The organism is Bacillus cereus group sp. MYBK15-3 (assembly GCF_051916765.1).
Lineage (GTDB): Bacteria > Bacillota > Bacilli > Bacillales > Bacillaceae_G > Bacillus_A > Bacillus_A cereus.
On the sequence record NZ_JBQAHG010000003.1, the window covers coordinates 1 to 57,671 of the forward strand.

The window sequence follows — 57,671 nt, forward strand, 5'->3', positions numbered from 1 at the left end:
AGTGGCACCGGTAGCGCCAGTAGCGCCCGTGTTACCTCGAGGCCCAGTGGCACCGGTAGCGCCAGTAGCGCCCGTGTTACCTTGAGGTCCAGTGGCACCAGTAGCGCCCGTATTACCTCGAGGCCCAGTGGCACCGGTAGCGCCAGTAGCGCCCGTGTTACCTCGAGGCCCAGTGGCACCGGTAGCGCCAGTAGCGCCCGTGTTACCTTGAGGTCCAGTGGCACCAGTAGCGCCCGTGTTACCTTGAGGTCCAGTGGCACCAGTAGCGCCCGTGTTACCTTGAGGTCCAGTAGCGCCAGTAGCGCCCGTGTTACCTCGAGGTCCAGTGGCACCGGTAGCGCCAGTAGCGCCCGTGTTACCTCGAGGCCCAGTAGCGCCGGTAGCGCCCGTGTTACCTCGAGGCCCAGTAGCGCCGGTAGCGCCCGTGTTACCTCGAGGCCCAGTGGCACCAGTAGCGCCTGCTGGTCCAGTAGGTCCGGTAGGTCCTTGAATGAACGAAGCAGAATTAACTAGAGCAGTTTGTAATGCTGCTATTAATTTAAGGAGCTCTTGAAGTGTGCAAGGGTCAATTCGGAATAATTTTGTAATGTATAGTAAATAGTTAATGAGATTTTGAAGCTCAATAAATACAGCGCTTGCTACAAAGGTTGGATTTCTTAATATAGTTATTAAGTTTTTAATAATAGCTAACCCTTGTGCTTTCAGGGAGGAAGTAGCGTCTAGTGAACAAATAAATTTACTCAGTAGGTTCAATGTATCGATTAGGTCTTCAATATTTTGGGGAGATGGATTTGCGAAAAGTTTTGGGATTATTTTTGTTAAATCAATAATAATCGCACGAAATGTTCTAAGTTGAGCTTTAGTAATTGGGATTGATGGAGTATTCGGGATTCGTCCGGCGCTACTTGGAAAGCATGGTTTGGAGAATTTGTTTTGATTGTCGTTATAACGAGACATTAAATCTCTCCTTTCTCACGAAAATGTGAACGAAACTCATCATAGTAGATGCAGAAATTAGTTAAATGGTCATAGTAAAATCGTTTGTTTAAAGAAAAAATAGAAAAAACGCCTTACAATAAGGCGTTTTTTCTATTTTCTGCGTATTGATAATATCGCTTTAAGGAAATTTTTGATTTGAATCCAGCGAGTTTTATAATTTCTGATTCAGGAGTTTCTTTTTTTATTAAGTTTAAAATATAGGTGTTACGAAAATGTTGTCCGGAAATTCCTTTACGTAAATTGGCTCTAGCCACTTCGAGGCGAATCATTTTTTGTATAGCAATTTCCGTTAATGCCTTTGGTGCATCATTTTCATATACCCACCTGTATGTTCCACGGTTAAAATCGAATGCGACAAATAATGGATCATCACTATGGTATTTAGGACGAACTGGTTCTGGGATGCTTTTGTAATAATTATATAGTTGTTTTTTGTCTTCTTTTGCTAATGTAATTGTTCTTTCTACACCTGCGGTTGCTGGGATTGATAATGTATTAGTTTCAAAGTGAACGTGATGCATTGTTAATGCTGTAAGTTCCTGTAAGGATAAACCGTAGTCAATCAATAGATTTAAAATAGCAATATTGCGATCCATTAATAAGGGGCGCACAGGAAGTTGTTTTTCTGAAAGTCCTTCTAATGAAGTGACTATATACTTTAACCTTTTTTCTTCATCAGGTGAAATGAAATCTTCGTTACGAAGTGTACGGTCTGGTTGAATAGATATTTCCATATTCTTCAATGGATTAGGAATGTTTAGAAAATGATGCATTCTATTTAGTACAATAAATACACGATGCATCGTTTTTTCTGAGTAATGTCGATTTGTTTTTAAATCGGAAAAGTAATCTTCGTAGTCTTTTGTACAAAGTGTAGCCCATATATTACTGGAAGGGAGCTTTTTGTTTTTTTCTAACCAATGTCCGAAGTCTTCAATGTCATAAACATAACGTTTAATAGTTGAGGGTTTTCGGCCTTTATTCAATAAAAAAATAGAAAAGGCTTGTATTGTATCATGGAATTCCGTTGTCTCCATAGTCCCACCACCTTAATTATTTCTTATATTATAGCAAACTTTTCTGAAAATAGGCATTTACAAGGGGGACAGGAATAATAATATTTGGTGAGTGGATAAAATGAGGTGATTGTATGGAACAATCGATGCGAAAGAAAAACAACAATCAAATTAATATTGTGTTAAACCATCGAAAGAAAATTTCTTTGCCAGCCGCAGAAAATAAAACGGTAATTTCAAATGAAACTGCAATTAAACATGAAATGCTGCAGAGAATTGAAGAAGAGATGGGGAAGCTTGTTGGGATGGAGGATATAAAAAAGATAATAAAAGAAATATATGCTTGGATTTATGTGAATAAAAAAAGACAAGAAAAGGGATTGAAGTCAGAGAAGCAAGTACTTCATATGCTGTTTAAAGGGAATCCAGGTACAGGGAAGACAACTGTTGCTAGAATGATAGGAAAATTGCTGTTTGAGATGAATATTCTATCGAAAGGTCACTTGGTTGAAGCTGAACGTGCTGATCTTGTAGGAGAGTACATCGGCCATACAGCCCAAAAAACAAGAGATTTAATAAAAAAAGCAATGGGAGGTATTTTGTTTATTGATGAGGCGTATTCTTTAGCTCGAGGAGGAGAGAAGGACTTTGGAAAAGAAGCAATTGATACGCTTGTAAAACATATGGAAGATAAACAACATGGTTTTGTATTGATTTTAGCTGGATATTCAAGAGAGATGAATCACTTTCTTTCATTAAATCCAGGGCTTCAATCTCGTTTTCCATTTATTATTGAGTTTGCGGATTACTCGGTAAATCAGCTATTGGAAATTGGGAAGAGAATGTATGAAGATCGTGAATATCAGTTATCAAAAGAAGCTGAATGGAAATTTAGGGATCATTTACATGCGGTGAAGTATTCGTCGCAAATTACATCGTTTAGTAATGGGCGATATGTACGGAATATTGTTGAAAAATCAATTCGTACACAGGCGATGCGGTTGTTGCAAGAAGATGCGTATGATAAAAATGATTTAATTGGAATATCGAGTATGGATTTGATGCTCGAAGAGGAGACGCACAGTACATAAACTGTGCGTCAATTTTTGTGTATAAGTTCGTTTACTCTTTTTTTGCTTTTTCTTGGTGTGTTTTATGGAAGTGTTCCATTTTAGCGCTCTTTTCGTGTGCTGAATTAGGATCGTGTCCAAATTGATTTACTGAGCTTTTTTGAGCTCCTTTATTAACGTGGTTTGTCATTTGTATTCACCTCACTTTAAAAATTAGTATAAACATTATATAAAGAAAAAATCGTTAGAAAAGAAAAACCTCTTTACGATATGTAAAGAGGTTAGATTGCTATTTATGCATTGAACGTTCTTTCGTTTCGATACGTCTGTGCGGTAAATGCCATTTGTAATGAATAGAAACCATGCGGAAGCAAACAATTAAAATGAATAGAATGTAAAGAGCCCAATCGCTAACAATAATTTGAGCTCCAATTAAGAAACCTGCTAAAATTGTCCAAAAGGCATATACTTCAGCTCGAAGAACGAGAGGTTTTCTGCGGGCTAAAAGATCGCGAATGATACCGCCGCCGATACCAGTTAAAACAGCTGCTACAATTGTGGCGCTAATTGGTAAATTTAATTTTTGGGCATATAATGCTCCTTGTACAGCAAATGCCGATAAGCCGATAGCGTCAGTGATATTTTCCCACTTTTTCCAATGTCTAATTAACTTATTTGGAAAAAGAAAAATAATAGTCATTGATAAAAGTGCGATTTGGAATAACATGTCTTGTTGCCAAAACGCGACAATCGGATAACCGATTAATAAATTACGAAGGGCACCTCCCCCAAATGCGGTTGCCATTCCTAAAATATACACCCCGAAAATATCATAATCCTCTTCCATTGCAACAATGGCTCCGCTTAGTGCGAAAGCGATTGTGCCTATGATGCTAAAAATCTCCCATGCCATGAATTTTCTCCCCCGCTAACTAGATGAAATGTGCTTCCTCTGCTATTATATTAGAAGGTTTAAATTTCGAAAAGGATGAGTGAACATATTTGATGGAAGAAAAAGAAAAAGTCATATTAGTAGGCTGTCAATTGCCACAAGATGATGATGAAAAATTTATGCATTCCATGAAAGAGCTTGCATTACTAGCGAAGACTGCACGAGCAGAATTGTTAGTGTCAACAACGCAAAAACGACCAAAGTTTCATCCGGCAACTTACATAGGTAAAGGGAAATTAGAAGAGCTTACAATGTTAACTGAAGAGTTAGAGCCGGATGTTATTGTATTTAATAATGAATTAACGCCGAGTCAAATTCGGAATTTATCCTCAGTATTAGATGCGAGAGTAATTGATCGAACGCAACTAATACTGGATATTTTTGCGCAACGTGCGAAGTCGAGGGAAGGTAAGCTTCAAGTAGAATTAGCTCAGTTGCAATATACAATGCCGCGTCTTATGGGGCAAGGATTGTCCTTATCGCGTCTTGGTGGTGGTATTGGAACAAGAGGACCGGGTGAGACGAAATTAGAGACGGATCGTCGTCATATTCGATCGCGTATTGATGAAATAAAGAAACAACTTGCAGTTGTTGTGGAACATCGAAAAAGATATCGTGAGAGAAGAAAAGATAATAAAGTATTTCAAGTGTCATTAATAGGGTATACAAATGCAGGGAAATCGACACTGTTTAATAGATTAACGGAAGCTGATACGTTTGAAGAAAACCTTCTGTTTGCAACATTAGACCCAACGACAAGGAAGATGCCGTTACCTTCTGGTTATACAGTATTACTAACTGATACTGTTGGTTTTATACAAGATTTACCTACTTCATTAATCGCTGCTTTTCGTTCAACACTGGAAGAAGCGGGGGAAGCAGATGTCATTTTACATGTAGTTGATTCCGCGGATCCTAACTACATAGGGCATGAAAAAACAGTAAAAAGATTATTATCAGAACTTGAAATTAACCATATTCCTGTTATTACGTTATATAATAAAAAAGATGAATTACATCAAAACTTTATTCCGTTTCCGAAAAGTGATTTCTTAATGACTAGTGCTTTTGAAGAAAGTGATTTATTGCGTATAAAAGAAGCGATAGAAACGAAGATGAAGAAAGAAATGGATCGTTATCGAGTGGAAATCCCTCCGAGTGAAGGTAAGTTGTTAACGCTTTTAAAGACGGAAACTCTATTAGCAAAGATGGAGTTTCTAGAAGATAAATTTGTATATGATTGTGCAGGGTATATTTTTACTCATTCATCGCTTAATGTGCAATTAAAGAGATTTTTAGTGGAAGAAGGAGAAAATAAAAATGTTTGATCGTTTGAAAAATGGAGAAAAAATTGCTCCAATCGTAAAAGAAGTAGAGAGTCAGATTACAGAAGTACATAAACGTGCGGATGAAGTAATTGAAAGCAATCAGTTTCGTGTATTAGAAAGTTTTCGTAAACATAAAATTAGTGACTCGCATTTTATCCCGACAACAGGTTATGGTTATGATGATATTGGCCGTGATACGTTAGAAAAAGTGTATGCTGATGTATTTGGGGCGGAAGCTGGACTTGTTCGTCCGCAAATTATTTCAGGTACTCACGCTATCTCTACAGCGTTATTTGGTATTTTACGCCCGGGAGATGAGTTATTGTATATCACTGGGAAACCGTATGATACGTTAGAGGAAATTGTTGGTGTGCGTGGGAAAGGTGTAGGTTCATTTAAAGAATATAATATCGGTTACAATGCAGTTCCGCTAACTGAAGCTGGGCTTGTTGATTTTGAGGCTGTTGCAGCAGCGATTCATAATAATACGAAAATGATCGGTATTCAGCGCTCGAAAGGTTATGCTACTCGTCCATCGTTTACTATTTCTCAAATTAAAGAGATGATCGCGTTTGTTAAAGAAATTAAACCTGATGTTGTTGTGTTTGTAGATAACTGTTATGGCGAGTTTATTGAAGAGCAAGAGCCATGTCATGTTGGTGCAGATTTAATGGCGGGTTCGCTTATTAAAAACCCGGGCGGCGGAATTGTTAAAACTGGTGGTTATATTGTCGGGAAAGAACAGTATGTTGAAGCGTGTGCATATCGTTTAACATCTCCGGGAATTGGCGCGGAAGCTGGAGCGTCTTTATACAGTCTGCAAGAAATGTATCAAGGGTTCTTCTTAGCGCCACATGTTGCAGGACAAGCGCTGAAAGGTGCAATTTTTACAGCTGCGTTTTTAGAAAAGTTAGGAATGAACACGTCACCAGCGTGGAATGCACCAAGAACAGACTTAATTCAATCTGTTCAATTTGATGATAAAGACCGTATGATTGCCTTCTGCCAAGCGATTCAATATGCATCTCCAATTAATTCGCATTTTACTCCGTATGCAAACTATATGCCAGGCTATGAAGATGATGTAATTATGGCTGCGGGAACATTTATTCAAGGTGCAAGTATTGAATTGTCTGCTGATGGTCCGATTAGACCACCGTATGTTGCATATGTGCAAGGTGGATTAACGTATTCGCATGTTAAAATTGCGATTTGTTCTGCGATTGATGAATTGATTGAAAAGAATTTATTAACAATTTCTTAAAGGGGAGCTGTCGATATCGGCAGCTTTTTTCGTATAAAAGTAACGATTTCTGCGATTAGAAAAAAGAATGAAAAAATTTATAAAAAATCATGTAAGAAAAGCTAACATCTATTGACACTAAACATAACATGTTATAAAATGAGAAGCAGTTAAGGCGAAGGAGGAACTGAAAAATGAAAGAAGATAGACGTTCTGCCCCGCTGTTTCCAATTGGTATTGTTATGGATTTAACACAATTGTCTGCACGTCAAATTCGCTACTATGAAGAGCATAATCTTGTTTCTCCAACCCGTACAAAGGGGAATCGTAGATTATTTTCATTTAACGATGTAGATAAGTTGTTAGAGATTAAAGATTTGTTAGATCAAGGCTTGAATATGGCTGGTATTAAGCAAGTGTTACTAATGAAAGAAAATCAAACAGAAGCAGTGAAAGTAAAAGAAGAAACGAAAGAAATTTCAAAAACTGAGCTTCGCAAAATACTTCGAGATGAACTACAACATACAGGTAGATTCAATCGAACTTCATTGCGACAAGGTGACATTTCAAGATTTTTTCACTAAAGATAACTGATTCTGAAGGCGATTAGAGGGACTAAGGAGGAATTTATAATGTCTAGATACACAAAAGAAGATATTTTCCGTTTGGCGAAAGAAGAGAATGTAAAGTATATCCGTTTACAATTTACGGACCTTTTAGGGGTAATTAAAAACGTAGAGATTCCAGTGAGACAATTAACGAAAGCTCTTGATAACAAAATGATGTTTGATGGATCTTCGATTGAAGGTTTCGTACGTATTGAAGAATCTGATATGTATTTATATCCTGATTTAGACACTTGGGTAATTTTCCCTTGGACAGCTGAAAAAGGTAAAGTAGCTCGACTAATCTGTGATATTTACAATGCAGATGGCACTCCATTTGATGGAGACCCACGTAACAACTTAAAACGTGTGTTAAAAGAAATGGAAGCTTTAGGATTTTCAGACTTCAATCTTGGACCAGAGCCAGAATTCTTCCTATTTAAGGTTGATGAAAAAGGAAATCCAACATTAGAATTAAACGATAACGGTGGATACTTCGACCTTGCGCCGATGGATCTAGGGGAAAACTGTCGTCGTGATATCGTTCTTGAACTTGAAGAAATGGGATTTGAAATTGAAGCATCTCACCATGAGGTTGCTCCAGGGCAGCATGAAATTGACTTTAAATATGCAAATGCAATTCGCTCATGTGATGACATTCAAACATTCAAACTTGTTGTAAAAACAATTGCTCGTAAACATGGTTTACACGCAACATTTATGCCGAAACCACTATACGGTGTGAACGGTTCAGGTATGCACTGTAACTTATCATTATTTAAAAATGGTGAGAACGTATTCTTTGATGCAAACGGTGACTTACAACTAAGTGATGATGCTCGTCACTTCATCGCAGGTATTTTAAAACATGCACCAGCATTTACAGCGATAGCAAATCCAACTGTAAACTCATATAAACGTCTAGTACCTGGATATGAAGCGCCTTGTTACGTAGCATGGTCTGCACAAAACCGTAGCCCGTTAGTACGTATCCCTGCATCTCGTGGTATTAGTACACGCGTAGAAGTACGTAGTGTTGACCCAGCTGCAAACCCATATTTAGTAATGGCTACATTATTAGCTGCAGGTCTTGATGGAATTAAAAACAAATTAACTCCACCAGCTGCAGTAGACCGTAACATCTATGTAATGACAAAAGAAGAGCGCGAAGAAGCAGGTATCGTTGACTTACCAGCAACATTAGCGCAAGCGTTAGTTACATTACAATCTAATGAAGTAGTATGCGGTGCACTAGGAGAACACTTACTTGAGCACTTCATCGAAGCGAAAGAGATTGAGTGGGATATCTTTAGAACACAAGTTCACCAATGGGAACGCGATCAATATATGTCTCTTTACTAAGAGGCTTGAACCCTTGATACAACTGGTATCAAGGGTTTTTTAATTCCCTATTATTACAATTTTATATGGTTGCAAAATGAAAAACAGCCACATAAAAGCCAATAATTAATAACAAGTAGTGATATCATAGAAAAACATTATCAGATAAATGTAAGTTTTATATAATTTGTGAAATGAAAAAGCCTTGATACTACGGTATCAGGGTTTTTTTAGTGAAGTTATTGGATATGTTAACTACTAGATAATGGATTGTTTTTGGTTATTTTGAATCATGTTACTAAGAAAATCTTTTCAAAAGAATTGATCTTATCTTTTTTAATCACTTGTGCTAAAACTTAATAATTCTTTACTGCCTTGTACAACGCGAGCGATGATTTTTATGTCCTCATCTGCAAGGCTATAAGTTTGTGGCTTGTGAATCAGATTATTACTCAATGATATTAACGTAATGATGCTCAGTTATAACACAGTCTTATTCAGAATTTCGTTAGTTCATTTTCTAAATTTAGGGAATAAATATAGCTTAGTACCTTGCAATAAACAATACTAAGTGGTATATTATGGATAAATCAGGTACCGTTTATTGAACAGTACTAAGATAGGGAAGGAGGATGGCACTTGAACGTTCAGTTTAAAAAAGGTGTGCTTGAACTTTGTGTATTAGCACTTGTAAAACGTAAAGATAGTTACGGTTATGAACTTGTTCAGCAAATTTCTAATAAATTTTTAATATCGGAAGGGTCAGTATACCCTTTATTACGTCGTTTGACGAAAGAAGGGTATTTTCAGACGTATTTAAAGGAATCTACGGAAGGGCCACCTCGTAAATATTATCAATTAACAGAGCAAGGGGAGACGCAATTTCATTTGTTAGTAACAGAATGGTGTGATTTTGCGAAAGGGGTACAAGAAATTATTGAAGGGGTGGAATGGGATGAGTAAAGAAGGGTTTCTTAAAGAATTATCAAGTTATCTTAGAAAGTTACCAGAGGAAGAGAGGCAAGATATTTTATTGGATTATGAAGAGCACTTTCAGTTTGGACTAGAAGAGGGGAAAACTGAATCAGAAATAATACAAGGCCTTGGTTCTCCGAAAGTAATAGCGAAAGAATTACTTGCGATGTATCGCTTCGATGAAATGAAAAAAAATCCATCGACTTCAAATGTGACAAGAGCTGTTATGGCAGCGATTGGACTTAGTTTGTTTAATTTTATTATTGTGTTAGGACCGTTAGTCGCAATTATTGCTTTTATATTTTCTTTTTGGATCGGTGGTATTGCTAGTGTAGTAACACCATTTTTCGTTATTGGAAAAGTATTTATGGGTACTTTTATATGGTTGGATCTTTTCGTTAGTATAACGTTTGTTGGAGTAGGTTTATTGTTATGTATTATCGCTTTTTATAGTACAAAGTGGTTTAAGAGATTGTGTGTACGATATGTAATATGGAACTTCAAAATGATAAAAGGAGAGTAAATGATGAAAAAACTATTTTTAATCGCTATTGCTTGTATCATTATTGGAGTAATAGGAATTTCCCAAACATATGAAAAAGCAGTACAAACTGCTAAAAAAGGCGATAAAGAAAATGTAATTAAAAACGAAACATTAAAAAATATAGAAGTTAAGTTAGATGCCGGGGATATTATTGTCCAAAAATCTCCTGACTCTTCTTTTTATATCAAGCAATCAGGAGATGTACGTAAACAAGAGATTCGTATCGCAGAAGATGGTGACACATTAAAAGTTATTGGGGAAAGAGAAAAAGGTGCTTCATTTGATTTTTCTTTTTACGATTTTAGGTTTCAAACGTCTAAATTGACTCTCCTTGTGCCCGAACGCTCTTACCAAGATGTAAAAGTAAATTCATCTGCTGGACAAATCGAAATGAGTGATGTGAAAAGTGATAGCGTAAGTGTTAGAACACTTGCTGGAGAAGTAGAGTTGAAACAAATAACGGCTAAGAATGTGGAGGGATCGACAAAAGCTGGTGAGGTGAATTTTAAGAAGGTATTAGGGAAAGTGACCGCAAAAACAACAAGTGGGGAAATAAATATTCAAGATCATGATTCTAAGTATAATCTAGAAGCAAGTTCAACTGCGGGAGATATAGATATTACTTTATCGGAAAAACCACAAGATGCGGTAATTACTGGGCAAAGTGCTGCCGGAGATGTAACAATTTTTAATGAAGAAAATAAAAACGTAACAATTGGAAATGGTAGTAAAAAGATTAGTGGTAAAACGGCTGCTGGAGATGTGACGATTAAAACTCGTTAATAAGAAATAGAATGCATGGAAATCTATCAAAATACAAAAAAGAAGATAATTACCGTATATAAATAAGGTAATTATCTTCTTTTTATTATTTTTTAATGTAAATCACGATATACGCCAATTACTTTCCCGATAACTGACACTTGTTTTAAAATGATAGGTTCTAATGAAGAATTTTCTGGTTGTAAACGGAAATGGTCTATTTCTTTATAGAAACGTTTAACAGTTGCTTCATTATCTTCTGTTAAAGCGACTACAATTTCACCATTATATGCAGACTGTTGTTGGCGAACAACAACTAAATCTCCATCGAAAATACCAGCTTCAATCATACTATCTCCAGAAATACGTAACATGAACACTTGGTCTGCTCCAGCAACAATACTAGCTGGAAGTGGGAAATGTTCCTCTACGCTTTCGACTGCTGTAATTGGTAAACCAGCAGTAACTTTTCCGACAATTGGAACTTGAATAACAGATTGTGTTTCCGTATCCATTCGGTCTTCACCTAAAATTTCAATGGCACGTGGTTTTGTTGGATCGCGTCGAATGTATCCTTTTTCTTCTAATCGTGATAAATGTCCGTGCACTGTAGAACTAGAAGCGAGGCCGACTGCTTGACCAATTTCACGTACGGAAGGTGGATATCCTTTTTCTTGTACTTTTAGCTTAATAAAGTCGAGAATGTCTTGCTGGCGTTTCGTTAACTTTTCCATGTTTTCTAACACCTCGTTTTCTTTCATTTTTCTTATTAATAAGTATAACATGTGAAAAAACATTCTACAAACATAAGTTCGAACAAATGGCGGATTTATGTTACACTATAGGGAAATAATAGGGAGAAAGAGGGGTTCAAAATGAATGCAATTATTTATGCACGTGTCAGTACAACGAAAGAAGCGCAAGAAACATCATTATTACGTCAAAAAGATGAATTATTGCATTTAGCTGAGCGCTATCAAATGAATGTTACTAAGGTGGTTGAAGAGCAGGCTAGTGGATATACAATTGAACGTGACGGTATATTAGAGGTGTTGGATACAATTCGAGACGAACAAATTGATGTGTTACTTATACAAGATGAAACGCGTCTTGGTAGAGGAAATGCGAAGATCGCGTTAATGCATTGTTTACATAAAGAAGGCATAAAAGTATATACGCATACACATAATGGTGAATTACAATTGTCGGATTCTGATTCGATGGTATTAGATATTATTGGTATTGTTGAAGAATATCAAAGAAAGATTCATAATATGAAAATTAAACGAGGTATGCAACGTGCAGTAGAAAAAGGTTATCGTCCAGAAAAAAATTTAAAAAATCGTCATTTAAGTGTAGGAAGAGAGAAAAAAGAAGTGCCAATTGAGGAAATTGTACGTTTGCGAAAAAGTGAACTCACGTTTGAAGAAATTGCAGCAACATTACGTGGATTTGGTCATAATGTTTCAAAGGCGACTGTACATCGTAGATATGTAGAGTATACGAAGCAATTGCTTGATAAAGAAGAGTAACTATTGTATGATAATAATCAGTTTTGATTAGAAGGGGGATTCGAGATGATTAATCACGAACTCGTTGAACGCATTAACTTCTTAGCGAAAAAAGCAAAAGCTGAAGGTTTAACTGAAGAAGAGCAACGTGAGCGTCAATCGCTACGTGAACAATATTTAAAAGGATTTCGTCAAAATATGTTAAACGAACTTAAAGGTATTAAAGTTGTTAACGAAGAAGGTACAGATGTTACACCGACGAAATTAAAAGCTTTAAAAAAGCAAGATAATGCAAAATTAAATTAAAAGATGGGCGAAGCCCATCTTTTTTATTTGTAAAAATCGTTATTTAATAACTTTCCAGTTGTTATTAACTGTTGCTTCTATCGTTTTATGTTCCAATATATAATTAGCGATAAGTTCAGACATATCTGTGGGTATATCTTTTACTACTGGTTTATTTTGAAACATAAAGAAATTCCCCCCGCCACTTGCACGATAATTATTCATTACAACGTCATATTCTTCAATCATATTAAGAGGAGCACTGTTATGCTGTAAAGATTCTACTCTTTCACCAATTGGTTTTGAAATGTTTAATACGTATGAAATCCCTTCCCACATATCATAATTATAATGTTGTGGCTTTGGTTCTATGTAGGTAGGACTTACGGTGATTGATCTATCTGTTTTTAATGTGAAATAAGAAGCAGAGAGTTCAAGAGCATTTTTTATATCTGCTCCAGTTATTTTAATTACTTTTAATGTGTTTGGATAAATATAATTAGAAACGATGTCACGCATTGTTACATGTTCCGGGAAACCTGGAGATGTATTATGGAACAAACTTGTACAAGAAATTGATACATTAGCTATATCCATCTGTATTTTATTTATGAATTCGATAAAAGGATGATCATGCAAACGAGTTTGCATAGCATCTGAAATTTGCATGCCCCCTTGAATGATTCCAATAGGTTGATCAAGCCACTTTTGTGTTTTCTCTTCGTAATCGGCTACCAATGAAAGTACATCTTGGTCCGCCTCAAATCCTTGTACAGATAATAATTCAGAAGAACTCTCTTTTTTCACCCATTTATGTTTCGTTTTTTCGAATGTTACTTTTACTTTTCCAAATGAGTGTCCATTGCATCCGGTCTGTAAAATTGTTACACCGTTAGCCATTGTGTGAGAAATTTCCCGGTGTTGGTGGCCTGTTAATAAGATATCTATGCCTTCAATTTCATGGCACATTGCATATCCTTGGTTTTCTCCTGTTAACACTTCAGTCGGTACCCCGGTTTGTAAATCTCGTTCAACTCCCCCGTGATACGCTACGACTAGTAAATCTGGTTTCTCATGTTCGCGAATATAAGAAACCCATTCTTTTGTAGTCTTTAATGCATCTTCAAATAGTAAATCTTTAATGTGATGGGGTTGTTCCCAATTGGGAATGTAATGCGTTGTCACCCCTAAAATAGCAATTTTTATATTTGATTCAATATGTTTTATTACATATGGTTTCCCGAAATAAGGTTTTTTACTGTTTTTATCTAAAATGTTTGCTGATAGGTACGGGAAGTTCGCAGTAGTCACAGCATTATTTAATATATCCATCCCGTAATTAAATTCATGATTGCCGATAATTGCAGCGTCATACTGTAAGTAATTCGCTAATAAGGACATTGGTTTTTTTTTGTTTTTTTCGTATGTAACATAATGATAAGTAAATGGTGTGCCTTGAATAAAGTCGCCATTATCAATTAAAAGAACGTTTCTATTTTTGGAACGTTCTTTTTTTATAAGAGTAGAAATTTTAGCTAAACCAAGTTCTGCTGGGGAGTTATCTTGGTAGTGAATAGGATAAACAGTGCCATGTATATCGCTTGTTAATAAGATGTTTAAAGTTACAGTTTGATTTTGTTCCAATATGACTCACCTTTTCTATTGTTATCTTCCAATTCATCATATCAAATATGTGAAGAGAATTTTAATGTGAGTGTATAGAATGTGTAAAGATTCTGTAAAAAATCAATTATTTGTAAAAATATGTGATATATTTCTTCATGTTTATGAAAGGTTATTTTATAACAATGAAAAATGGAGGCATTAATATGTTGAAAAAAGTTTTTGCAATGAGCACAACAGTTGTACTAGCAGCGGGATTATTAAGTGGCTGCGGGACGAAAGAGTCAAGTGCAAGTAAAAATGAAGATACGAAAAAAGGGTATGTACCGAAGACTTTAAATGTTCAATTTGTTCCTTCTCAAAATGCGGATACGTTAGAGGCGAAGGCAAAACCGCTTGAGAAGCTATTAAGTGATAAGTTAAATATTCCAGTAAAAGTTAGTATTTCAACGAACTACAATACAATTGTAGAAGCGATGGCATCTAAACAAGTAGATGTAGGATTTTTACCGCCAACAGCGTACGTATTAGCACATGAAAAGAAGGCTGCAAATGTAATTTTACAAGCACAACGTTTTGGAGTAGATGATGAAACGGGAGCCCCTACAAAGGATTTAGTAGACTTTTATAAATCTGAGTTTGTTGTTAAAAAAGACTCTAATATAAATAGTGTAAAAGATTTAAAAGGTAAAAAGATTGGTTATCAAGATGTAACATCATCAGCAGGGTATGTATGGCCTGCAGCTGTTCTATTAAAAGAGGGAATTGATCCGTTAAAAGATGTGAAACCTGTTACATTAAAAGGTCACGATCAGTCGCTTATTGCTCTTTTAAATGGTGACGTAGATGCGGCTGTTGTATTCCAAGATGCTCGTAATATTGTAAAAAAAGATTATCCGAATATATTTGATCAAACGAAAATAGTGAAATTTACTGAGAAAATTCCGAACGATACAATTTCTGTACGATCTGATTTAGAAGCAGAGTGGAGCAAGAAATTACAAGATGCTTTCATTGAAATTGGAAAGAATGAGGAAGGTCACAAAATCATTAAAGAAGTATATTCACATGAAGGATATGTTAAATCTGATGATAGTAAATTTGATATCGTTCGTGAATATGGGAAGAAAGTAAAAACGCAATAATACATATGGAAATGGCAGCTAGCTGAAAGGGGATGTTTTCAGTTAGTTTGCCGTTTTGAATACATAGAAGGTAGGTAAGATGTGTGATAGAGTTTCGAAATGTCTCCAAAGTGTATCCAAATGGTACAAAAGGATTGAATAATATAAACTTGAAAATTCAAAAAGGTGAGTTTGTTGTAATGGTAGGGCTGTCTGGAGCTGGAAAATCTACACTTCTCAGATCCGTAAATCGTCTTCATGAGATTACCGAAGGAGAAATCATTATTGAAGGTGAGTCTATTACTGCTGCGAAAGGAAAAGAATTAAGGCGTATGCGCCGGGATATCGGTATGATCTTCCAAAGTTTTAATCTTGTAAAGCGATCAACAGTATTAAAAAATGTATTAGCTGGTCGTATTGGATATCATTCCACATTACGTACAACGTTAGGTTTGTTTCCGAAAGAAGATGTGGAGCTCGCATTTCAAGCGTTAAAAAGAGTGAATATTTTAGAAAAAGCATATGCACGTGCTGATGAATTATCAGGAGGACAACAGCAACGTGTATCAATAGCTAGAGAATTGGCACAAGAAGCAAAAATCATATTGGCAGATGAGCCTGTTGCATCGTTAGATCCACTTACGACAAAGCAAGTATTAAATGATTTGAAAAAAATCAATGAAGATTTTGGAATTACAACAATTGTGAATTTGCATTCTATTGATTTAGCTAGGCAATATGCGACACGTATTATTGGATTACATGCAGGAGAAATTGTTTTTGATGGTTCAGTAGAAGAGGCGACAGATGAAAAATTTGCTGAAATTTATGGAGATGTAGCACAGAAAAATGAATTGTTAGAGGTGGCAGTTAAATGAGTGACGTAACGATATATTCGAAATCGATACCGAAGCCGCCGAGTAAGTTAAAACATATGTTAACGTTTATTCTAGTCATTTTACTGTTGTGGGGAAGTAGTATACAGGTCGACGCATCATTTTCAAAGCTAGTAGTTGGTTTTCCTAATATGATGGATTTGTTAAAAGAAATGGTGCCGCCAGATTGGAGTTATTTTCAAGTTATTACAACAGCGATGTTAGATACAATACGTATGGCGATTATTGGGACGACCTTAGGAGCGATTTTAGCTATTCCACTTGCACTGTTTGCAGCAAGTAATGTGTTTACTAACACATTTTTATACAGTCTAGCTCGAATGATTTTAAATTTGATACGAACGATACCAGATTTATTATTAGCGGCAATTTTCGTAGCGATTTTTGGAATTGGGCCACTTCCAGGTATTTTGGCTCTTACTTTTTTTTCAATTGGACTTGTAGCGAAATTGTTGTATGAGTCAATTGAATCAATTGATCCAGGTCCGTTAGAGGCGATGACAGCGGTAGGAGCTAATAAGGTGCAATGGATTGTTTATGGGGTAATTCCGCAAGTGAAAGCACATTTTGTCTCCTATGTTCTTTATACATTTGAGGTGAACGTACGTGCAGCAGCTGTTTTAGGTTTAGTAGGAGCAGGTGGTATTGGACTATATTATGATCGTACACTTGGATTTTTACAATATAAACAAACTGCTTCTATAATTATTTATACCCTTATTGTTGTTTTGTTAATTGACTACATTAGTACATTGTTACGGGAGAAACTATAATGAATAGAACGACGATGATTGTGCCAAAACCGAAGAAACCGAGTATATATCGCTGGATTATTTTAATAGCACTTACAGTTGTATATGTATGGGCCTTTTCAGGAGTACCATTAGAGGGGATAAAGGACACAGCAGGTGAAATCACGAAAGCAATTATGACAGGGATATTGAATCCAGACTGGTCGTATGTATCTTTGCCAGATGGTGAAGATTTATTACATGGATTAATTGATACGTTGGCAATTGCAATATTAGGTACATTTATTTCTGCATTTTTATCTGTTCCGTTTGCCTTTTGGGCGGCAACGAATATGAGTAGTGGAAAATTAACTTCAGGATCTGGGAAATTTGTACTTAGTTTTGTTCGTACGTTTCCTGAATTAGTTATGGCTCTTTTATTTATAAAAGCTGTTGGTCCAGGCTCTTTTGCAGGAGTATTGGCCTTAGGATTACATTCTATTGGAATGTTAGGGAAACTATATTCAGAAGGAATTGAAAACATAGATAAAGGACCGACGGAAGCGTTACTAGCAACAGGAGCAAACCGTTTTCAAATACTTTGGTATGCAGTGTTACCACAAGTGTTACCGGATTTTCTATCGTATACGTTATACAGATTTGAAATTAATGTACGATCCGCTGCGATTTTAGGGGTTATTGGAGCAGGAGGGATTGGTACACCTTTAATTTTTGCGCTGAGTTCACGGAATTGGTCTCGTGTTGGTATTATTTTATTAGGTATCATTTTAATGGTAATTATAATTGATTGGATTTCAAGTTCGATTCGGAAACGGATTGTTTAACTTATTTGAAAAGCATCGAAGTTAGATGCTTTTTGTGTTTTTAAAAACGTATTAAAAAAAGTAAGTATAGAAGAATTTTGTATAAATATGCAGATAATTCCCTTTCTTTTTAAAATAAAAATAATGAAAAAGTATGTCATATTGAATGCCCATACATTCACGGAAACATTGATTTTTTTATAAAAAATCAAAAAAATATCAACATATTTGTCGATACATGTTGTATAATCTTGCGTGGGAAGCTATCATATAAATGTATAAAACGTTTACTAATATAAGCGAAGGGAAGAATAGCATGTCACATTCAATCGAACAACTTTCTATCAACACGATTCGCACATTATCCATCGATGCGATTGAAAAAGCAAACTCTGGTCACCCAGGAATGCCAATGGGTGCAGCACCAATGGCTTATACATTATGGACTCAATTTATGAAACACAATCCAAATAACCCAACGTGGTTTAACCGTGATCGTTTCGTATTATCTGCAGGTCATGGTTCAATGTTATTATACAGCCTACTTCACCTATCTGGTTATGATGTAACAATGGATGACTTAAAGAACTTCCGTCAATGGGGAAGCAAAACTCCAGGACATCCTGAGTACGGTCATACAGCTGGTGTAGATGCAACGACTGGTCCACTTGGACAAGGTATTGCAACTGCTGTAGGTATGGCAATGGCTGAAAGACATTTAGCTGCTAAATATAACCGTGATGCGTATAGTGTAGTAGATCATTATACATACGCTATTTGTGGTGATGGAGATTTAATGGAGGGCGTTTCTGCTGAAGCATCTTCATTAGCTGCTCATTTACAATTAGGTCGTCTTGTTGTGCTTTATGATTCAAACGATATTTCATTAGATGGCGATTTAAATCGTTCATTCTCTGAAAGTGTAGAAGATCGTTACAAAGCATACGGATGGCAAGTAATCCGTGTTGAGGATGGAAACGATATTGAAGCAATCGCGAAAGCAATTGAAGAAGCGAAAGCTGACGAAAAACGCCCAACGCTAATTGAAGTAAGAACGACAATTGGTTTCGGTTCTCCAAACAAATCAGGAAAATCAGCTTCACATGGTTCTCCACTTGGTGTAGAAGAAACGAAATTAACGAAAGAAGCATATGCTTGGACTGCTGAGCAAGACTTCCACGTAGCAGAAGAAGTATATGACAACTTCCGTAAAACAGTACAAGATGTTGGTGAAACTGCGCAAGCTGAGTGGAACACGATGCTAGGTGAATATGCACAAGCATACCCAGAATTAGCAAACGAATTCCAAGCAGCAATGAACGGTCAACTTCCAGAAGGTTGGGAGCAAAACCTACCAACTTATGAATTAGGATCAAAAGCAGCAACTCGTAATTCTTCTGGTGCTGTAATTAATGCAATTGCAGAGTCTGTACCATCATTCTTCGGTGGATCTGCTGACCTTGCTGGTTCTAACAAAACATACATGAATAACGAAAAAGACTTTACAAGAGATGATTACAGCGGTAAAAACATTTGGTACGGTGTACGTGAGTTCGCAATGGGTGCAGCAATGAACGGTATTGCACTACATGGTGGTTTAAAAACTTATGGTGGTACGTTCTTCGTATTCTCTGATTACTTACGTCCAGCAATTCGCCTTGCAGCATTAATGCAATTGCCAGTAACGTATGTATTCACACATGACAGTATCGCTGTTGGTGAAGATGGTCCAACACATGAACCAATCGAGCAATTAGCAGCGCTTCGTGCAATGCCAAACGTTTCTGTTATCCGTCCTGCTGATGGTAACGAATCTGTTGCAGCTTGGAGACTTGCTTTAGAATCTACAAACAAACCAACTGCTTTAGTATTAACTCGTCAAGACCTTCCAACATTAGAAGGTGCAAAAGATGATACGTATGAAAAAGTAGCAAAAGGTGCATATGTAGTTTCTGCAAGCAAGAAAGAAACGGCTGATGTAATCTTACTTGCAACTGGATCTGAAGTAAGCCTAGCTGTTGAAGCTCAAAAAGCATTAGCAGTAGACGGCGTTGACGCAGCTGTTGTCAGCATGCCATCTATGGATCGCTTCGAAGCTCAAACTGCAGAGTACAAAGAATCTGTATTACCAAAAGCAGTAACAAAACGTTTCGCAATCGAAATGGGTGCTACATTCGGATGGCACCGTTACGTAGGTCTTGAAGGAGATGTGTTAGGTATCGATACGTTCGGTGCTTCTGCTCCTGGTGAAAAGATTATGGAAGAGTATGGATTTACTGTAGAGAACGTTGTTCGTAAAGTAAAAGAAATGCTTTAATGATTTCAGAAAAATCTCTCCGGCATGGAGAGGTTTTTCTATGTAAATGAGTTTTTTCGACAGAAAAAGTTTTTTATCTCTCCGCAGTCAGACAATCATTGCAAATTTTCTTATATATAATGAAGAGAAAAGGTTGTCCAGATTGGGAGTGGAAAAATGAAAACGTATGAATTGTATTTAATTCAAGAGGATATTGCGAAAGCTTATTTTGGTCGTGAATATTTGTTTTTTGATTTATTTGCTCGATTTTCAGAATCTGGGTCCCTTTCGGAGAAAAAAGTGTTATATAAGCAAATGATGTATATAACGATGCCATTGCAAGTAATGAAAATTCATCATAAATTAGAACAAGCTTTGCGCGTTCTTGGTAAATATGATAGAACACATCATACACATACACTTTATACGGGAGCGGAGTACGGCGAAATAATGGTGAAACCGCACTATATTCGTATGAATACCTCTGGAAATGTCTCTATGGAAACAACATTCTTTGAGGTGTTAAGAAAGTGTGAATTAACATTTTTAGCTATGGATTATGAAAATACAAAGTACGGATGGCTGAATCCTCTAAAACAAGTACGAACATATGTGTAAAAAATGTCGAATTGTATCTTGTCTTATTGAAAAGGTTTTAGTACACTGTAAGGTAGACAACATGAAGGAGGAAAATATATGCCAATTTGGTTAGGTATTCTAGTGGGCGTAGTAGCACTAGTAGCAGGCGTGGCGTTAGGATTTTTCATTGCCCGCAAATATATGATGAATTACTTACAAAAAAATCCACCAATTAACGAACAAATGTTAAAAATGATGATGATGCAAATGGGACAAAAACCTTCCCAAAAGAAAATCAATCAAATGATGAGCGCAATGAACAAGCAACAAATGAAATAAGCGCTAAAAGACACTCGCTAAGAGTGTCTTTCTTTTTGTTAGTTATAGTTTTTAAAACTTTTAAAAATTCTGTATTTTTGGTAAACTGAAAACATCGCTCATTTTAAGGGAGGAGGAAAAAAATGAAAGTGTTTATGAATTTAGCGTGGTTTTTTAAACAAGAAAAACGAGCGTACATAACTGGAATTATTTTATTGTTTGGCGTTGCACTTTTAGAACTTGTAGCACCAAAAGTAATTGGAATCGTTGTAGATGAAATTAATGATGGAACATTGACGACCGATAAGTTACTAAAATGGGTTGTACTATTAGTAATTGTAGGCATTACGATGTACATATTACGTTACATATGGCGTATTATGATTTTCGGGTCTTCGTTAAAATTAGCTCGCCAATTACGAAAAAATTTATATGAACATTTTACAAAGATGAGTCCATCTTTCTATCAGTCAAATCGAACAGGTGATTTAATGGCACATGCGACCAATGATATTCAAGCGATCCAGCAAACTGCTGGAGCGGGTGTTTTAACGCTTGTTGATTCATTAGCTGTTGGGGGATGTGTACTCGTAGCGATGGGTTTTACAATTAGTTGGAAGTTAACATTGTTAAGTTTAATTCCGATGCCGATTGTAGCCATTTCGACAAATTATTATGGAACGTTATTACATAAAAGGTTTCATAAAGCACAGCAATCGTTTTCGGAAATTAATGATAAAGTGCAAGAGAGTATGAGTGGAATGAAAGTGATTCGATCGCTTGGACAAGAGAAAGAAGATTTGCAGGCGTTTCGAAAAAAATCAGAAGATGTTGTGCATAAAAATGTGTTAGTTGCACGTATTGATTCGTTATTTGATCCGACAATCGCTCTTATCGTTGGATTTTCTTTTTTAATTGCAGTATGTTACGGATCGGTATTAGTTGTAAGAGGTGAATTAACAGTAGGTGATCTCGTTACATTTACGACATATTTAGGTACCCTCGTTTGGCCAATGTTAGCGTTTGGATGGTTGTTCAATATTATGGAGCGTGGGCGTGCTTCATATGACCGTGTAGAAAAAATTCTTTCACAAAAATCAGATGTAGTAAATAGAGAAAATGCTGTACATACGATAGCGAGCGGTAATGTTTCGTTTGCCGTTGATTCATTTTCGTATAAGAAAAATGAACTGTTACATTTAAACGATATTCACTTTGATTTGAAGAAGGGCGAAACGCTAGGAGTTGTAGGACGTACAGGTGCAGGGAAAACGACTTTATTAAAATGTTTAATCCGTGAGTATGATCATTTTAATGGTGAATTAAAAGTTGGGGAGCGAGATATTCGAGATTTAACACTTCATGGTGTCCGTTCTGCTATTTCATATGTGCCACAAGATCATTTTTTATTTTCAGCAAGTATTGGTGAGAATATCGCCTTTGGAAAGGCGGATGCTACATATAATGAAATTACCCAAGCTGCAGATATTGCTTGTATTCATAATGATATCCTCCAATTTTCAGAAGGATATGAAACAGTAGTAGGGGAAAGAGGCGTTTCGTTATCTGGTGGTCAAAAACAGCGAATCTCTATTGCTCGTGCTTTATTAACAAATGCTGAAATTTTAATTTTGGATGATTGTTTATCAGCAGTAGATGCAAAAACAGAAGAGACGATTTTAAGTGCCTTAAAGAGGGAAAGAGCAGGGAAAACGACGATTATTACTGCACACCGATTAAGTGCAATTCAGCATGCCAATCTTATTCTTGTTGTTGATGAAGGTAGAATTGTACAAAGAGGTACACATGAGGAATTAATGAAGGAAAACGGCTGGTATAAAGAAATGTATGAAAGTCAGCAATTAGAAGCTTTAGTTGAGAAAGGAGGCGTATGATGGTAGAGAAGAAGCGAAGTGATTTAAGTAGATTGCTTTCTTATATGAAGCCATATAAAGGGTTGCTATCTTTAGCGTTTATCTTTTTAGTTGGTGCGACAGTAACGGAAATGATGGGGCCTTTTTTAATTAAACAATTCCTCGATGAACACCTAGTACCGCGGGATTTTGAACGATCAGCACTCGTTACTTTATTTGTAATTTACATAGTTGCTCATTTATTAAAAGTATTATTTACGTATTTAAATCTATTGTACTTTCAGAACATTGCTTTTAAGATTGTTCAAGATATGCGAGTTGAAGTATATGAACATGTTCAAAAGCTGTCATTAAGTTTCTTTGATCGTACGCCAATTGGTACGCTCGTATCTCGTATAACGAATGATACGGAAGCGATTAAAGATTTTTATGTCAGTGTATTATCAACATTTGTGAAAAATGTAGTCTTTTTAGTAGGTATTTTAATAGCGATGTTTTTATTAGATGTAAAATTAGCGTTATTTTCTCTCGTATTAATTCCGATAATGTTCGCGATTATGGTATTATATCGCCGGAAAAGTGCAGCTTTTTATTTAGAAGTACGTAATCAACTAAGCGTGTTAAATGCAAAATTGAACGAGTCCATACAAGGAATGAATATTGTTCAAGTGTTCAGACAAGAAAAACGTATGAGAAAAGAGTTTGAAGAAGTGAATAATAAACATTATAGTGCAGGGCGACGTACTTTGAAGTTAGACGCATTACTTTTACGACCAGCTACGGATTTAGTACATATTGTAGCTATTGCGTTAGTACTAGGTTTATTTGGGATTGATGCTTTAAAGAGCCCTGTTGAAGTAGGAGTTTTATATGCTTTTGTTAACTATATACATCGTTTCTTCCAACCTGTAAATGAGATGATGATGAAATTGTCCTTTTTCCAACAGGCACTTGTTTCGTCATCACGTGTATTTCATTTAATGGACGAGAAAGATTTAGCACCGGTTCAAAAAGGCAATGAGAATCCTCAAGTTGTGGATGGAGATATTGAATTTAAAAATGTTACTTTTTCGTATGATGGAAAGCGTGACGTTTTAAAAAATGTATCATTTCACGTGAAACAAGGGCAAACGGTTGCTTTTGTTGGGCATACTGGTAGCGGAAAAAGTACGATTATGAATTTGTTAATGCGATTTTATAATCTTAAGTCAGGAAATATTGTAATAGACGGTGTAGATTTAGAAAAATTTGAAGAACGAGAAATTAGAAAGAAAATAGGACTCGTATTGCAAGATGCATTTTTATTTGCTGGAAATGTAAAGCAAAATATTCGTATGTATAATGAAGAAATTACGGATGAAGAAGTAAAAGAAGCTGCTCGATTTGTGCAAGCGAATACGTTTATTGAAAAGTTACCAGAGCAGTATGAAACAGAAGTAGTAGAAAGAGGTGCAGCATTTTCAAGCGGTCAACGACAATTAATTGCTTTTGCTAGAACTATAGCAACGAATCCGAAAGTATTAGTATTAGATGAAGCAACAGCTAATATCGATACAGAAACAGAAGAGGCTATTCAAACAGCGTTGCAACAAATGCGAAAAGGTAGAACGACGATAGCCATTGCGCATAGGTTATCTACAATTCAAGATGCAGATCAAATTTTTGTGATGCATGATGGAGAGATAGTAGAAAGAGGAACACATCAAGAATTACTAAGTGAGCAAGGTTTGTATTATAATATGTACTTGTTACAAAATAAAGGGAGTTTGCAAAAGGCCTTGTAAATACAAGGTCTTTTTTATTTTGTATACAAAATATATTTACTCTTTGTTTCTATAGCATAAATGTCGTGTCCTCTTATGAAATTTGTACATATTGTATGTATACGAAGTAAAAAAATTGATAGGGGATTTTATATGCAAAACAGATCGAGTTCAAATGTTACGTTTATTGATGTGTCTCATTGGGAAGGGAATATTGATTGGAATGCAGTGAAGGCATCTGGAATTCCAGCAGCGTATGCAAAAGCGACAGAAGGTGTAAATTATATTGATCCTACTTTTACTAAAAATGTACAAGCAGCCCGAAGTGCGAATGTATTAATTGGTGCATACCATTTTGCACATCCAGAACAAAATGATGCAATTTCAGAGGCGAAATATTTTGTGAGTATATTACAAAGTAACCAGACAGACTTAATGCCAGTTCTGGATTTAGAATCACCAAAAGATCCGAGTAATAGTAATTTAACTGGTAGCGCTATATCGAATTGGGCAAGAAGCTTCATAAATTATGTGAAACAGGCTACTGGAAAAGATGTAATGTTATATACAGGAGTTTGGTATATTAATGAGTTCGGAATTAGCGGATTAAGTGATATTCCACTTTGGATTGCTAAATACTCTAGTACACCGCCTGCTGATGCTGGTGGATGGACAGCGTGGACAGCATGGCAGTACACAGATTCTGGACAAATTTCAGGTGTAGGAAATTGTGATGTATCAGCTGCAGTTTCACTAGAAGCTTTACAAGGGAATGGAGCAAGTGGTGGAGGGAATGTTTCTCCGCCTAATAATGCAACTCCAGTGTACGGGGTTGCTATAATTAATGGAGATAATGTGAATTTGAGAAGTGGACCATCTTTGCAGTCTAGTGTAATTCGCCAATTGAATCGTGGCGAAACATATGAAGTTTGGGGAGAACAAGATGGATGGCTTTGTTTAGGGACAAATCAGTGGGTATATAATGATCCGAGTTATATTCAGTATAAACATTATGTGGCGACTATTACTGGTGATAATGTAAATTTACGTGACGCTCCATCATTAAAAGGAAATGTTATAAGACAGTTACATCATGGTGAATCGTATCGAGTATGGAGTAAGCAAGATGGATGGCTTTGCTTAGGGACAAATCAATGGATATACTACGATCCAAGTTATATTCAGTATGGTGTACAATAGAGTGAAAATAAAAGGTGCCCCGTCAGAGGTGCCTTTTATCCCGCATTAACTGGCGGTAAGACCCCCACCTCAAAATTCAGCGGAAGCAAAGAAGTTAGGGGGGATCAATTGCCAGTAAACGCCCGATTGGTTCAACTAATAATCAGTGGGGAAGGAACAAAACCCCCACTGATTAAAGTTTCACTTTATTAAAAATATACAACTTTTACAAAGTCTATATCGAAACCATAGTATACTATAGTAGATATATTTTAAAAAAATAATAGAAAATGAAATAAAGGGGTAAAAATATGAATTATGTGCTAATAGGTGCGGTTTTAATATTATTAGCTGTAGTATTTGTGCTGTTTTATAAAAATAAACAGTTAGAATCAGAGAGTCAGCAAGTAGAATTTGAAAAGAAACAAGCAATTGAAACGTATGAAAACGAAATTGCAGCTACGGTGATAGAGCATAAAGAACAACAAAATAATTTAAAAAATATGGAACAGAAAAAATACAATGATTTACAAGTAAGTGCAAATAGAGAAATTGAAAATATGCGTATGATGAAAAATCAATTAGCTATGCAGCATAGTAAAGAACGTAGTGAAATGCAAAATAAACATAATAACGAAATACATATGTTTCAAAAATTAATTGCAAATTTACGAGAATATACTAAAAACGGTGCTGAAATGAATACGTACGAAACATTACATTATATGAAGCGAGGATTCATAGAGCAAGGCATCATATTAGATGCTGAATTTCAAGTCATGCCGAATGTTTTTATTAAAAATAATAGTGAAATAAACGATAATAGAATCCATCATCTCATCTTGTGCAAAACTGGTATTTATCTACTGGAGACGAAAGAATGGAACGAGAAATTAATTCATGGTTTAACGAAAGAAAATGCTGGTATATATTCATTTATGATTGATGAAATGGGTAAGTATCAACAAGAAGTTGAAAAAGAAGAGACATTTGAATATATAGTAGGTAAAGATTCGTCAACTATGCAAGTGAAAAATGAAGGAAATCCAGTATATAAGGCGAAGAAACTATCTAAAATTTTATACAATTGTTTGAATGAAATACAGGCTAATAGTATAAAAGAAAAGGTAAAACCAGTTGTATATTTTTATAATGAAAATGGAAAAGAAATAATAGATCTTTCTAGTGAGGAAACACCTAGATTAAAAAATCGGGAGCAAATTGTAACGTTCTTCAGAAATGAAATCTTAGCAGGGAAAGTAGTATATACAGTGCAAGAATTAGAACAGATTCGAGAAATGATTAGCCGGATGAATTATATAGTGAGTTAAAAGGGGAGATCTTTCTGAACGCTATGCTACGTGGCATTTTGTATGTCTATTTTTGTTTGTATATAGTAATGTACATTCTATTTATATTCGTCATTGATATGGTCCATATACCCTTAAGTGTAAGGAGCATTTTTGTAGTATTCATACCATTTGTTTTATTAGTCATGATTCAAAGGGCTATTTTATATGTTTCTAAAAATCGTAATGAAGAAAAGAAGCAAATGTTGGGGGGGTTAATAGTAGCACTCATACCATTAATAGTGTGCACTGTACAACTAAGTGTAAATGAATATACATCAAAGTTTAATCAAAATAGATGGTTAAATCATGCAGATAAGCGGGTATATATGGTAGATGATCTATTACAAAAATATAAATTAATAGAGAAATCAAATGAAGAAATTATACAATTGTTAGGAGCTCCAACGGAAACGAGAAGTGGGGAAGAAGGAGTTACCACTTTGTATTATCTTGGGACTGAACGTGGCTTTATTCCAATAGATAGCGAACAGCTTGTTTTCCAATTTGATAGAGATGGAAAAGTCATGGAATATACGGTGCATAAAGATTAAAGAAACGTAGAGGGAAGCTATATGTTATAGCTTCTTTTTTATTTTTCAATATGTCACGGAAGGGGGAGAAGGTTTTTGAGTGGAATAAGGAATGAAAGCGGAGGTGATGCATATATATAGATGCATTGGGTGATTATTAGTCCGATTGGTGAGGGGTAATAATTAATAAGTACGGACAAAAACCCCACTCATTAAAGTTTCACTTTATCATATTGTATAAATGAAAAGGAGGTAAGACGGTGAAAGCAATCCCGACTGATGTCCTGAGTAAAGAATTGATGGAAAGAGAAGGAGTTATCTCTATTACAGTAAAGGAATTTGAAAAGATAGAAGTAGCTGGAGTGGTGGTCGCTGGTCCAGCAGTTATTTTGATTAATCAAGATTAAGTACATATCATTGAAATAAAAAGCATCCATCTAGGATGCTTTTTATTTGTATGTAAGGATAAATATGATGGATAATTGTGTTATTGGAGGGAAAGTCTGTGGCAATAATTATAACAATGTTAGTAATGGGTATTTTATTAGGATTTGTTGGAGCTGGAGGAGCTGGGTTTATTATCGCGATACTCACTTTAGTATTCCAAATCCCTATTCATGTTGCTCTTGCAACATCTTTAACTGCAATGGCATTTACGACATTATCAGGTGTTGTAAGTCATTACCGTGAAGGCAATGTTGCACTTATTATAGGCGGGATTGTTGGGGGATTTGGCGCAATTGGCTCTTATATTGGTTCTAAATTTGGTTCACTTATACCAGCACATCTTCTTCATTGGTTTACAGCTGGGATGTTATTTTTATCGGCAATTTTTATGTTTATTAAATTAATTATGTTCCAAAACAAAGAAAAGTCGTCTTTATATAAACATAAAGAGTTTTCCGTGAACTACTTGTTGAAATGTGTATGCCTTGGATTAGTTACTGGAATGATGGCTGGTTCATTTGGGATTGGTTCTGCACCGTTTATTCAACTTGGATTAATGGTTCTATTGGGACTTACGATTCAGCAATCTGTAGGGACAACAATGCTTGTTATATTACCGATTGCAATTGGAGGCGGGATAGGATATAGTTCGGAAGGATATTTAGATTATATATTGTTATTACAAGTATTGATTGGGACCATGTTAGGGGCATACATTGGCGCGAAGTTTACAAATTATGCACCGCGAACGCTTTTGAGGTTTTCGATGATTATGACACCGGTTTTAGCTGGTTGTATGCTATTGATGGAATAAAGTGAAATTATAATCAGCAGGGGGTTACTGCCTACAAATAGCGGGATAAAATTAATATAGCAAACTATTAATATATTTTACGAATGAATTATATAGGTAATTCATATTTCCCATATAAAAGGATTTGTTTTAATATTATGAGTGTAAAGTTCGAGTATTCGAAGTACTACTTGAATTATATCCCTATCCCTTTTCTAAAAATGCGAACAAGTTTTGCCCTATTCTATTCAATAGTTAATTGCATAGAAATATATTGTTCGATGACCATTATGGAACGTACATAATGGGAAAATCCCGATCCTTAAAGAGGATGCCCCTAATCTTCATGTGAAAATATGATCGGATATGAAAGCTGACCAATTTATGGTCAGCTTTCTTTTTGTTCGAAAATTATTTCTTCTTTAATTTCTGTTTGCAATAATACAGTTTTTCCAAAGCGACGTTTGCATTCCGCGCGCACTTTTTCAAGGGCTAGTAGCTGAGTAGTGGCGGGAACTGTGACAATAGCTTGGCGAGGTTTTCGATTTTCTTCACAAAAGACACATTCCACGACATAATTAGAAATCATATTTTCATCCTTCCAGTTTTAATTTCTAAGAAGGGATTGTCTATGAAGTTGATGTAACTTTTCGTCATTGTTTTATTATTTCCTCTTTTTTTTCAAGGGGAAAATAATAAAGAAGGCGAATTTTAGTAGGGGAGGGATGTTTATGGAGAGATGGATAGGTAGTGCAGCGGTATGTGTAAATGAAAGAAATGAAGTTTTAATGGTACTGCAGGGCAAAGAGGGAGAAGAAAAAAGGTGGTCTGTCCCAAGTGGAGGACTTGAAAAGGGAGAGACACTAGAAGAATGTTGTATCAGGGAAGTTTGGGAAGAAACAGGTTACAATGTGGAAGTTGTAAATAAAATATATGAAAAAGAGGGTATTACATACGGTGTTCCAGTGTATGTCCATTATTATTTTGTTAAACAAATAGGCGGTAATATGAAAATCCAAGACCCTGATGAGTTAATACATGAAATTGCTTGGAAAGGGATACATGAAGTTGAACAATTGTGTTTAGCTTTTCCAGAGGATTATGAATTGCTGTGCCAATATATAGATAAAGAAGCAAGTATGTAAATACTTGCTTCTTTAATGTATCCAAGACAAGAAAAGCGGAACGATAACTAAACTAGCGCCTGCTGTTAAAAGCATGGATAAACTTGCAATTGTTCCTTCCACAGGACCGATTTCGAATGCTTTTGATGTACCGGTTCCATTTGCGCTCGTTCCTAACATAATACCTTTTGCGATTGCTGTTTTAATACGGCAAATACGTATGAGAGAAGGGCCGAGCAATGCTCCTGTTAAGGCAGTTAAAACGACAAATACAGCAGTTAATTGTGACATACCACCAATCATTTCTGAAATAGCCATTGCGATTGGTGTTGTTACGATATGTGGCGCTAAACTATGTTCTAGTGATGAATCAATTTGAAAATAATTTGCTAGTAGTGCTGAAGTAATGACTGATAAAAACGAACCGACAATGACATTAAGTAAGATAGCCATTCCATGTTTCTTTAATAAATCAAAGTATTTATAGATTGGCCATGCAAAAGCAACTGTTGCGGGTTTTAATAATTCAGTTAACCAGTGACCACCAGATTCATATGTTTCATAAGGTGTATCTAATCCGAGCAATAAAGCAATTAAAATAATGGGACAGACGAGAAGAGGAGAAAGTAGACTCCAATTCCAGCGTTGATACATTTTTTTTGATAGCCAATATGTGAATAGTGTTAATAGTAAACAAAGAAATCCGATCATTGCGTTGATCCTTTCCGCTTTAGTAGCAATTCTGTTAAAAGTCCTGTAACTAAGGTAACGCAAAGAGTGCTAATCATAATAATTAAAATGAGATCGATTCCATATTGTGTTAGTGTATCTCTGTAACGTATGACAGCGACTGCAGAAGGGATGAAAAATAAAATAAGTTCTTTTAATAAAAAATCTGCTCCGTCCTGTATCCATTCTTTTTTAACTAGGTTAAATTTTAATGAAATTAATAATAAAAAAATACCGATTATACTTCCTGGAACTGGGAGGTGTGCCTGTTTTGCAATCCATTCACCTGTCCAAGCGAAACAAAATAGTAATAAAATTTGTCCGCTTAACTTCCACCATTTCATACAGTAACCACCTCTTTCTTTTTTTACATAAAAATTGTAAAAAAGAATTAACAATTTCTACTATACGTTCATTCAAAATATTTGTCTAATATATAAATTATATGTTATTAATATATTAGACATATTAATCGAAAGTGAAAAGGGTGTCCAAAAATGGAATTACGGCATTTGCAATATTTTGTTGTTGTGGCAGAAGAGTTACACTTTGGACGGGCGGCTGCTCGTTTACAAATGACACAACCACCACTTAGTCAACAAATACAGCAATTAGAAAAAGAAATGGGAGTTACATTATTTTCAAGAACGAAAAGAAAGGTTGAACTAACAGAAGCAGGAGAAATGTTTTTAAAAGAAGTAAAAAAGGCGTTTGAACAAATTGAAAAAGCAGTAGAAGTTGCACAGAGTGCGCAAAGGGGAGAAGTAGGATCACTTTCAATTGGTTTTGTAGGTGCGGCGATATATGATATTTTACCATCAATTGTTAGGGAATATAGAAAAAAATTTCCGAGAGTGTCTGTTGCATTACATGAATTGTCAACACCAGATCAAGTTCATGCACTTCATGATAACCGTATCGATATTGGCTTTTTACGTCCACCAATTCCAACGCAATTATTAGAATTAGAGCCAATTCAAAGGTTATCTTGCACCTTATGTTTACCAAAGGCACATCCACTTGCAGAGAAAGATGAAATACATATAGAAGATTTACGAGATGAGCCGTTTGTATTTATTACGAGACCAGTATGGCCAGCTTTGTATGATACAATTTTATCTCTTTGCAGAGAAGTTGGATTTAGTCCGCGTATTGTACAAGAAGCAACAGAGTATCAAACAGTTATGGGGCTTGTAGCAGCAGGGATTGGAATTACAGTAATACCCGTGTCGGCAAATAAGTTATATAAAACAGAAGTTGTATATAAAGAGTTATATGATTCTAATTTTGTTGCAGAAATGTCAGTGGCTTACAAAAAAATGAATAGTAATCCAGAGCTACTAGAGTTTTTAAAAATTGCAAGAGAGAAGAAAAGAATAGAAGTAGAAGATGAGCAATAGTAGTAACAGAATATGGATTTAATTCAAATTCATAAAAGTACACCTTATTAAACAATAAAGCGGAAATGCAACTTAAGTTGCATTTCCGCTTTATTGTTCTTTTTTTAGCTCGATACTAAATAGATAAACGTGTTCATTTTCTTTTAAGAGTAGATCAATACCTGTTTCTTCATCAATGGTAGGAACGCTTACAGTTTCTTTACTGGTTTGGATTACAGCAGCTAAAGTTGTTTTTTGATTGTATTTTAAATTTTTTATAGATTGGATTGTAGTAGTTGCAGAGCTATTTACGCTTGGTGGCGCTTCTTCAGGAACAAGTGTTGAACCACCTTCAATATTCAGATACCACTGCCTTTTTTCTTGTATATCTTTATCGAATTGGAAATGTGGTGGTAAAAAAGAAAGCTTTACTTTCTTTTTTGAAAAATGTGAGGTAGCTATATTAGCAATTTCTTTTGTTTTTTTACCATTGTTATAATAATCAATTGTAGCATTTATTTCATCTTTATCATTTTTAAGAGTAACGTTATAAAACATGCTATTTCCTTCTTGAAAAGGAGTCATTTGTAAAATAGAAGCTTGCTCTTTTGTTAATTTGTATGGCTCAACAACGGCAACTTCATTGTTTTTTATTTGGCTACAACTTGTGAGTAATAATAAACACAAGATTGATAGTAATTTTATACGCATGCAATCTCCTCCTTTTTACAATTATATTCTAAATGTGATTTTTTATCATTTCGTTTTCTAGGACTAAAGACTTAGAAGAAATTCCGATTGTAGTGCGATGTTTAAAATGTCATATTTTTATACACTAGTAGTATAGAATGCGTATGTAATAAGGTAGGGGAAGAATTTTATGTCTTTATGTCGGTTAGCGAGAAAAAATATTATAACATTTGCTACCAAAAGGATGAAGCAATTTATGTGGATTGCTATGAGTACTATGATTTTGTTTTTTATGATATCGTTACAATTTAATGAAGGAGCTATTTTGAAAGTAGGGAATGCATTTGTATTTCAAATGTACTTTTACACACTTTTTATTGTACTAATTTTCATATGTATTTTTACTACATATAAAATGATGTACTCCCTTTTGCATGTGAGGAGGGAGGAGTTTATATCTTATGTAGAAGAAAATATGAAAAGAAAAGAGGTACTATGTGTATTATGTCAGGAGCAATTATTCATTTATGGAGCAGCATTTGTTTTTGGATTAATTAATGGGATGCTATTTTTGAAATTATTCACGGTTATCTTTATGAAAGTCGCAGGGATACAAGGAATAAATAGTGCGCCAATTACAATATATGCAGTTGTAATTATTAGTGTAATTATGATGACTGTCGTTTTAATATCGATGATGCAATGTTATCGATTTGTTCGAAATTTAAAAGATGGAAATTCGTTGCGGTTTAAAGAAAGGGCATGAGAAATCATGCTTTTTTCTATTTTACACATAAAAATAATCATGTTACAGTGAAAAGACCTGACAAAGAATGGGAAGGAAAGGTTGTATAGAATGACAAATGAACAATCAATTGTAAAAGTCGATCGGTTAACGAAGCAAATCGGATCAAAGACACTTGTACAAAATATTAGTTTTGAAGTGAAAAAAGGCGAGGTTGTCGGTTTACTCGGACCAAACGGTGCTGGAAAAACGACTTTAATGAGAATGATGGTTGGTATGATCCGTATGACAGAAGGTGAAGTATGGATTGATGGTCAATCTGTGAAACAGCAATTCGAAAAAACAGCTGCGAAAATTGGAGCGGTAATTGAGACACCTGAATTTTATCCTTTTTTGAGCGGCTATGAAAATTTAACATATTTCGGACGAATGAATGGTAATGTGACCGAAGAACGCATCGATGAAGTAGTGAAATTGTTAGGGATGGGACAAGTAATTGATCGCAAAGTAAAAGCGTATTCATTCGGCATGAGACAACGTTTAGGAATCGCTCAGGCACTTATTCACGATCCAGACGTGTTGATACTAGATGAACCGACAAATGGATTAGACCCTAGTGGAATACATGAAATGAGAATGTACATAAAAAAAATTGCACATGAACAAGGAAAAGCTGTACTTGTATCAAGTCACTTACTTTCAGAAGTTGAATTAATGTGTGACAGAGTTATCATTATTCAGCACGGGGAATATGTGGCTACGCAAAATATTCAGCATAGCCAAAGCGAAGAGATGGAGACGATCCGTATACGTGTAGATGATGCGAATAAAGCAGCAGAAATATTAGGGCATGATGTTTTAGTAAAAGATAATGAATTACTTATTAATGTAAAAGATGAAGAAATCCCAAATGTTATTCGTACATTGCTTGAGAAAAATATTCAAGTGTATCGTGTATATGAAGAAAGAAAAACGTTAGAAGAGCAATTTTTAGAATTAACAGGGGGAAAAGATATTGTTTAATTTAGTATATAACGAACTGTATAAAATATTTAAGCGGAAGCGAACGATTATTCCATTTGCAGTTATTGCAGTATTAATAATCGGATTAGGATGGGTTACGGTAAAGTATTTTGAACCGGAAACAAAAGGATGGAAAGTAGATTATACAGAACGAACTGTAGAAATTGAGAAAAAGCTTGGCATGAAAAAAGAAGCTATTTTAGCAGAAAAATCAGGGGATGAGCTTGTAAAAGAATACCAGCTTAAGATGAAGCATTTAGATACGGATACAGCACCGGCAAGCAGTTCTCCACTTTCTTTCATGAGAGATACAGGTTTTATCGTATTTCCAATTTTGCTCCCATTTATCCTCGTGTATGCAAGTACAATTTTTGCGAATGAATATAGCTGGGGAACATATAAATTTTTAACGATACGACCAGCGAGTCGCTTTAAAATTTTAACAGCAAAATTTTTAGCAATTGTTATATTTGCAGCTTTATTATTTATATTTAATATGATCTTCTCCGCTTTATGTGGACTTGTTATTTATAAATTCCAACAGCCTGCATGGAGTGAGTTTATTTTCCAAGATGGAAATATAATAAAACAAAACATTTTTGTAGAAGCAAGTAAATATTATGTTTTATCGTGGTTACCAACGGTTGTGTACGCATCGTTTGCATTTATGATTTCTGTGTTAACGAGATCTAGTGGAGGTGCAATTGGTATTTCACTATTCCTTGCTTTATCAGGCAATATTGCGCTATTAGCAGCCACTAGATATAACTGGGCGAAATATTTATTGCCAGCAAACACAGATTTATATAGTATTTCAAAGAATGGAAGTTTTATTGATGGAGTAACATTCCCGTTTGCATCATGTATGTTGTTACTTTATTTGTTCGTATTTTTATGTATTTCATATACTGTGTTTTTAAAACGTGATTTAACTTAATAAGAAAAGCCGTTCAGGGTGCTGAGATGCACTTTGAACGGCTTTTTTTATGAGAATTGTTTAAGTGCTCTTTCGGCTAGTAAAGCAAAGTATTCTGCACTTATAGGCAGTGCCTCTTCATTAATTGTAAAAGCAGGATGATGCCATTCATGTGTACCGCTCGTTCCCATAAAGACGAATGAACCTGGTATTTCCTGTTGGTAAAATGAGAAATCTTCTCCAGCCATTGACGGACTAGGCGAGATGATATTAAGATTCATCTTTGTGGCAACTTGAGTAGATAAGTCTGTAAGAGCTTTATCGTTGTGAACAGCAGGAGGACCTGAATAAAAACGGAATTTCGTTTTTACACCTAATGCATCAGATACACCTTTAATAATACGCTCCATGAGTGCTGGAATCTTTTCACGTGTTTCAGCTTGGAATGTGCGAATCGTTCCTTCTAACGTAGCTTTTTCAGGAATCACGTTCCACGTATTTCCTGCATGGATATTTGTAACACTCACAACTGCATTATGAGATGAACTTATATTTCGGCTTACAATTGTTTGCAGTGCCATCACAATTTGAGAGGATGCGACAATAGGATCTACGCCAGCATCTGGTACAGCCGCGTGTGTACCAACTCCGTGAATTTCAATTTCAAATCGATCAACTCCGGCCATCAGTGGACCATCTTTAATGCCAATTGTACCTACTGGTAAATCAGGTTTATTATGCATGCCGAAAATCGCTTGCACATTACGTAAATGTCCAGCATCAATAACTTTGCAAGCGCCATTACTACTTTCTTCAGCTGGTTGGAATATGAAGCGAACCGTTCCATTTAGGGAAGATTCTCTTTCTTTTAATAAGAAAGCAGTACCTAAAATAGCAGCTGTATGAAAATCGTGTCCACAAGCATGCATTTTCCCTCGTACTTTAGATGCATAGGACAAATGTGTTTCTTCTTGAATAGGAAGGGCATCAATATCAGCACGAACTGCTACAATTGGTCCGTTTTTATTACCAGACACTTCAGCGATAATTCCTGTTTCTAAATTGGAATCAATGATAGTAATGTTTTTTTCTTCTAACCAATTTTTTATTGCTTTTGTTGTTTCGAACTCTTCATATGATAGTTCTGGATACTCATGTAAATGTCGACGGATGGAAATAAGTTTTTCTTTTAGTTGATTTGAAATAGATACCATGTAGTATGCCTTCTTTCTTCAGCAAAATATTTATCATAAGTATACAACAATAAAAGAGAGGATTCTCAAATGAAAATCCTCTCTCGTTTATCCCATAAAAGCCCGATTGGTTCAACTAATTAAAGTTTCACTTTATGCTGCGAATTTTTTATGCGTATGATGTTTACGATAACGTCCACGCATTGCGTATGCAATTTGCGGGATTGCAATCCCAATTAATATAAGTGATACACCGAACCATTGTGAAGATAGTACAGCCTCTTTTAAAACGAATACTGACATAATTGTTGTAACTGGTAGTTCCGCTGCACCAAGAATAGTCGCTAAGCCAGAACCGATTTTTGGAATCCCGATTGTAAAGGCAATAGATGGAATAACGATACTAAATGTTCCTAATCCTAAACCGTATTTCCAAAGACCTTGAGAAATGGCACCATTAAAAATAAATGTTGGTGGGAATACAATCATGACTAAAGTTAAAGCACCAGTCATTAAGAGAACACCGCGCGGTAATGAAGGTACTTCAACAGCAACTTTTCCGCTTACGAAAATGTATGTTGCGAATGTAACAGCAGATAATAAACCTAAAATGACCCCAGTCGTATCGAAAGCACCTACTGATTGTTCAAGTAAACCACTTGATAAAAATGTCCCTACAAGTAAGAAAATAACAGAAATAACTTTTTCTCTTGAAGGTAATGTTTTTGTTGCGACTGCTTCAATGATAATTCCGACCCAAACGAATTGGAATAAAAGAATAATTGCAATAGAAGCTGGTACAGTTTTTAATGAAGCATAATAAAAAATTCCGGTAAAACTTGCAGATGTTCCTGCAACGAATAAAAGTAATGCTTGCTTTAAAGGAACGCGACGTCTAGAAAATAGAAGTGTAATAGCAAGCAAAATAATCCAACCGAACAAATATTGGCTGCCAATTACCTCTCCAAGTGAAAATCCTTCTGCATATGCAAGCTTAACAAAAATAGCTAAAATTCCATAACTACACGCTCCTAATAAAACTAAAAGAGAATAACGAAGCATGAAAAATTCCTCCCATCTATATGAAGTTGTTCCGTATCGAAAATATATAACTAGAGGGAAGTATACAAAATTAGAAATAAAGGGTCAAATGAAAGAAAAGTATGACATTTTATAGAATAATAATAAAAGTATGATATTTATGCATAATCTTGAAATTTTTAATAGTAGAAGTATTATAAAATAAACTTTGCATTGTATAGAGATAGCATTTGAAAAAAATATTTTTTAAACCAATATGTATATAGACGTACTAGTAACGTGCTAATTATTTGAGAAACTATGTTACCTTTGTTATGGTAATAACAATTAAAGGAGTTTTATAATCCATTTGGGTTTTTTCTATATAATAGAAGGAAATGAAAACGTTTTATTAGAAACTGTGAGGAAGTGCGGTTTTTCTTATTGCCACGTTGTAAAAGTGATTTCACGAATTGTTCATAGTATTTTTATGTGTTTTTGTTACAATATTTAGGGAGAGGAGTGGAATGATGCAAGATATTAGTATTTTTTTAGCGTTTGGCGCCGGGTTCTTATCATTTATTTCCCCATGTTGCTTACCGCTTTATCCGGCATTTTTATCGTACATAACAGGTATGTCGGTTTCTGAATTGAAAGAAGAAAATGCAATGCTTCGCAAAAGAAGTATGATACATACAGCGTTTTTCTTACTTGGATTTTCAATTATATTTATTGCAATTGGATTTGGTACAAGTTTTATTGGAGGAATCTTTACTGACTATAAAGATTTAATCAGACAGTTAGGTGGTATATTTATCATCGTGTTCGGCTTAATTATTGTCGGGGTGTTTAAGCCGAAATTTTTAATGCAAGACCGTAAATTTACATTTAAAAATCGTCCAAGTGGCTATTTTGGATCAGTACTAATCGGATTAGCTTTTGCAGCAGGGTGGACGCCATGTACCGGACCAATTCTAGTGTCTGTAATTGGATTAGCAGCAACAAATCCAGAATCAGCAATGATATATATGATTGCTTACATACTTGGATTTGCAATCCCGTTTTTCGTACTGTCATTCTTTATTACGAAAATGTCTTGGATTAAAAGAAATAGTATGGCCTTCATGAAAGTCGGAGGATATATTATGATTGTTATGGGTGTCTTCCTATACTTTAACTGGATGACGAAAATTATCGTATATTTCTCAAGTTTATTTGGTGGTTTTACTGGTTTTTAGTATTATTCTGCGAAAATGTTGGAAATACTAACGGAAAAGCATATAATGAAAGTATATTTTGCATATAGCCACAAAAAAGGATGAGAAAATATGAACATAGTTCTTTTATCAAGTATCGTTGCTGTTTGTATGGCTGTCGGTGCGATGTTTATTCGTTTAAAAGCAGCTAAGAAACCTGCAACATTGAAAAAAATTATACTTCCACCATTTTTTATGAGTACGGGTGCATTGATGTATGTTTTCCCTGAATTTCGATTAACTCCAGCAGAAATGTTAGAAGCAATTGGTGTCGGTTTGATTTTCTCTATTTTTCTTATTAAAACATCTAAATTTGAAATTAGAGGACAAGAGATTTATTTGAAGCGTTCAAAAGCCTTTGTTTTCATATTAATTGGATTACTTGTAGTGCGGATTGTATTTAAAACCTACTTAAGTCAATCTCTTGATTTAGGACAACTTAGTGGCATGTTCTTCTTACTTGCGTTTGCGATGATTGTGTCATGGAGAATTGCAATGTATCGTTCCTTTACGAAATTACAGAAGGAAATGGAAAAAGAAGATGGTTTTTATAATGAAAAAGATATGAAGCTAACTTAAAAACTGTATATGTACCAAATAAAAAGACAGCGTCAAAGGCGCTGTCTTTTTTATCGAAAATAATATGAAGTTACTTTGCGAGTAAAGATCGATAGTTAGAATAATCAATCTTTTTTTCTTGTAGTTTTTTTATTAAAAATTTATGATCACGCTTTGGTGTGGCAATGATATATCCCTTAATAATTAAGTCTTGTGTAATTTGAGAGGCATTTTCTTGTAATGCAAGTTCCCCGATTTTTCCAGCAATCTTTGATTTTGCAACATCACGAAATAGTTCTGGAACAGGACTTACAAGCTCTTCTAACAATTGTTTTTGTTCATCAGCCCATAAATGTCTCGTTTTATTTATGTAGTGTTCTTCCCAATCCAAAATGGACATGCCGTCTTCTTTTGGTAAACGTTTTAGAAATTTTCTGAACATAAAGTATCCACCGATAGACATAAGCCCTAACAAAATAACCGTCCATAATACAATGAACCAACTGAACCATCCTTCGAGCAAGCATATCCCCCCTTAATGATAGCGGTTTTCTTTTATTCATATTATATACAGTGAGATTCATAGAAAGCAAGAACGCTTGGTCATTTTGACCAAGCGTTATAGTTTAAACGAAGTATAGTTGTTCAACACATAAATTATTATTATCGTCTTCAACATACTCAATAATAAGTGTGCCAACTTTACGATCTTTATCTTCAGTTGTGAAAATAGAGTAAGAAGTAAAACGTGTTTTTGATAGGCCGCTTATATGTGTAGGTAAAGAAATGTAGTCGTTATCGCGGAAGAATTCCATCAGTTCAATATCCTCAAATTCTTTTCGGTCAACTTGTTTGTTTGTATAGCGGCGTTGAAGTTGTTTTAAAGATTCATTCCAAGAAATTGCTTTTGTGTCGTATACCATTGTTCTATCTCCTTACTGTATGTAATTACTAAGAACATACGTTCTAATCTAGTATACTCTTTTTATTAGAAAAGGGAAAGCAAAAAATAATGTAAGCTTGGATTTCCAAGCTTACATTATTGATGCGTCCGTCATAATCTCTATTTTTCATTATAAGTTAGATATGAATAAGAAACAAGATGATATATATAATGTTGAGAGTTTTCAAGATTCTGTATATTATAGGTGTACTAAAGTGTAAGGGAATGAGAGGTGTGGCATACGTAATTTCACTGCAAGGGCCGATGGCTAGCGGAAAAACAACATTAGCAAAAAGGTTAGAAAAGAGAGGGTTTCGAGTTATATATGAAAATCCATATCCAATTGTAGAGAAGCGAAAAAAATTGAATTTAGATATGAATTCAAAAGTAGGGTTTATTATGAATCAAAAAATGTTTATGGAAGCAAAAATAAAGGAGTTTCAAAATGTGAAAGATTCAGTCGTAATTTTTGATCGCGGACCAGAAGACATTGAGTTTTTTACACTCTTTTATCCAACGATTATAGGAGAAGAGTGGGATATAGAAACTGAATTGAAAGATGAATTATATAAATTAAGAGCATGCCGTTCGGATGTGATTTTTTACTTAGATGTTACGAAAAAGAATGTATATGATAGAAAAAATAATGATAGAACAAGAAACAGAAGTACGTTTGCGGAGCAATTTAAATTAGTAGAAACTGAAAAAGACTGGTATAAACAATTTCCTGTAACTTATGTGGACACGAATAGATTAACAGTGGACGATTTAGAGGTATATTTTATGGACTGGTTAAAGGAGAGAGGGCTATGAAAAAAATACTTTTATTTGTATACTCAACATTTGCAGAGTTTGAAATAACAGTAGCGACGGCATTGCTGAAAAATAAATATGAAATCATTACAGCGGGCTTAACTAAAGAATTGGTTATAAGTGAAACTGGATTGCAAGTGCAGCCGCATATAGAAGTAAGTGAAGTATGTGTAGATGAGTATGAGGGGATACTTATTCCAGGTGGAGAAGAAGGACAGTTGGAAGATGCAAAACCTCTTTTTTCAATCATTCGTCAATTTCATGAACAAGAAAAATTAGTGGCGGCAATTTGTGCTGGACCGTATGCACTAGCAAAAGCAGGGTTATTTAAAGGGATTTCTTATACTGCGACTATAGATTATCAAAAATTTGATTGTTTTCCAGTGGAAAATTTCGTGTATGAAGAAGTTGTGCAACACTCAAATATCATTACAGCACAAGGGCATGCATTTGTACCATTTGGAATAGCAATTGCCTCTTATTTTGGAGTGGCAGACGAACATAATACAGATTTTTATTGTGGTAAAGGTAATGTAGTAATGGAGAAACTTTTACGAGAAAACGTGTAAAAGCTAGCAAATGCTAGCTTTTTTCTTTTTGACATCGATAAATGGCTAACGTTTTTGGGTCACGCCATATACCGTTATGAAGTGACAATTCATTTTCTACTTCTTCTTTTAGCCATACCTTCATTTCCGCGTGAAGGTATGTATTATCAGGTATATTTAGCGACGGAAACATGCTAGAAATATAGTTTACAATCGGAGTATCATGATGAAAAACGAGAGCATTATGAATAACTGTTTCTTCAACAGTTGGAAAAACAGATTGTAATATCTCTTTACCGTTTTCTAAACAAAATGGAGTGACTGATGATGTTGTTTTCGGTAAATCAAATGCGTCTAACATACGGTTACACATTTCAACTATACGAGGTAGTGTAACCCTAGAATTTGTTGTAGCTAAAAGTGTTCCACCAGGACGAATTACTTTATGGAATCCTTGAATTGTTTTTTCAACATCTTTCACATGGTATAACATATGTCTTGCAATTATTAGGTCATAACAATTTGTTTCGAAAGGAAGTTTACTAGCATCCCCTCGTTTCCATTCTATTAAGTTATTTGTTTTAGCAGCTTCAGCAAGCATAGCTTCGGATTGATCAAACCCGGTTAATGGGCCTTTATGACCATTTGTTTGTAAAAGGGAAAGGAATTTTCCACTAGCGCACCCAACCTCTAATATGTTTTCTTCCCCTTGAAGTTGTAAATGTTTAATGACGAGTTTATCTAAATCTACGTGTTTTTCTTCGTAATGTGTATGTGTGTCGATGCGTGTTTGTAAATGGTTGCTAACGTTATACTGACGTTTTACATCATTCATTTTGTCACATTCCACCTTTGTGCAAAATTGTTGGATTGCATGTGTTAATACATCTGTTTTCTTTAAACCTTCGTAATGGAGTGCTGATTCAAACCTTTTAAGTAATTTCTCTTCAATTCGAAAATGAATATCTTTTCGTTTTGTCACTGAAATTTCGCCCCTTTGCATCTGTTAGTGAGACTATAGCATGCTTGGAAAAATTGTGTAAATCATTTGTGTACACAAAATTATGGGGATGAAAAAAATGTTTGAATATGATTTTAAACTATTGACGATTTAAACGTTTTCATATATTCTTAAATTAAGTAATATTCAAATAATTCAAAAGAAATGAGAGAGTCACATGCTTCTTCAAGGAACACATCGAATTGGTCGTATGGCCATGCTGTTGGCACTTGCGGATGAGAATGAAAGTCCTGTATTATCCATTCCAAAAGGTTGGAAGTATTGTACGGGGAAAGTGGGTTCGATGAATTCGCAAAAGGTTGTCGCAGCAATGGAAACAGCGGCTAAAAGCAACCAAGTTATTGAAACAGATGTTTACAGAGAAACACATGCACTTTATCATGCAATTATGGAAGCTTTGTACGGAGTGACGAGAGGTCAAATTCAGTTAGCAGACGTTCTTCGTACAGTAGGACTTCGTTTTGCGATTGTGCGCGGTACACCATACGACGGAAAAAAAGAAGGCGAATGGGTTGCTGTTGCATTATATGGAACGATTGGTGCACCTGTAAAAGGATCTGAGCATGAGGCGATTGGTTTAGGAATTAATCACATATGATTTGCCCATAGTCTATTAGTTAGAAGGGGGCCTTACTTTTTTAGGACAGAAGTCTGTCTTAAAAAGATAAGGTCCCCTTTTGCCTTTTTAAGGAGGAAAAATGATGATTACGTTAACAGGACATACATTGACAGTTGAAGAAATGAAGAGGTTATTACTGGAAGGAGAAGGTGTAACAGCTTGTCCAACTAGTATGCAAAAGGTAGCGGAGTGCCGCGAAGTAGTTGAGAAAATTGTAGAGGACGGAAAAGTCGTTTACGGAATTACAACTGGATTTGGAAAGTTTAGTGATGTGCTTATCCAAAAAGATGATGTAAAGGCACTTCAACATAATTTAATTCAGTCACATGCATGTGGGATTGGTGATCCATTCCCGGAAGAAGTATCGCGTGGAATGTTAATTTTACGAGCAAACACGATGCTTAAAGGAGTATCAGGCGTAAGGCCGCTTGTTGTAAATATGCTTCTTGAGTTTGTAAATCGTAAAATTCATCCAGTTGTTCCGCAACAAGGTTCACTTGGTGCAAGTGGAGATTTAGCGCCTTTATCTCATCTCGCGCTCGTATTATTAGGCGAAGGTGAAGTGTTCTATAAAGGGAAACGCGTTCATGCAATGGTTGCTCTTACAGAAGAAGGGCTTGAGCCAATTGAACTTGAAGCAAAAGAAGGTCTTGCGTTAATTAATGGTACGCAGGCGATGACAGCACAAGGAGTTCTTTCTTATATAGAAGCAGAAGCAACGGCGTATCAAGCTGAACTAATTGCTTCGATGACAATTGAAGGGTTACAAGGCATTATTGATGCATTTGATGAAAATGTTCATAAAGCACGTGGTTATAAAGAGCAAGTGGAAGTAGCAAGCAGAATTCGTGACATTCTTCACGATAGTAAATTAACAACAAAACAAGGAGAACTACGTGTACAGGATGCCTATTCACTTCGTTGTATCCCGCAAGTACACGGTGCTTCTTGGCAAGTTTTAAATTATGTAAAAGAAAAATTAGAAATTGAAATGAATGCAGCAACAGATAATCCGCTTATCTTTGATGGTGGGGAAAAAGTAATTTCGGGCGGGAATTTCCATGGTCAACCGATTGCGTTTGCGATGGACTTCTTAAAAGTAGGAATGGCGGAACTTGCAAATATTTCGGAGCGCCGTATTGAGCGTTTAGTAAACCCGCAATTAAATGATTTACCACCATTTTTAAGTCCAGAACCAGGACTACAGTCAGGTGCAATGATTATGCAATATGCTGCAGCGTCGCTTGTTTCTGAAAATAAAACGTTAGCACATCCGGCGAGTGTAGATTCAATTCCGTCTTCTGCTAACCAAGAAGATCATGTAAGTATGGGAACAATTGCTTCACGCCATGCACATCAAATTATTCAAAATGCAAGACGTGTTCTTTCTATTGAGATGATTTGTGCAATGCAAGCAGCAGAATATCGCGGAATTGAAAACATGAGTACAGTGACGAAGAGCTTCTACCACCAAGGTCGTCAGCAGGTGCCATCTATTAAAAATGACCGTATATTCTCAACAGATATTGAAAATATTGCGCATTGGTTAAAAACGAATTATTCGATAAAAGAAAGATTAGATGTAAACGCAGCACTATAAAATGAGAAAAGGGAGAGATTGAAATGGAAAAAGTACAACAAACAATTCGCGCGCCAAGAGGTACAGAGTTACAAACGAAAGGATGGGTGCAAGAAGCTGCACTTCGTATGTTAATGAACAATTTAGATCCTGAAGTTGCTGAAAAACCAGAAGAATTAGTTGTATATGGCGGAATTGGCCGTGCAGCTCGTAACTGGGAAAGCTATCAGGCGATTGTAGATTCATTAAAAACGTTAGAAAGTGATGAAACGTTACTTGTTCAATCAGGAAAACCAGTTGCCATTTTTAAATCACATGAAGATGCACCTCGCGTTCTGTTAGCGAACTCAAACTTAGTACCGAAATGGGCAAACTGGGATCACTTCCGAGAACTAGAGAAAAAAGGTCTTATGATGTACGGACAAATGACAGCTGGTAGCTGGATTTACATTGGAACGCAAGGGATTCTACAAGGAACATATGAAACATTTGGTGAAGCGGCTCGTCAACATTTCGATGGTTCATTAAAAGGTACATTAACACTTACTGCTGGCTTAGGTGGTATGGGTGGTGCACAACCTCTTGCTGTAACGATGAATGGCGGTGTTGTCATTGCGATTGATGTAGATAAGCGTAGTATCGATCGTCGTATTGAAAAGAGATATTGTGACATGTACACAGAATCATTAGAAGAAGCATTAACTGTTGCGAACGAGTATAAAGAGAAGAAAGAACCAATTTCAATTGGATTATTAGGTAATGCAGCAGAAATTTTACCTGAGTTAGTAAATCGTAATATTATCCCTGACTTAGTTACGGATCAAACTTCAGCTCATGATCCATTAAACGGTTATATTCCAGTAGGTTATACGTTAGAAGAAGCAGCGAAACTTCGTGAAGAAGATCCAGAACGTTACGTACAATTATCAAAAGAAAGTATGACAAAACATGTAGAAGCAATGCTTGCAATGCAAGAAAAAGGCGCAATTACATTTGATTATGGAAATAACATTCGCCAAGTTGCTTTCGATGAAGGTTTGAAAAATGCTTTCGATTTCCCAGGATTCGTTCCAGCATTTATCCGTCCATTATTCTGTGAAGGAAAAGGACCGTTCCGCTGGGTAGCACTTTCTGGTGATCCAGAAGATATTTATAAAACAGACGAAGTAATTTTACGCGAGTTCGCTGATAATGAGCATTTATGTAACTGGATTCGTATGGCTCGTCAACAAGTTGAATTCCAAGGTCTTCCATCACGTATTTGTTGGTTAGGTTACGGTGAGCGCGCGAAATTTGGTCGCATCATTAATGAAATGGTGGCAAATGGTGAATTATCAGCACCAATCGTAATCGGTCGTGACCATTTAGATTGCGGATCAGTAGCATCTCCAAACCGTGAAACAGAAGCGATGAAAGATGGTAGTGATGCAGTAGCAGACTGGCCAATTTTAAATGCATTAATTAACAGTGTAAACGGTGCAAGCTGGGTATCTGTTCACCACGGTGGCGGCGTTGGTATGGGTTATTCACTTCACGCTGGAATGGTTATCGTTGCAGATGGAACAGAAGCAGCAGCAAAACGTATTGAGCGCGTATTAACTTCTGACCCTGGTATGGGTGTTGTTCGTCACGTGGATGCTGGATATGACTTAGCTGTGGAAACTGCGAAAGAAAAAGGCGTTAACATTCCAATGATGAAATAAGGAGGAGAAAACATGCTGGACACTTTACTAATAAATATTGGTCAATTACTAACAATGGATCAAGAAGATGGCTTGTTAAGACGGGAAGCGATGAACACGCTTCCTGTTATCGAAAACGGTGCGGTTGGAATTGAAAACGATGTAATTACTTTCGTTGGAACAGCGGAAGAAGCGAAAGGATTACAAGCGAAAGAAGTTATTGATTGCGGCGGGAAAATGGTTACTCCTGGTCTTGTTGACCCGCATACTCATCTTGTATTTGGTGGATCTCGTGAAAATGAAATCGCACTAAAATTACAAGGAGTTCCGTACTTAGAAATTTTAGAACAAGGCGGAGGCATTCTTTCGACTGTAAATGCAACGAAACAAGCATCGAAAGAAGAACTTGTTCAAAAAGCGAAATTCCATTTAGACCGTATGTTATCTTTCGGAGTTACAACTGTAGAAGCGAAGAGTGGTTACGGATTAGATGATGAGACGGAATGGAAACAATTAGAGGCAACTGCACAATTACAAAAAGAGCATCCGATCGATTTAGTTTCCACATTTTTAGGTGCTCATGCAGTTCCGAAAGAATATAAAGGTAGATCGAAAGAATTTTTACAATGGATGTTAGACCTACTACCAGAAATGAAAGAGAAGCAATTAGCGGAATTCGTTGATATTTTCTGTGAAACAGGTGTGTTCTCTGTCGAAGAGTCAAAAGAGTTTTTATTAAAAGCGAAAGAGCTTGGCTTTGATGTGAAAATTCATGCAGATGAAATCGACCCTCTTGGTGGTGCGGAAGCAGCGGCAGAAATCGGTGCAGCATCAGCAGACCATTTAGTTGGCGCTTCTGATAAAGGAATTGAAATGCTTGCAAACTCTAATACAGTAGCCACTTTATTACCAGGAACAACTTTCTATTTAAATAAAGAAAGTTTTGCTCGCGGTCGTAAAATGATTGATGAAGGTGTTGCAGTTGCGTTAGCTACAGACTTTAACCCAGGTAGCTGTCCAACTGAAAATATTCAGCTTATTATGAGCATTGCGATGCTAAAATTGAAAATGACACCAGAAGAAGTTTGGAATGCCGTAACGGTTAACTCATCATATGCCATTAACCGTGGTGATGTAGCTGGGAAAATTAGAGTTGGTCGTAAGGCAGATTTAGTTTTATGGGATGCTTACAATTATGCTTACGTACCGTATCATTACGGCGTAAGTCATGTGAATACAGTATGGAAGAATGGTAATATTGCATATACAAGAGGTGAACAATCGTGGAGCACGGCCACTATTTAAAGAAAAATGCAAAGTTTATTGATCGTGAAGTGACAAAGTGGAGTGAGATGATTAAAGATTGGGAGGAAGGCGTAGAAATATTCGGTGCTGCCTTAATTGGAGCACCCCTTTCTAAACCATCTATTAGTCATTCAGGAGCAAGTTTTGCTCCAAAGACAATTCGTGCGATGTTAGATGCATATAGCACATATGCAATTACAGAAGAACACGATATGAAAGAAAGTGTCTTATATGATTGCGGCGATATTACGATGCATGTGACGGATATAAAAGAAAGTCATAAACGAATTGCGAAAACAGTTGGGCATGTAACGAAAGTAAACCCGAACATGATACCAATCGTTCTTGGCGGTGACCACTCGATTAGTTTTCCGAGTATAACAGGTTTTGCAAACAGTAAAGGAAAGGTCGGAATTATTCAATTTGATGCTCATCATGATTTACGTAATTTAGATGATGGAGGCCCATCAAATGGTACACCATTCCGTAGTTTACTAGAAAATGATGTCATTGCAGGGAAACAACTTGTTCAAATTGGAATTCGTAATTTTTCTAATGCACGTGCGTACCATGAATATGCAATAGAGCATGGTGTAACAGTGTATACAATGAAAGACGTACGAGAGCGAGAAATAAAAGATATTATCACGGAAAGTATTGAAATATTAAGAAATCAAGGTGTGACTTCTATTTATATTTCTCTTGATATGGATGTGCTAGACCAAGCGTTTGCACCAGGTTGTCCAGCAATTGGGCCTGGTGGGATGGATAGTACGACTTTACTAGATGCGATTGAATTCCTTGGTAAAGAACTGCTCGTTCAAGGGATGGATATAGTAGAGATTGATCCAACTCTTGATTTCAGAGATATGACGAGTAGAGTAGCAGCGCAAGTGATTATGAGTTTTCTTTTAGCGAGGGAAACGGTTAGTAAGCAGGTTAGTATATAGACGGAAAAGTAGATATTTATGCTTTATCAAAAACACATCACTACTGAAATGTAGTGATGTGTTTTTGTGTTAAAGGAGAATGAATGTATGTGGAACCGTTAATGGAATTGCGATTTTTATAGTGTATGGTGTAAATTTAATTTCTTGCTTCTTAAGTATTGACGCGTAAAATAATTTTATGATAAAATAAAAATTTTGCTAAAAAACTAAAAGTGTGTTAAGCTTGAGAAGGTTACCATATATGGAGGTGGATTATTTGTTTCAAATTGGCGATAACATTGTTTATCCAATGCAGGGAGCAGGTATAATTAAAGCCATAGAAGAGAAGGAAATCTCAGGAGAAAAACAACAGTATTATGTTATAAAAATGTCGGCTAGTAATATGGAACTAATGATTCCAGCAGGGAGAATATTGAATTCGAATATACGACCAGTTACGGATATAACCGCATTAGCACACATAATGGATATTTTTCAACATGGGGAATCAGATAGATTACTTACGTGGAAACAAAGGTATAAATTGAACACTGATAAAATAAAGACGGGTAAAATGCAAGAAGGTGCTGAAGTTGTACGTGATTTAATGCGTATACAGAAAGAAAAAGCACTTAATGCAAGCGAAAAGAAGATGTTAGATAACGCATATGAATTTTTGATTAGTGAACTGGGATTAATTGAAGGTATCACAGAAAATCAGATAAAAAGCTTTTGTTAAGGTTCATTACAAATAATGTATTATATCCCAAAAAAGATCTTGAATTTTTTGGGAACATAATTATAGAAAATTTATCATTTCAAAGACATTCAACTCTTTCAAACCACTTTTAGAGCATTACCTCTATTGTTATTACTACAATCAAATCCATTTTTATTTTTTAATTTCATTTATGAATGTTCGAAGTTTAATTGAATACTTCGATAAAATAGTTACTTGATTTTTGCAATCCTGATTCACACTGGCACGGACGAGGAGCCGTAAGGATGAAAGAGAGGTAGGGCTTTTATTGTTTTAGGTATATAAGTTATTATTTTTAGAAGAATACTGAACCATTTTCACTTCTATTGATAAGGTGTTTTTTATTAAAGAGATAAACGAATTGACAGCCATATATGGTCAACAAAAAAGGTTTCCTCCTAAGGAAACCTTTTTAATATTATTTATAGCATTTTGTTTTTTGGATATTCGAATTTTTTATTGTAAAGTCGTAAAAATTGACGTTACTATCTAAAAGTAAGTATGATGCGATTATAGTAAGATTTTTTAGGGGGAAGAAAAATGACAAGTTCAAGTAATAAAGCAGCGAGTATTTATGAAGGAACAAATGTAAATGCTGGGGGATTTTTTGAAAACGTTGAAGAAACAAAGTTGTTTGATCCAATTCAAGTTGGAACTTGGTCTCTTCGTAATCGTATAGCGATGGCACCGATGACAAGATGCTTTGCAGATAATGAGACTGGAGCAGTTGGTGCTGATGTAGTGGAGTACTACAGAAAACGTGCTGCGGATGGAATTGGACTAATTATTACAGAAGGAATTGTCATTAGTCCGAGAGCAAAAGGAAACCCAGGAGTACCAGGTATTTATACACAAGAACAAATCGATTCTTGGAAACCTGTTACAGAGGCAGTACATAAAGAAGGCGGGACGATTATTGCTCAAATATGGCATGTTGGGCGTATGAGTCATCATGAAATAATTGGTGGTCAAATGCCACAAGCACCGTCGGCTATCGCTGCAGAGGGGAATGTTCCACGCTTTCGTAAACCGTTTGATACGCCAGAAGCAATGACGTTAGAAGAAATACAAGAAGTGATCGGTCAATACGCACAAGCTGCGAAAAATGCGATCGAAGCTGGATTTGATGGAGTAGAAATTCACGGTGCACACGGATATTTAATCGATCAATTTACGTATGAGTTTGCGAATAAGCGAACAGATAAATATGGCGGTGATTTAAAACAAAGGTTAACGTTTATGAAAGAAGTAACGGCGGCTGTAATAGAAGCTGTTGGAGCTAATAAAACACTTCTTCGTTTCTCTGCTTTCAAAGGTGATAATCCTACTTATATGTGGGAAAACCCTGAGTTTGCAATTGAAACGTTCATAAATATGTTTAAAGAGGTTGGGCTAACGATGATCCATCCTTCAACGATGAATTATACGCAAGAGATTGCTGATGGAAAGAATTTTCATCAACTAGTAAGAAAATATTGGGATGGTACGATTGTTGGGGTTGGTAATTTAAATCCGAAAGAGGCCGAAGAAGCGTTGCAAGAAGGAACGATTGATGTAGCGGCATTCGGAAGACCGTTAATTGCTAATCCAGACTTTGTTCATCGAATTAAACACGCTGAAAGTTTAGTTGAATATGACGCGAAAGAGCATCTTGCTACGTTAGTATGAATAAAGATAAAAGGAGAGCACGTCGAGTGTTCTCCTTTTATTATGGAACTTCATAGGGGGAAGCGGGATGAGTGAAACGCTACTCGTTATTATTAGTATATTACTATTTTTAATGTTGCTTTTAATCGTCTTTTTTATCATTACATTTTTTATAAAAAAACGAACACACCATTCTATTTTAAAATTACATCCGTACTTAGGAAGAATGCGCTACTTACTGGAAAAGATAGGGCCTGAATTTCGACAATATTGGTTTGATCATGATACGGATGGAAAGCCTTTCTCACGTTATGATTTTCAAAGTGTTATGTTTTTAGCGAAATATCGCTCTGAAATACTTGGTTTTGGATCAAAACGAGATTTTGAAGCTTCTGGATATTATATTGCTAATACATTATTTCCGATATTAACTGAGGAATTAAGTGTGAATCTCACGCAAGAGCGGGAAGGTAAAAAGTACGTGATTCATAAAGAAGGGTTATTTTCAAGAAGAGAAAAATTGACAGCGGATACAACGAATCTTTGGCTGTACGAAGAAGATGATGCAATTATAGTCGGTGAGAACCGTAAATATCCGTGGAAGCTACATGGCATGTTTGGTGCATCTGCGACTTCTTACGGTGCGATTGGAGAAAATTATATTTTAGCGAGTGGTTTTGGAGCAAAAATGGCAGGCGGATCGTGGATTAATACGGGTGAAGGTGGCGTTATTCCAGAACATTTACATACAGGAGCGAATATCGTTGCGCAAATTGGTCCAGGGTTATTTGGATACCGTGATGAAGACGGTAATTTTTCAATGGGAAAATTCATGGAGAAAGCGAAAGAAAGTAATATTAGAGCATTCGAATTGAAATTTGGGCAAGGTGCTAAAATACGTGGTGGTCATTTAGAGGGACAAAAAGTAAATGAGAAAATTGCTTTTGTTCGCAACGTCCGAAAGGGAGAGACGATTAATTCACCGAATCGATTTTCATTTTTAAAGAATGCAGCGGATACACTTTGTTTTATTCAACAGTTGCAAGAAAACAGCGGTAAACCAGTTGGAATGAAAATTGTAATTGGTCAGCAGGAGCCTTTGGAAGATTTAATAAAAACAATGAAAGAACTAAACATTTACCCAGATTTTATTACAATCGACGGTTCAGAAGGCGGGTCAGGGGCAACGTATAAATCGATGGCAGATTGTATGGGACTGCCGCTTATTCCAGCATTACTTACATTTATTGATACAGCAAACCATTATGGTGTCCGTAACAAGTTTAAAGTATTTGCATCGGGTAAATTAATCACACCAGATAAAGTGGCGATTGCTTTAGCGATTGGGGCGGATGCTGTAAGTTCAGCCCGTGGGTTTATGATGGCAAGTGGCTGTATTATGGCCCTTCAATGTAATTCTGGTCAATGTCCATCTGGTGTAGCCACGACGAATCCGCATTATCAAAAAGCGTTAGATCCGTATGAGAAGAAGTGGCGAGTCATGAATTATATTATTAGTATGAGATATAGTTTATTTTCATTAGCGGCAGCGGCGGGAGTGAAGAGCCCGCGCCATTTAACTAGAGAGCATATTGTGTTTAAAGACGAGGTGGGGAGAGTAGTTCCTCTTTCGGAATTGTTTCCTATAGTAAATCAAACCTAAAAGTATATTTGATGTGTAAGATTTTTTAGAGGAATAATTATATTTTTGGAAAAATTAGGAGTATAATAGGGGAGTATTTTTGAAAATGACTATTTTTAGGGAGAGATTCACTTGCAGCAAGGTTCGTACAGTATTACAATTTTTTTACTCGTCATAGGGCTCGTTATATTTAGACGCATGCGCTCTATGAATCGACTAATTAATAATAAAGGAAGACGACTACTATTGCCATTATTCTTCTTATTACCAGGTTTTTCTTTATACGCAGCACCGATACAACTTGCTGGTTGGCAAATTGGTATAGCTGCTGGGATCGGACTGTTATTGTCAATTCCACTTATTATTTTAAGTGGGTATGAAGTCAGAGAAGATGGTCAAATTTATGCAAAAAAAAGTATCGCTTTTATTGCTACATTTTTAGTTATCGTTCTTTTACGTGCTTATTTTAGAAGACATTTACAAGGTCTAGATCCAAAGTCAATCGGCATTCTTTTCTACACTCTTGCGGTTTGTTATATAGTACCTTGGCGTATTGGATGCTATATGAAATTTCGTAAAGTATATGTAGAGAAAGCAAAATTTGAGACGTCAATAAGCTAAAAGTCATACATTTGTATGGCTTTTAGTTTTTAAAATTTATCGGGTAAAGGAATGAAAATAAGGTGTGAAAAAACACTCTTTAATTTTCTGAATATTATTACTTTAATTTCTTGAAAAATCATTGTAATCCACTGGGATAAAGGCGTTTATAAAGGTTTTCACATGTAATGAAAAGTGCTCGTTCACTTGAAAGAACAAAAAATGTTTGTTAAGGTAGGGAACCATAAGTGAAAACAAGAAAAATGAAAGTAAGGACTTATTGACAATAAAAAATAAGTAACTTATAATAAATCTTGAGTTCGAGATAAATAATGTTCATAATGAAAATTTATTATGGTTATAAATCGAACAAATATTTTTTGTGAATTATCTTGAATTCGAGATAATTCAATAGGTTAGACGCCGATACGTAATTTTTTGATTAATATCTCGAATTCGAGATAAAATTATAATGACGGATTTTACTTTGTAGCATGGACAAAATGAATAATGAATTTAAATGTAAAAGAATTTTTATAATGAAATAAAAAAGGAGTGGAAGAAATGGAAAAGAAAACAATGGGAATCCATCATATTACAGCGATTGTAGGGCATCCACAAGAAAATGTAGACTTTTATGCTGGTGTATTGGGGTTACGTTTAGTGAAACAAACAGTGAATTTTGATGATCCAGGTACGTACCATCTTTATTTTGGAAATGAAGGAGGAAAGCCTGGAACAATTATTACGTTTTTCCCATGGGCAGGTGCTCGTCAAGGTATTATTGGAGATGGTCAAGTAGGAATTACGTCTTACGTTGTACCAAAAGGTGCAATGGAGTTTTGGGAAAATAGATTAGAAAAATTCGATGTTTCGTATACAAAAATGACTCGTTTTGGAGAGCAGTATTTAGAATTTGATGATCCGCATGGTTTGCATATAGAATTAGTTGAAAGAGAAAAAGGCGAATTAAATAATTGGAGTTTTGGAGAAGTTACACCAGAAGTAGCAATTAAAGGGTTTGGAGGTGCTGTTCTTTTATCTACACAGCCTCAAAAAACAGCTGAATTGTTAGAACATATTATGGGTCTTGAGAAAATTGGAGAAGAGGGTGAATTTGTTCGATTCCGTTCTTCTGCTGACATTGGAAATATTATTGATTTGAAATTATCAACAATCGGTCGTGGCCAAATGGGCGTTGGCACAGTTCATCATATTGCCTGGAGAGCGAGTGACGATGCTGATCAGCTAGACTGGAAAGAGCATGTGTCGCGTTTTGGATATCACGTAACTCCTGTACAAGATCGAAATTATTTTAACGCGATTTATTTTAGAGAACATGGTGAAATCTTATTTGAAATTGCAACAGATCCTCCTGGTTTCGCTCATGATGAATCGTTAGAGACGATGGGTGAGGAATTAAAGTTACCGGAACAATATGAACAACATAGAAAACAGATTGAACAAACGCTTTTACCATTTGAAGTGAGAAATTTAGATTAAAGTGATTGAAGGGGGAAAAGGATTATGATGAAACATGTTTTTCAAAAAGGAAAAGATACGTCAAAACCAGTGTTGTTATTACTTCATGGCACAGGTGGTAATGAATTAGATTTACTACCACTTGCAGAAATAGTTGATCCGGAAGCGTCGGTATTAAGCGTTAGGGGAAATGTGTTAGAGAATGGGATGCCGCGTTTCTTCCGCCGATTAGCAGAGGGCATTTTTGATGAAGAGGATTTAATTTTCCGTACGAAGGAATTAAATGAATTTTTAGATGAAGCGGCTAAAGAATATAAATTCGATAGAAATAACATTGTAGCTATCGGTTATTCGAATGGGGCAAATATCGCAGCAAGCTTATTATTCCATTACGAAAATGCATTGAAAGGTGCTGTGCTTCATCACCCAATGGTACCAAGAAGAGGAATGCAATTAGCAAATTTAGCAGGGAAATCTGTGTTTATTGCTGCTGGGACAAATGACCCAATTTGTTCATCAGCAGAGTCAGAGGAATTGAAGATACTATTAGAAAATGCAAACGCGAATGTAACAATGCATTGGGAAAATCGAGGGCATCAATTAACGATGGGTGAAGTAGAAAAAGCAAAAGAGTGGTATGACAAAGTATTTTAAAAAAGAAGCATCTGCTAACCATTAGCAGATGCTTCTTTTTTATTTAAGACTGGATTGCAAGATGAGATGAAGAAAGTGGTAGCTCAATATCAACAATTGTACCTTTATTTAATTCGCTTGAAATGTGTAATTTACCATGATGTTCTTCAATTATTTTGTAACACATCATTAATCCTAGTCCTGTACCTTTTTCTTTTAAACTATAAAAAGGTTCGCCTAGACGGGAGATACGATCTTCTGGAATGCCACAACCTTCATCGATAATTCGTATTAAGATGAAATTATCCTCTAATGGTTTTGTTTGGATGAAAATATTTCCGCCATTTGGCATCGCTTCTATCGCATTTTTTAATATGTTTATAAAAACTTGTTTTAATTGGTTACCGTCACATTGAATATCATATACGTAATCAAAATGATCCATGATGATATGAACGCTATGCATAATTGCAGTCGGTAAAATAAATGTAACTACCTCTTCAATTAAAGTTTGTATGTTACAAGTTTGGATAGATAATACTTGTGGCTTAGACATCGCCATAAATTGACTCGTGATGGATTCCATTTGTGAAATCTCACTTAACATAACATCGATATACCATTTTTGCTCCTCATTTATTTCAGGGAGGAGCAATGTTAGAAAACCCTTTAGGGAAGTGAGTGGGTTTCGAATTTCATGGGCAATTCCAGCTGTCAGTTGTCCGACTACTGCGAGCTTCTCAGATTTGCGTAGTAACTTTTCAGTTTCTTTTAGCTCAGTAACATCTCTCCCCATCACGATAAGACCTTTGCGAGAACCATCAGGATGATAAAGCGGAACTTTTGATATACTTAAGATTAAATCGAAATCATCTCTATGTATAATAAATTCCTCGCCATGAAGAATTTGTCTTTGTTGCCATGCTAGTTCATCGATTTCTTCACAATGTAAAAAAGCTTCTCGGTATGCTTCATTATATTGAATGAGTTCGCTATCTTTTTTCCCGTGGTAAGGTACATGATGGAAGTTGAAGCAAGAAAGTGCGTAGTCATTTGCCTCAAGCCAGCGCCCTTCATGATCTTTAAATATAACAAACGCAGGCATGGAGTTTACTAATGTACGTAATCTCTTCTCACTTTCTTTTAACATATTCTCAATTCTTTCTGATTTTTCAAGTGGCTTCATAATAGCGTATACGCCAGTAAGACGATTTTGAACAAAAATAGGAACTAGTTTTGTCACAACATCTAATAAGAATCCATTTTTATGATAAATAGATAAGATATACTCTTGTTGATTATCCGCTTCAGTATTCTTTATATTTTGTAATACTTGCTCAGAAATATGTGCTCCTAAAATAGAGGTAATATTTTTCTGTTCTAATTCTAAAGAAGTGTAACCTAATATTCTTTCGGCAGAAGGATTTATATGTAGAATAACTCCTTCTAAATTTAAGGAAATAATACTATCAGGATTATGTTCGAACAGAGATGCGTACATTTCTGTTAATGAACGATCTTGTATATGGTTTCGCAAACGTCTAGAAATGTTCGGATGACGTTTTTTTTGAGTTGGTGAATATTTTTTACGACTCATAATAGTTCCTCCGTACAAATAGCATCTAAAAAGATTTGTCTATTCATAACTATAATATAGATGTGATGTGTATTTCTATAAAAAATGGAAGTTATAGAATAAATTTTATTTTTTTATTTTTTTGCAAAGTGAATGCAGGATGGTAATAAGGGGAGCTTATATTGTTTTATAAACCTTTTGTAAGTTACAGACGGCTGTTTTCCGTATAACATTAGGGTAGAGGAGGGGGAGAGAAAATGAAAAATTATATTCAAGGGATTGATCACGTGCAAGTAGCT

Annotated in this window: 62 protein-coding genes (1 of these 62 running past the window's edge); 46 read left to right on the top strand and 16 right to left on the bottom strand. The window is 35.6% G+C overall.

What is annotated here, in order from left to right; translation table 11 throughout:
- Both ACTFR8_RS14140 and ACTFR8_RS14145 read right to left on the bottom strand, forming a co-directional pair.
- Positions 1–957: collagen-like repeat preface domain-containing protein (locus ACTFR8_RS14140; RefSeq protein ID WP_440027443.1), on the bottom strand; the 957-nt coding region annotated here is incomplete at its 3' end.
- Between the two features lie 113 nt (positions 958–1,070).
- Positions 1,071–2,036 (bottom strand): tyrosine-type recombinase/integrase, encoded by a 966-nt coding sequence (locus ACTFR8_RS14145; RefSeq protein WP_000450319.1) that lies wholly within the window; start codon positions 2,034–2,036, stop codon positions 1,071–1,073.
- Between the two features lie 113 nt (positions 2,037–2,149).
- On the opposite strand from ACTFR8_RS14145, the gene spoVK reads away from it, so the two are divergent.
- Positions 2,150–3,106, top strand: coding sequence for a stage V sporulation protein K (gene spoVK / locus ACTFR8_RS14150; protein ID WP_000438175.1), 957 nt, complete (start codon positions 2,150–2,152; stop codon positions 3,104–3,106).
- 31 nt (positions 3,107–3,137) lie between these two features.
- Here spoVK and ACTFR8_RS14155 read toward each other — a convergent pair whose 3' ends face one another.
- Positions 3,138–3,275: a hypothetical protein gene (locus tag ACTFR8_RS14155; protein WP_000181501.1), complete on the bottom strand. Its 138-nt coding sequence runs from the start codon at positions 3,273–3,275 to the stop codon at positions 3,138–3,140.
- A 99-nt stretch (positions 3,276–3,374) separates the two neighbouring features.
- Positions 3,375–3,998: a trimeric intracellular cation channel family protein gene (locus ACTFR8_RS14160; protein WP_000312267.1), complete on the bottom strand. Its 624-nt coding sequence runs from the start codon at positions 3,996–3,998 to the stop codon at positions 3,375–3,377.
- Positions 3,999–4,090: 92 nt separating this feature from the next.
- Between ACTFR8_RS14160 and hflX the strand changes: the two genes are divergently transcribed.
- From hflX to ACTFR8_RS14195, 7 genes are all read left to right on the top strand, one after another.
- Positions 4,091–5,365: a GTPase HflX gene (hflX, locus tag ACTFR8_RS14165; RefSeq protein ID WP_252210029.1), complete on the top strand. Its 1,275-nt coding sequence runs from the start codon at positions 4,091–4,093 to the stop codon at positions 5,363–5,365.
- Positions 5,358–6,629, top strand: coding sequence for a methionine gamma-lyase family protein (locus ACTFR8_RS14170; RefSeq protein WP_000460290.1), 1,272 nt, complete (start codon positions 5,358–5,360; stop codon positions 6,627–6,629). The genes hflX and ACTFR8_RS14170 overlap by 8 nt, the downstream gene beginning before the upstream one ends.
- Before the next feature lie 173 nt (positions 6,630–6,802).
- Positions 6,803–7,192: a transcriptional repressor GlnR gene (gene glnR / locus ACTFR8_RS14175; protein ID WP_000656783.1), complete on the top strand. Its 390-nt coding sequence runs from the start codon at positions 6,803–6,805 to the stop codon at positions 7,190–7,192.
- Between the two features lie 48 nt (positions 7,193–7,240).
- Complete coding sequence (gene glnA, locus ACTFR8_RS14180) at positions 7,241–8,575, top strand: type I glutamate--ammonia ligase (RefSeq protein WP_000092763.1); 1,335 nt, start codon at positions 7,241–7,243, stop codon at positions 8,573–8,575.
- A 618-nt stretch (positions 8,576–9,193) separates the two neighbouring features.
- Positions 9,194–9,517, top strand: coding sequence for a PadR family transcriptional regulator (locus tag ACTFR8_RS14185; RefSeq protein WP_001102627.1), 324 nt, complete (start codon positions 9,194–9,196; stop codon positions 9,515–9,517).
- Positions 9,510–10,052, top strand: coding sequence for a DUF1700 domain-containing protein (locus ACTFR8_RS14190; protein WP_000031383.1), 543 nt, complete (start codon positions 9,510–9,512; stop codon positions 10,050–10,052). The genes ACTFR8_RS14185 and ACTFR8_RS14190 overlap by 8 nt, the downstream gene beginning before the upstream one ends.
- Entirely contained in the window at positions 10,053–10,856 is an 804-nt protein-coding gene (locus tag ACTFR8_RS14195; RefSeq protein ID WP_000976240.1) for a DUF4097 family beta strand repeat-containing protein, read from the top strand.
- A 92-nt stretch (positions 10,857–10,948) separates the two neighbouring features.
- Here ACTFR8_RS14195 and lexA read toward each other — a convergent pair whose 3' ends face one another.
- The gene (gene lexA / locus ACTFR8_RS14200; RefSeq protein ID WP_252209666.1) at positions 10,949–11,569 is read right to left on the bottom strand and encodes a transcriptional repressor LexA; all 621 of its coding nucleotides are present in this window, start codon (positions 11,567–11,569) and stop codon (positions 10,949–10,951) included.
- 141 nt (positions 11,570–11,710) lie between these two features.
- Between lexA and ACTFR8_RS14205 the strand changes: the two genes are divergently transcribed.
- Positions 11,711–12,367 carry a YneB family resolvase-like protein gene (locus ACTFR8_RS14205; protein ID WP_100619807.1) on the top strand — a complete coding sequence of 219 codons (657 nt, stop codon included), beginning with the start codon at positions 11,711–11,713 and terminating at the stop codon, positions 12,365–12,367.
- A 45-nt stretch (positions 12,368–12,412) separates the two neighbouring features.
- Complete coding sequence (locus ACTFR8_RS14210) at positions 12,413–12,652, top strand: DUF896 domain-containing protein (protein ID WP_000607015.1); 240 nt, start codon at positions 12,413–12,415, stop codon at positions 12,650–12,652.
- A 39-nt stretch (positions 12,653–12,691) separates the two neighbouring features.
- Here the strand turns inward: ACTFR8_RS14210 and ACTFR8_RS14215 are convergent, their stop codons facing one another.
- The gene (locus ACTFR8_RS14215; protein WP_252209665.1) at positions 12,692–14,275 is read right to left on the bottom strand and encodes a bifunctional metallophosphatase/5'-nucleotidase; all 1,584 of its coding nucleotides are present in this window, start codon (positions 14,273–14,275) and stop codon (positions 12,692–12,694) included.
- Between the two features lie 185 nt (positions 14,276–14,460).
- On the opposite strand from ACTFR8_RS14215, the gene ACTFR8_RS14220 reads away from it, so the two are divergent.
- The 14 genes from ACTFR8_RS14220 (at position 14,461) to ACTFR8_RS14285 (ending at position 28,981) form a co-directional block, all read left to right on the top strand.
- Positions 14,461–15,399: a phosphate/phosphite/phosphonate ABC transporter substrate-binding protein gene (locus ACTFR8_RS14220; RefSeq protein ID WP_000915051.1), complete on the top strand. Its 939-nt coding sequence runs from the start codon at positions 14,461–14,463 to the stop codon at positions 15,397–15,399.
- An 83-nt stretch (positions 15,400–15,482) separates the two neighbouring features.
- The gene (gene phnC / locus ACTFR8_RS14225) at positions 15,483–16,256 is read left to right on the top strand and encodes a phosphonate ABC transporter ATP-binding protein (RefSeq protein WP_252209664.1); all 774 of its coding nucleotides are present in this window, start codon (positions 15,483–15,485) and stop codon (positions 16,254–16,256) included.
- The gene (gene phnE, locus ACTFR8_RS14230) at positions 16,253–17,047 is read left to right on the top strand and encodes a phosphonate ABC transporter, permease protein PhnE (protein ID WP_001286373.1); all 795 of its coding nucleotides are present in this window, start codon (positions 16,253–16,255) and stop codon (positions 17,045–17,047) included. The genes phnC and phnE (ACTFR8_RS14230) overlap by 4 nt, the downstream gene beginning before the upstream one ends.
- Positions 17,047–17,850 carry a phosphonate ABC transporter, permease protein PhnE gene (gene phnE, locus ACTFR8_RS14235; RefSeq protein ID WP_001082389.1) on the top strand — a complete coding sequence of 268 codons (804 nt, stop codon included), beginning with the start codon at positions 17,047–17,049 and terminating at the stop codon, positions 17,848–17,850. Before phnE (ACTFR8_RS14230) ends, phnE (ACTFR8_RS14235) begins: the two co-directional genes overlap by 1 nt.
- Positions 17,851–18,145: 295 nt before the next feature.
- Positions 18,146–20,146, top strand: coding sequence for a transketolase (gene tkt, locus ACTFR8_RS14240; protein WP_000019782.1), 2,001 nt, complete (start codon positions 18,146–18,148; stop codon positions 20,144–20,146).
- 156 nt (positions 20,147–20,302) lie between these two features.
- Entirely contained in the window at positions 20,303–20,743 is a 441-nt protein-coding gene (gene sirA / locus ACTFR8_RS14245) for a sporulation inhibitor of replication protein SirA (protein WP_000860645.1), read from the top strand.
- Between the two features lie 78 nt (positions 20,744–20,821).
- On the top strand, positions 20,822–21,043 hold the full coding sequence (locus ACTFR8_RS14250; RefSeq protein ID WP_001123317.1) for a YneF family protein: 222 nt from the start codon (positions 20,822–20,824) through the stop codon (positions 21,041–21,043).
- Between the two features lie 122 nt (positions 21,044–21,165).
- Positions 21,166–22,917: an ABC transporter ATP-binding protein gene (locus ACTFR8_RS14255; protein ID WP_000862450.1), complete on the top strand. Its 1,752-nt coding sequence runs from the start codon at positions 21,166–21,168 to the stop codon at positions 22,915–22,917.
- The gene (locus tag ACTFR8_RS14260; RefSeq protein WP_000229518.1) at positions 22,917–24,680 is read left to right on the top strand and encodes an ABC transporter ATP-binding protein; all 1,764 of its coding nucleotides are present in this window, start codon (positions 22,917–22,919) and stop codon (positions 24,678–24,680) included. The genes ACTFR8_RS14255 and ACTFR8_RS14260 overlap by 1 nt, the downstream gene beginning before the upstream one ends.
- A gap of 132 nt (positions 24,681–24,812) precedes the next feature.
- Positions 24,813–25,859 carry a GH25 family lysozyme gene (locus ACTFR8_RS14265; protein WP_001181400.1) on the top strand — a complete coding sequence of 349 codons (1,047 nt, stop codon included), beginning with the start codon at positions 24,813–24,815 and terminating at the stop codon, positions 25,857–25,859.
- Positions 25,860–26,149: 290 nt separating this feature from the next.
- On the top strand, positions 26,150–27,169 hold the full coding sequence (locus tag ACTFR8_RS14270) for an NERD domain-containing protein (protein ID WP_144608304.1): 1,020 nt from the start codon (positions 26,150–26,152) through the stop codon (positions 27,167–27,169).
- 23 nt (positions 27,170–27,192) lie between these two features.
- Positions 27,193–27,741 carry a hypothetical protein gene (locus tag ACTFR8_RS14275; RefSeq protein WP_000943749.1) on the top strand — a complete coding sequence of 183 codons (549 nt, stop codon included), beginning with the start codon at positions 27,193–27,195 and terminating at the stop codon, positions 27,739–27,741.
- A gap of 239 nt (positions 27,742–27,980) precedes the next feature.
- Positions 27,981–28,127 carry a BC1881 family protein gene (locus ACTFR8_RS14280; RefSeq protein WP_000644411.1) on the top strand — a complete coding sequence of 49 codons (147 nt, stop codon included), beginning with the start codon at positions 27,981–27,983 and terminating at the stop codon, positions 28,125–28,127.
- A gap of 98 nt (positions 28,128–28,225) precedes the next feature.
- Positions 28,226–28,981, top strand: coding sequence for a sulfite exporter TauE/SafE family protein (locus ACTFR8_RS14285; RefSeq protein ID WP_000974667.1), 756 nt, complete (start codon positions 28,226–28,228; stop codon positions 28,979–28,981).
- Positions 28,982–29,348: 367 nt separating this feature from the next.
- On the opposite strand, the gene ACTFR8_RS14290 is transcribed toward ACTFR8_RS14285, so the two are convergent.
- A complete protein-coding gene (locus ACTFR8_RS14290; protein ID WP_000625226.1) occupies positions 29,349–29,549 on the bottom strand; it encodes a DUF3903 domain-containing protein in 201 nt (66 codons plus the stop codon).
- Between the two features lie 142 nt (positions 29,550–29,691).
- On the opposite strand from ACTFR8_RS14290, the gene ACTFR8_RS14295 reads away from it, so the two are divergent.
- On the top strand, positions 29,692–30,105 hold the full coding sequence (locus ACTFR8_RS14295) for an NUDIX hydrolase (protein ID WP_000442982.1): 414 nt from the start codon (positions 29,692–29,694) through the stop codon (positions 30,103–30,105).
- Between the two features lie 12 nt (positions 30,106–30,117).
- On the opposite strand, the gene ACTFR8_RS14300 is transcribed toward ACTFR8_RS14295, so the two are convergent.
- Both ACTFR8_RS14300 and ACTFR8_RS14305 read right to left on the bottom strand, forming a co-directional pair.
- Positions 30,118–30,795 (bottom strand): LrgB family protein, encoded by a 678-nt coding sequence (locus ACTFR8_RS14300; protein ID WP_000578965.1) that lies wholly within the window; start codon positions 30,793–30,795, stop codon positions 30,118–30,120.
- Positions 30,792–31,157 carry a CidA/LrgA family holin-like protein gene (locus tag ACTFR8_RS14305; RefSeq protein WP_000872365.1) on the bottom strand — a complete coding sequence of 122 codons (366 nt, stop codon included), beginning with the start codon at positions 31,155–31,157 and terminating at the stop codon, positions 30,792–30,794. Before ACTFR8_RS14305 ends, ACTFR8_RS14300 begins: the two co-directional genes overlap by 4 nt.
- Positions 31,158–31,310: 153 nt before the next feature.
- Between ACTFR8_RS14305 and alsR the strand changes: the two genes are divergently transcribed.
- Positions 31,311–32,213, top strand: a complete 903-nt coding sequence (alsR, locus tag ACTFR8_RS14310; protein WP_000423235.1) for an acetoin biosynthesis transcriptional regulator AlsR — start codon at positions 31,311–31,313, stop codon at positions 32,211–32,213.
- Positions 32,214–32,303: 90 nt separating this feature from the next.
- Here alsR and ACTFR8_RS14315 read toward each other — a convergent pair whose 3' ends face one another.
- Positions 32,304–32,903: a hypothetical protein gene (locus ACTFR8_RS14315; protein WP_001220607.1), complete on the bottom strand. Its 600-nt coding sequence runs from the start codon at positions 32,901–32,903 to the stop codon at positions 32,304–32,306.
- Between the two features lie 169 nt (positions 32,904–33,072).
- Between ACTFR8_RS14315 and ACTFR8_RS14320 the strand changes: the two genes are divergently transcribed.
- The 3 genes from ACTFR8_RS14320 (at position 33,073) to ACTFR8_RS14330 (ending at position 35,587) form a co-directional block, all read left to right on the top strand.
- On the top strand, positions 33,073–33,648 hold the full coding sequence (locus ACTFR8_RS14320) for a hypothetical protein (protein ID WP_000050601.1): 576 nt from the start codon (positions 33,073–33,075) through the stop codon (positions 33,646–33,648).
- A 90-nt stretch (positions 33,649–33,738) separates the two neighbouring features.
- Positions 33,739–34,650, top strand: a complete 912-nt coding sequence (locus tag ACTFR8_RS14325; protein WP_252209663.1) for an ABC transporter ATP-binding protein — start codon at positions 33,739–33,741, stop codon at positions 34,648–34,650.
- Entirely contained in the window at positions 34,643–35,587 is a 945-nt protein-coding gene (locus ACTFR8_RS14330) for an ABC transporter permease (protein ID WP_000482759.1), read from the top strand. The genes ACTFR8_RS14325 and ACTFR8_RS14330 overlap by 8 nt, the downstream gene beginning before the upstream one ends.
- A gap of 47 nt (positions 35,588–35,634) precedes the next feature.
- On the opposite strand, the gene ACTFR8_RS14335 is transcribed toward ACTFR8_RS14330, so the two are convergent.
- Positions 35,635–36,780, bottom strand: a complete 1,146-nt coding sequence (locus ACTFR8_RS14335; protein WP_000253676.1) for a M20 peptidase aminoacylase family protein — start codon at positions 36,778–36,780, stop codon at positions 35,635–35,637.
- Between the two features lie 132 nt (positions 36,781–36,912).
- The gene (locus ACTFR8_RS14340) at positions 36,913–37,821 is read right to left on the bottom strand and encodes an EamA family transporter (protein ID WP_100619803.1); all 909 of its coding nucleotides are present in this window, start codon (positions 37,819–37,821) and stop codon (positions 36,913–36,915) included.
- Positions 37,822–38,143: 322 nt separating this feature from the next.
- Here ACTFR8_RS14340 and ACTFR8_RS14345 point away from each other — a divergent pair, with 322 nt between their 5' ends.
- The 3 genes from ACTFR8_RS14345 to ACTFR8_RS14355 all read left to right on the top strand — a co-directional run bounded on the left by ACTFR8_RS14345 (position 38,144) and on the right by ACTFR8_RS14355 (position 39,614).
- Positions 38,144–38,293 (top strand): peptidase T, encoded by a 150-nt coding sequence (locus ACTFR8_RS14345; protein ID WP_071686460.1) that lies wholly within the window; start codon positions 38,144–38,146, stop codon positions 38,291–38,293.
- A gap of 16 nt (positions 38,294–38,309) precedes the next feature.
- Positions 38,310–39,017: a cytochrome c-type biogenesis protein CcdA gene (gene ccdA, locus ACTFR8_RS14350; protein ID WP_001152676.1), complete on the top strand. Its 708-nt coding sequence runs from the start codon at positions 38,310–38,312 to the stop codon at positions 39,015–39,017.
- A gap of 90 nt (positions 39,018–39,107) precedes the next feature.
- A complete protein-coding gene (locus ACTFR8_RS14355) occupies positions 39,108–39,614 on the top strand; it encodes a CcdC family protein (RefSeq protein ID WP_001028440.1) in 507 nt (168 codons plus the stop codon).
- Positions 39,615–39,684: 70 nt separating this feature from the next.
- Here ACTFR8_RS14355 and ACTFR8_RS14360 read toward each other — a convergent pair whose 3' ends face one another.
- Positions 39,685–40,116, bottom strand: coding sequence for a DUF2621 domain-containing protein (locus ACTFR8_RS14360; protein ID WP_000889373.1), 432 nt, complete (start codon positions 40,114–40,116; stop codon positions 39,685–39,687).
- Positions 40,117–40,219: 103 nt separating this feature from the next.
- Positions 40,220–40,516, bottom strand: a complete 297-nt coding sequence (locus ACTFR8_RS14365; RefSeq protein ID WP_000262400.1) for a hypothetical protein — start codon at positions 40,514–40,516, stop codon at positions 40,220–40,222.
- 245 nt (positions 40,517–40,761) lie between these two features.
- Here ACTFR8_RS14365 and ACTFR8_RS14370 point away from each other — a divergent pair, with 245 nt between their 5' ends.
- Both ACTFR8_RS14370 and ACTFR8_RS14375 read left to right on the top strand, forming a co-directional pair.
- Complete coding sequence (locus ACTFR8_RS14370) at positions 40,762–41,349, top strand: AAA family ATPase (protein WP_100619802.1); 588 nt, start codon at positions 40,762–40,764, stop codon at positions 41,347–41,349.
- Positions 41,346–41,918 carry a DJ-1/PfpI family protein gene (locus tag ACTFR8_RS14375; RefSeq protein ID WP_100619801.1) on the top strand — a complete coding sequence of 191 codons (573 nt, stop codon included), beginning with the start codon at positions 41,346–41,348 and terminating at the stop codon, positions 41,916–41,918. Before ACTFR8_RS14370 ends, ACTFR8_RS14375 begins: the two co-directional genes overlap by 4 nt.
- Before the next feature lie 13 nt (positions 41,919–41,931).
- Here ACTFR8_RS14375 and ACTFR8_RS14380 read toward each other — a convergent pair whose 3' ends face one another.
- Complete coding sequence (locus tag ACTFR8_RS14380) at positions 41,932–42,879, bottom strand: class I SAM-dependent methyltransferase (protein WP_144608305.1); 948 nt, start codon at positions 42,877–42,879, stop codon at positions 41,932–41,934.
- A gap of 196 nt (positions 42,880–43,075) precedes the next feature.
- Here ACTFR8_RS14380 and hutP point away from each other — a divergent pair, with 196 nt between their 5' ends.
- The 11 genes from hutP to ACTFR8_RS14435 all read left to right on the top strand — a co-directional run bounded on the left by hutP (position 43,076) and on the right by ACTFR8_RS14435 (position 55,817).
- Complete coding sequence (hutP, locus tag ACTFR8_RS14385) at positions 43,076–43,516, top strand: hut operon transcriptional regulator HutP (RefSeq protein WP_000926516.1); 441 nt, start codon at positions 43,076–43,078, stop codon at positions 43,514–43,516.
- 103 nt (positions 43,517–43,619) lie between these two features.
- The gene (gene hutH, locus ACTFR8_RS14390; RefSeq protein ID WP_000631875.1) at positions 43,620–45,137 is read left to right on the top strand and encodes a histidine ammonia-lyase; all 1,518 of its coding nucleotides are present in this window, start codon (positions 43,620–43,622) and stop codon (positions 45,135–45,137) included.
- A 23-nt stretch (positions 45,138–45,160) separates the two neighbouring features.
- Positions 45,161–46,819: a urocanate hydratase gene (gene hutU / locus ACTFR8_RS14395; RefSeq protein ID WP_100619799.1), complete on the top strand. Its 1,659-nt coding sequence runs from the start codon at positions 45,161–45,163 to the stop codon at positions 46,817–46,819.
- Positions 46,820–46,831: 12 nt separating this feature from the next.
- Positions 46,832–48,103 carry an imidazolonepropionase gene (gene hutI, locus ACTFR8_RS14400; RefSeq protein ID WP_098284264.1) on the top strand — a complete coding sequence of 424 codons (1,272 nt, stop codon included), beginning with the start codon at positions 46,832–46,834 and terminating at the stop codon, positions 48,101–48,103.
- Positions 48,082–49,053 carry a formimidoylglutamase gene (hutG, locus tag ACTFR8_RS14405; RefSeq protein WP_000399825.1) on the top strand — a complete coding sequence of 324 codons (972 nt, stop codon included), beginning with the start codon at positions 48,082–48,084 and terminating at the stop codon, positions 49,051–49,053. Before hutI ends, hutG begins: the two co-directional genes overlap by 22 nt.
- 256 nt (positions 49,054–49,309) lie before the next feature.
- A complete protein-coding gene (locus tag ACTFR8_RS14410) occupies positions 49,310–49,771 on the top strand; it encodes a CarD family transcriptional regulator (protein WP_170317877.1) in 462 nt (153 codons plus the stop codon).
- 561 nt (positions 49,772–50,332) lie between these two features.
- Positions 50,333–51,460, top strand: a complete 1,128-nt coding sequence (locus tag ACTFR8_RS14415) for an alkene reductase (RefSeq protein ID WP_000204590.1) — start codon at positions 50,333–50,335, stop codon at positions 51,458–51,460.
- Between the two features lie 67 nt (positions 51,461–51,527).
- Complete coding sequence (locus ACTFR8_RS14420) at positions 51,528–53,102, top strand: FMN-binding glutamate synthase family protein (RefSeq protein WP_000005161.1); 1,575 nt, start codon at positions 51,528–51,530, stop codon at positions 53,100–53,102.
- A gap of 111 nt (positions 53,103–53,213) precedes the next feature.
- A complete protein-coding gene (locus tag ACTFR8_RS14425) occupies positions 53,214–53,702 on the top strand; it encodes a cytochrome c biogenesis protein CcdC (RefSeq protein WP_252209662.1) in 489 nt (162 codons plus the stop codon).
- 543 nt (positions 53,703–54,245) lie between these two features.
- Complete coding sequence (locus ACTFR8_RS14430; protein ID WP_000412731.1) at positions 54,246–55,184, top strand: ring-cleaving dioxygenase; 939 nt, start codon at positions 54,246–54,248, stop codon at positions 55,182–55,184.
- A 24-nt stretch (positions 55,185–55,208) separates the two neighbouring features.
- Positions 55,209–55,817, top strand: coding sequence for an alpha/beta hydrolase (locus tag ACTFR8_RS14435; RefSeq protein WP_000975485.1), 609 nt, complete (start codon positions 55,209–55,211; stop codon positions 55,815–55,817).
- Between the two features lie 43 nt (positions 55,818–55,860).
- On the opposite strand, the gene ACTFR8_RS14440 is transcribed toward ACTFR8_RS14435, so the two are convergent.
- Positions 55,861–57,393, bottom strand: a complete 1,533-nt coding sequence (locus ACTFR8_RS14440; protein WP_000087656.1) for a BA3702 family sensor histidine kinase — start codon at positions 57,391–57,393, stop codon at positions 55,861–55,863.
- Between the two features lie 236 nt (positions 57,394–57,629).
- On the opposite strand from ACTFR8_RS14440, the gene ACTFR8_RS14445 reads away from it, so the two are divergent.
- A protein-coding gene (locus tag ACTFR8_RS14445; RefSeq protein ID WP_000800767.1) for a VOC family protein crosses the window boundary here: on the top strand, positions 57,630–57,671 show its start. The gene runs 330 nt beyond the window's last position; only the first 42 of its 372 coding nucleotides appear in the window; the start codon lies at positions 57,630–57,632; the stop codon falls past the right edge of the window.

Bases quoted from the DNA above. Each gene is read 5' to 3' on its own strand.
- ACTFR8_RS14295 (WP_000442982.1), top strand. From the start codon at position 29,692: ATGGAGAGATGGATAGGTAGTGCAGCGGTATGTGTAAATGAAAGAAAT.
- ACTFR8_RS14375 (WP_100619801.1), top strand. From the start codon at position 41,346: ATGAAAAAAATACTTTTATTTGTATACTCAACATTTGCAGAGTTTGAA.
- ACTFR8_RS14155 (WP_000181501.1), bottom strand. From the start codon at position 3,275: ATGACAAACCACGTTAATAAAGGAGCTCAAAAAAGCTCAGTAAATCAA.
- hutI (WP_098284264.1), top strand. From the start codon at position 46,832: ATGCTGGACACTTTACTAATAAATATTGGTCAATTACTAACAATGGAT.
- lexA (WP_252209666.1), bottom strand. From the start codon at position 11,569: ATGGAAAAGTTAACGAAACGCCAGCAAGACATTCTCGACTTTATTAAG.
- ACTFR8_RS14170 (WP_000460290.1), top strand. From the start codon at position 5,358: ATGTTTGATCGTTTGAAAAATGGAGAAAAAATTGCTCCAATCGTAAAA.
- ACTFR8_RS14355 (WP_001028440.1), top strand. From the start codon at position 39,108: ATGAACATAGTTCTTTTATCAAGTATCGTTGCTGTTTGTATGGCTGTC.
- ACTFR8_RS14440 (WP_000087656.1), bottom strand. From the start codon at position 57,393: ATGAGTCGTAAAAAATATTCACCAACTCAAAAAAAACGTCATCCGAAC.
- ACTFR8_RS14305 (WP_000872365.1), bottom strand. From the start codon at position 31,157: ATGAAATGGTGGAAGTTAAGCGGACAAATTTTATTACTATTTTGTTTC.
- ACTFR8_RS14210 (WP_000607015.1), top strand. From the start codon at position 12,413: ATGATTAATCACGAACTCGTTGAACGCATTAACTTCTTAGCGAAAAAA.
- ACTFR8_RS14415 (WP_000204590.1), top strand. From the start codon at position 50,333: ATGACAAGTTCAAGTAATAAAGCAGCGAGTATTTATGAAGGAACAAAT.
- phnE (WP_001286373.1), top strand. From the start codon at position 16,253: ATGAGTGACGTAACGATATATTCGAAATCGATACCGAAGCCGCCGAGT.
- ACTFR8_RS14275 (WP_000943749.1), top strand. From the start codon at position 27,193: ATGCTACGTGGCATTTTGTATGTCTATTTTTGTTTGTATATAGTAATG.
- ACTFR8_RS14250 (WP_001123317.1), top strand. From the start codon at position 20,822: ATGCCAATTTGGTTAGGTATTCTAGTGGGCGTAGTAGCACTAGTAGCA.
- hutP (WP_000926516.1), top strand. From the start codon at position 43,076: ATGCTTCTTCAAGGAACACATCGAATTGGTCGTATGGCCATGCTGTTG.
- alsR (WP_000423235.1), top strand. From the start codon at position 31,311: ATGGAATTACGGCATTTGCAATATTTTGTTGTTGTGGCAGAAGAGTTA.
- ACTFR8_RS14260 (WP_000229518.1), top strand. From the start codon at position 22,917: ATGGTAGAGAAGAAGCGAAGTGATTTAAGTAGATTGCTTTCTTATATG.
- ACTFR8_RS14290 (WP_000625226.1), bottom strand. From the start codon at position 29,549: ATGATTTCTAATTATGTCGTGGAATGTGTCTTTTGTGAAGAAAATCGA.
- spoVK (WP_000438175.1), top strand. From the start codon at position 2,150: ATGGAACAATCGATGCGAAAGAAAAACAACAATCAAATTAATATTGTG.
- glnA (WP_000092763.1), top strand. From the start codon at position 7,241: ATGTCTAGATACACAAAAGAAGATATTTTCCGTTTGGCGAAAGAAGAG.
- ACTFR8_RS14160 (WP_000312267.1), bottom strand. From the start codon at position 3,998: ATGGCATGGGAGATTTTTAGCATCATAGGCACAATCGCTTTCGCACTA.
- ACTFR8_RS14205 (WP_100619807.1), top strand. From the start codon at position 11,711: ATGAATGCAATTATTTATGCACGTGTCAGTACAACGAAAGAAGCGCAA.
- ACTFR8_RS14320 (WP_000050601.1), top strand. From the start codon at position 33,073: ATGTCTTTATGTCGGTTAGCGAGAAAAAATATTATAACATTTGCTACC.
- ACTFR8_RS14335 (WP_000253676.1), bottom strand. From the start codon at position 36,780: ATGGTATCTATTTCAAATCAACTAAAAGAAAAACTTATTTCCATCCGT.
- ACTFR8_RS14195 (WP_000976240.1), top strand. From the start codon at position 10,053: ATGATGAAAAAACTATTTTTAATCGCTATTGCTTGTATCATTATTGGA.
- ACTFR8_RS14270 (WP_144608304.1), top strand. From the start codon at position 26,150: ATGAATTATGTGCTAATAGGTGCGGTTTTAATATTATTAGCTGTAGTA.
- ACTFR8_RS14340 (WP_100619803.1), bottom strand. From the start codon at position 37,821: ATGCTTCGTTATTCTCTTTTAGTTTTATTAGGAGCGTGTAGTTATGGA.
- ACTFR8_RS14325 (WP_252209663.1), top strand. From the start codon at position 33,739: ATGACAAATGAACAATCAATTGTAAAAGTCGATCGGTTAACGAAGCAA.
- glnR (WP_000656783.1), top strand. From the start codon at position 6,803: ATGAAAGAAGATAGACGTTCTGCCCCGCTGTTTCCAATTGGTATTGTT.
- ACTFR8_RS14220 (WP_000915051.1), top strand. From the start codon at position 14,461: ATGTTGAAAAAAGTTTTTGCAATGAGCACAACAGTTGTACTAGCAGCG.
- ACTFR8_RS14255 (WP_000862450.1), top strand. From the start codon at position 21,166: ATGAAAGTGTTTATGAATTTAGCGTGGTTTTTTAAACAAGAAAAACGA.
- ACTFR8_RS14300 (WP_000578965.1), bottom strand. From the start codon at position 30,795: ATGATCGGATTTCTTTGTTTACTATTAACACTATTCACATATTGGCTA.
- ACTFR8_RS14370 (WP_100619802.1), top strand. From the start codon at position 40,762: ATGAGAGGTGTGGCATACGTAATTTCACTGCAAGGGCCGATGGCTAGC.
- ccdA (WP_001152676.1), top strand. From the start codon at position 38,310: ATGCAAGATATTAGTATTTTTTTAGCGTTTGGCGCCGGGTTCTTATCA.
- tkt (WP_000019782.1), top strand. From the start codon at position 18,146: ATGTCACATTCAATCGAACAACTTTCTATCAACACGATTCGCACATTA.
- ACTFR8_RS14190 (WP_000031383.1), top strand. From the start codon at position 9,510: ATGAGTAAAGAAGGGTTTCTTAAAGAATTATCAAGTTATCTTAGAAAG.
- sirA (WP_000860645.1), top strand. From the start codon at position 20,303: ATGAAAACGTATGAATTGTATTTAATTCAAGAGGATATTGCGAAAGCT.
- ACTFR8_RS14315 (WP_001220607.1), bottom strand. From the start codon at position 32,903: ATGCGTATAAAATTACTATCAATCTTGTGTTTATTATTACTCACAAGT.
- ACTFR8_RS14435 (WP_000975485.1), top strand. From the start codon at position 55,209: ATGATGAAACATGTTTTTCAAAAAGGAAAAGATACGTCAAAACCAGTG.
- ACTFR8_RS14420 (WP_000005161.1), top strand. From the start codon at position 51,528: ATGAGTGAAACGCTACTCGTTATTATTAGTATATTACTATTTTTAATG.
- hutU (WP_100619799.1), top strand. From the start codon at position 45,161: ATGGAAAAAGTACAACAAACAATTCGCGCGCCAAGAGGTACAGAGTTA.
- ACTFR8_RS14430 (WP_000412731.1), top strand. From the start codon at position 54,246: ATGGAAAAGAAAACAATGGGAATCCATCATATTACAGCGATTGTAGGG.
- ACTFR8_RS14265 (WP_001181400.1), top strand. From the start codon at position 24,813: ATGCAAAACAGATCGAGTTCAAATGTTACGTTTATTGATGTGTCTCAT.
- hutH (WP_000631875.1), top strand. From the start codon at position 43,620: ATGATTACGTTAACAGGACATACATTGACAGTTGAAGAAATGAAGAGG.
- phnE (WP_001082389.1), top strand. From the start codon at position 17,047: ATGAATAGAACGACGATGATTGTGCCAAAACCGAAGAAACCGAGTATA.
- ACTFR8_RS14365 (WP_000262400.1), bottom strand. From the start codon at position 40,516: ATGGTATACGACACAAAAGCAATTTCTTGGAATGAATCTTTAAAACAA.
- ACTFR8_RS14145 (WP_000450319.1), bottom strand. From the start codon at position 2,036: ATGGAGACAACGGAATTCCATGATACAATACAAGCCTTTTCTATTTTT.
- hflX (WP_252210029.1), top strand. From the start codon at position 4,091: ATGGAAGAAAAAGAAAAAGTCATATTAGTAGGCTGTCAATTGCCACAA.